This is a genomic window from Aquimarina megaterium XH134, assembly GCF_000520975.1.
GTDB lineage: Bacteria > Bacteroidota > Bacteroidia > Flavobacteriales > Flavobacteriaceae > Aquimarina > Aquimarina megaterium.
This window is the reverse complement of sequence record NZ_JACB01000033.1, coordinates 57,672-115,342: the sequence shown is the minus strand read 5'-3', so window position 1 is coordinate 115,342 and position 57,671 is coordinate 57,672. Positions and strand designations below refer to the sequence as shown.

General features: G+C 31.8%; 54 protein-coding genes and 2 tRNA genes (2 of these 56 cut by a window edge). 33 read left to right on the top strand and 23 right to left on the bottom strand.

What is annotated here, in order from left to right; translation table 11 throughout:
- The 11 genes from Z053_RS0117875 to Z053_RS0117825 form a co-directional block, all read right to left on the bottom strand.
- A protein-coding gene (locus Z053_RS0117875) for a helix-turn-helix domain-containing protein (protein ID WP_025666356.1) crosses the window boundary here: on the bottom strand, positions 1 to 113 show its 5' end (the start). It extends 727 nt beyond the left edge of the window; only the first 113 of its 840 coding nucleotides appear in the window; the start codon lies at positions 111 to 113; its stop codon lies beyond the left edge, outside the window.
- A gap of 160 nt (positions 114 to 273) precedes the next feature.
- Positions 274 to 678: a hypothetical protein gene (locus Z053_RS0117870; protein ID WP_025666355.1), complete on the bottom strand. Its 405-nt coding sequence runs from the start codon at positions 676 to 678 to the stop codon at positions 274 to 276.
- Between the two features lie 102 nt (positions 679 to 780).
- Entirely contained in the window at positions 781 to 1,755 is a 975-nt protein-coding gene (locus tag Z053_RS0117865) for a leucine-rich repeat domain-containing protein (RefSeq protein ID WP_035096373.1), read from the bottom strand.
- Positions 1,756 to 2,149: 394 nt separating this feature from the next.
- Positions 2,150 to 3,580 carry an ankyrin repeat domain-containing protein gene (locus Z053_RS0117860; RefSeq protein WP_025666353.1) on the bottom strand — a complete coding sequence of 477 codons (1,431 nt, stop codon included), beginning with the start codon at positions 3,578 to 3,580 and terminating at the stop codon, positions 2,150 to 2,152.
- 320 nt (positions 3,581 to 3,900) lie between these two features.
- On the bottom strand, positions 3,901 to 4,149 hold the full coding sequence (locus tag Z053_RS0117855) for a GlsB/YeaQ/YmgE family stress response membrane protein (RefSeq protein ID WP_025666352.1): 249 nt from the start codon (positions 4,147 to 4,149) through the stop codon (positions 3,901 to 3,903).
- Positions 4,150 to 4,356: 207 nt separating this feature from the next.
- Positions 4,357 to 5,091 carry a GNAT family N-acetyltransferase gene (locus tag Z053_RS30310; RefSeq protein WP_025666351.1) on the bottom strand — a complete coding sequence of 245 codons (735 nt, stop codon included), beginning with the start codon at positions 5,089 to 5,091 and terminating at the stop codon, positions 4,357 to 4,359.
- A 5-nt stretch (positions 5,092 to 5,096) separates the two neighbouring features.
- Positions 5,097 to 5,510, bottom strand: a complete 414-nt coding sequence (locus Z053_RS0117845; protein WP_025666350.1) for a nuclear transport factor 2 family protein — start codon at positions 5,508 to 5,510, stop codon at positions 5,097 to 5,099.
- 27 nt (positions 5,511 to 5,537) lie between these two features.
- Entirely contained in the window at positions 5,538 to 6,068 is a 531-nt protein-coding gene (locus Z053_RS0117840; protein WP_025666349.1) for an NADPH-dependent FMN reductase, read from the bottom strand.
- 79 nt (positions 6,069 to 6,147) lie between these two features.
- Complete coding sequence (locus Z053_RS0117835; protein ID WP_025666348.1) at positions 6,148 to 6,729, bottom strand: Crp/Fnr family transcriptional regulator; 582 nt, start codon at positions 6,727 to 6,729, stop codon at positions 6,148 to 6,150.
- Between the two features lie 15 nt (positions 6,730 to 6,744).
- Positions 6,745 to 7,308 (bottom strand): GNAT family N-acetyltransferase, encoded by a 564-nt coding sequence (locus tag Z053_RS0117830; RefSeq protein WP_051476091.1) that lies wholly within the window; start codon positions 7,306 to 7,308, stop codon positions 6,745 to 6,747.
- Between the two features lie 191 nt (positions 7,309 to 7,499).
- Entirely contained in the window at positions 7,500 to 10,796 is a 3,297-nt protein-coding gene (locus tag Z053_RS0117825; RefSeq protein WP_025666346.1) for a VCBS repeat-containing protein, read from the bottom strand.
- Positions 10,797 to 11,031: 235 nt separating this feature from the next.
- On the opposite strand from Z053_RS0117825, the gene Z053_RS0117820 reads away from it, so the two are divergent.
- On the top strand, positions 11,032 to 13,125 hold the full coding sequence (locus Z053_RS0117820) for a thioredoxin domain-containing protein (protein WP_025666345.1): 2,094 nt from the start codon (positions 11,032 to 11,034) through the stop codon (positions 13,123 to 13,125).
- 37 nt (positions 13,126 to 13,162) lie between these two features.
- On the opposite strand, the gene Z053_RS0117815 is transcribed toward Z053_RS0117820, so the two are convergent.
- From Z053_RS0117815 to Z053_RS0117795, 5 genes are all read right to left on the bottom strand, one after another.
- Positions 13,163 to 13,237 (bottom strand) — tRNA-Pro (locus Z053_RS0117815).
- 195 nt (positions 13,238 to 13,432) lie between these two features.
- On the bottom strand, positions 13,433 to 13,606 hold the full coding sequence (locus Z053_RS31600) for a hypothetical protein (RefSeq protein ID WP_160170119.1): 174 nt from the start codon (positions 13,604 to 13,606) through the stop codon (positions 13,433 to 13,435).
- A 63-nt stretch (positions 13,607 to 13,669) separates the two neighbouring features.
- Positions 13,670 to 13,816, bottom strand: a complete 147-nt coding sequence (locus Z053_RS31595) for a hypothetical protein (RefSeq protein ID WP_159025531.1) — start codon at positions 13,814 to 13,816, stop codon at positions 13,670 to 13,672.
- 256 nt (positions 13,817 to 14,072) lie between these two features.
- Positions 14,073 to 15,095, bottom strand: coding sequence for a cytochrome d ubiquinol oxidase subunit II (locus Z053_RS0117800; protein ID WP_025666343.1), 1,023 nt, complete (start codon positions 15,093 to 15,095; stop codon positions 14,073 to 14,075).
- 2 nt (positions 15,096 to 15,097) lie between these two features.
- Complete coding sequence (locus tag Z053_RS0117795; protein ID WP_025666342.1) at positions 15,098 to 16,399, bottom strand: cytochrome ubiquinol oxidase subunit I; 1,302 nt, start codon at positions 16,397 to 16,399, stop codon at positions 15,098 to 15,100.
- A gap of 415 nt (positions 16,400 to 16,814) precedes the next feature.
- Here Z053_RS0117795 and Z053_RS0117790 point away from each other — a divergent pair, with 415 nt between their 5' ends.
- From Z053_RS0117790 to Z053_RS0117755, 8 genes are all read left to right on the top strand, one after another.
- Positions 16,815 to 17,171 carry a hypothetical protein gene (locus Z053_RS0117790; protein WP_025666341.1) on the top strand — a complete coding sequence of 119 codons (357 nt, stop codon included), beginning with the start codon at positions 16,815 to 16,817 and terminating at the stop codon, positions 17,169 to 17,171.
- A gap of 161 nt (positions 17,172 to 17,332) precedes the next feature.
- A tRNA-Pro gene (locus tag Z053_RS0117785) sits at positions 17,333 to 17,410 on the top strand.
- A 243-nt stretch (positions 17,411 to 17,653) separates the two neighbouring features.
- Complete coding sequence (locus Z053_RS0117780; RefSeq protein WP_025666340.1) at positions 17,654 to 18,559, top strand: sterol desaturase family protein; 906 nt, start codon at positions 17,654 to 17,656, stop codon at positions 18,557 to 18,559.
- A 393-nt stretch (positions 18,560 to 18,952) separates the two neighbouring features.
- Positions 18,953 to 19,753, top strand: a complete 801-nt coding sequence (locus Z053_RS0117775; RefSeq protein WP_025666339.1) for a DUF2306 domain-containing protein — start codon at positions 18,953 to 18,955, stop codon at positions 19,751 to 19,753.
- Between the two features lie 73 nt (positions 19,754 to 19,826).
- A complete protein-coding gene (locus tag Z053_RS0117770; RefSeq protein ID WP_025666338.1) occupies positions 19,827 to 21,500 on the top strand; it encodes an AraC family transcriptional regulator in 1,674 nt (557 codons plus the stop codon).
- A gap of 242 nt (positions 21,501 to 21,742) precedes the next feature.
- A complete protein-coding gene (locus Z053_RS0117765; protein WP_025666337.1) occupies positions 21,743 to 22,507 on the top strand; it encodes a DUF2306 domain-containing protein in 765 nt (254 codons plus the stop codon).
- A 101-nt stretch (positions 22,508 to 22,608) separates the two neighbouring features.
- Positions 22,609 to 23,253 carry a hypothetical protein gene (locus tag Z053_RS0117760; protein ID WP_025666336.1) on the top strand — a complete coding sequence of 215 codons (645 nt, stop codon included), beginning with the start codon at positions 22,609 to 22,611 and terminating at the stop codon, positions 23,251 to 23,253.
- Between the two features lie 36 nt (positions 23,254 to 23,289).
- Positions 23,290 to 23,946 carry an HAD family hydrolase gene (locus Z053_RS0117755; RefSeq protein WP_025666335.1) on the top strand — a complete coding sequence of 219 codons (657 nt, stop codon included), beginning with the start codon at positions 23,290 to 23,292 and terminating at the stop codon, positions 23,944 to 23,946.
- A gap of 233 nt (positions 23,947 to 24,179) precedes the next feature.
- Here the strand turns inward: Z053_RS0117755 and Z053_RS0117750 are convergent, their stop codons facing one another.
- Positions 24,180 to 25,214 carry an NmrA family NAD(P)-binding protein gene (locus Z053_RS0117750; protein WP_051476089.1) on the bottom strand — a complete coding sequence of 345 codons (1,035 nt, stop codon included), beginning with the start codon at positions 25,212 to 25,214 and terminating at the stop codon, positions 24,180 to 24,182.
- Positions 25,215 to 25,256: 42 nt separating this feature from the next.
- On the bottom strand, positions 25,257 to 25,661 hold the full coding sequence (locus tag Z053_RS0117745; RefSeq protein WP_025666333.1) for a MarR family winged helix-turn-helix transcriptional regulator: 405 nt from the start codon (positions 25,659 to 25,661) through the stop codon (positions 25,257 to 25,259).
- Between the two features lie 306 nt (positions 25,662 to 25,967).
- Here Z053_RS0117745 and Z053_RS0117740 point away from each other — a divergent pair, with 306 nt between their 5' ends.
- The 9 genes from Z053_RS0117740 to Z053_RS0117700 all read left to right on the top strand — a co-directional run bounded on the left by Z053_RS0117740 (position 25,968) and on the right by Z053_RS0117700 (position 35,878).
- The gene (locus Z053_RS0117740; protein WP_025666332.1) at positions 25,968 to 26,273 is read left to right on the top strand and encodes a hypothetical protein; all 306 of its coding nucleotides are present in this window, start codon (positions 25,968 to 25,970) and stop codon (positions 26,271 to 26,273) included.
- A gap of 393 nt (positions 26,274 to 26,666) precedes the next feature.
- Complete coding sequence (locus tag Z053_RS0117735; RefSeq protein ID WP_025666331.1) at positions 26,667 to 27,362, top strand: ABC transporter ATP-binding protein; 696 nt, start codon at positions 26,667 to 26,669, stop codon at positions 27,360 to 27,362.
- Positions 27,363 to 27,372: 10 nt separating this feature from the next.
- Positions 27,373 to 29,874: a TonB-dependent receptor gene (locus tag Z053_RS0117730; RefSeq protein ID WP_025666330.1), complete on the top strand. Its 2,502-nt coding sequence runs from the start codon at positions 27,373 to 27,375 to the stop codon at positions 29,872 to 29,874.
- A gap of 4 nt (positions 29,875 to 29,878) precedes the next feature.
- Positions 29,879 to 31,318 carry an ABC transporter permease gene (locus tag Z053_RS0117725; RefSeq protein WP_025666329.1) on the top strand — a complete coding sequence of 480 codons (1,440 nt, stop codon included), beginning with the start codon at positions 29,879 to 29,881 and terminating at the stop codon, positions 31,316 to 31,318.
- A gap of 2 nt (positions 31,319 to 31,320) precedes the next feature.
- Positions 31,321 to 32,661 (top strand): DUF3526 domain-containing protein, encoded by a 1,341-nt coding sequence (locus tag Z053_RS0117720; protein WP_025666328.1) that lies wholly within the window; start codon positions 31,321 to 31,323, stop codon positions 32,659 to 32,661.
- Between the two features lie 251 nt (positions 32,662 to 32,912).
- A complete protein-coding gene (locus Z053_RS0117715; RefSeq protein WP_025666327.1) occupies positions 32,913 to 33,407 on the top strand; it encodes an RNA polymerase sigma factor in 495 nt (164 codons plus the stop codon).
- Between the two features lies 1 nt (position 33,408).
- Positions 33,409 to 34,098, top strand: coding sequence for a hypothetical protein (locus Z053_RS0117710; protein WP_025666326.1), 690 nt, complete (start codon positions 33,409 to 33,411; stop codon positions 34,096 to 34,098).
- Between the two features lie 462 nt (positions 34,099 to 34,560).
- On the top strand, positions 34,561 to 35,265 hold the full coding sequence (locus Z053_RS0117705) for a DUF4386 domain-containing protein (RefSeq protein WP_025666325.1): 705 nt from the start codon (positions 34,561 to 34,563) through the stop codon (positions 35,263 to 35,265).
- Positions 35,266 to 35,302: 37 nt separating this feature from the next.
- Positions 35,303 to 35,878, top strand: coding sequence for a Crp/Fnr family transcriptional regulator (locus Z053_RS0117700; protein ID WP_025666324.1), 576 nt, complete (start codon positions 35,303 to 35,305; stop codon positions 35,876 to 35,878).
- Between the two features lie 47 nt (positions 35,879 to 35,925).
- Here the strand turns inward: Z053_RS0117700 and Z053_RS0117695 are convergent, their stop codons facing one another.
- Genes Z053_RS0117695 through Z053_RS0117680 form a run of 4 tightly spaced genes read right to left on the bottom strand, consistent with a single transcriptional unit; the run spans position 35,926 to position 40,733 of the window.
- Complete coding sequence (locus tag Z053_RS0117695; protein ID WP_051476088.1) at positions 35,926 to 36,609, bottom strand: LytR/AlgR family response regulator transcription factor; 684 nt, start codon at positions 36,607 to 36,609, stop codon at positions 35,926 to 35,928.
- A complete protein-coding gene (locus Z053_RS30305; protein WP_025666322.1) occupies positions 36,606 to 37,628 on the bottom strand; it encodes a sensor histidine kinase in 1,023 nt (340 codons plus the stop codon). Before Z053_RS30305 ends, Z053_RS0117695 begins: the two co-directional genes overlap by 4 nt.
- A gap of 44 nt (positions 37,629 to 37,672) precedes the next feature.
- Positions 37,673 to 38,377, bottom strand: coding sequence for a hypothetical protein (locus tag Z053_RS0117685; RefSeq protein WP_035096372.1), 705 nt, complete (start codon positions 38,375 to 38,377; stop codon positions 37,673 to 37,675).
- A 28-nt stretch (positions 38,378 to 38,405) separates the two neighbouring features.
- Complete coding sequence (locus Z053_RS0117680; protein ID WP_035096371.1) at positions 38,406 to 40,733, bottom strand: outer membrane beta-barrel family protein; 2,328 nt, start codon at positions 40,731 to 40,733, stop codon at positions 38,406 to 38,408.
- Positions 40,734 to 41,111: 378 nt separating this feature from the next.
- Here Z053_RS0117680 and Z053_RS0117675 point away from each other — a divergent pair, with 378 nt between their 5' ends.
- The 4 genes from Z053_RS0117675 to Z053_RS0117655 all read left to right on the top strand — a co-directional run bounded on the left by Z053_RS0117675 (position 41,112) and on the right by Z053_RS0117655 (position 45,662).
- Positions 41,112 to 41,681, top strand: a complete 570-nt coding sequence (locus tag Z053_RS0117675) for an RNA polymerase sigma factor (protein ID WP_025666319.1) — start codon at positions 41,112 to 41,114, stop codon at positions 41,679 to 41,681.
- Between the two features lie 29 nt (positions 41,682 to 41,710).
- Positions 41,711 to 41,893 carry a hypothetical protein gene (locus Z053_RS0117670; protein WP_024768642.1) on the top strand — a complete coding sequence of 61 codons (183 nt, stop codon included), beginning with the start codon at positions 41,711 to 41,713 and terminating at the stop codon, positions 41,891 to 41,893.
- 21 nt (positions 41,894 to 41,914) lie between these two features.
- Complete coding sequence (locus Z053_RS0117665; protein WP_025666318.1) at positions 41,915 to 42,730, top strand: mechanosensitive ion channel family protein; 816 nt, start codon at positions 41,915 to 41,917, stop codon at positions 42,728 to 42,730.
- A 625-nt stretch (positions 42,731 to 43,355) separates the two neighbouring features.
- Complete coding sequence (locus Z053_RS0117655; protein ID WP_025666317.1) at positions 43,356 to 45,662, top strand: TonB-dependent receptor domain-containing protein; 2,307 nt, start codon at positions 43,356 to 43,358, stop codon at positions 45,660 to 45,662.
- A gap of 94 nt (positions 45,663 to 45,756) precedes the next feature.
- On the opposite strand, the gene Z053_RS0117650 is transcribed toward Z053_RS0117655, so the two are convergent.
- Positions 45,757 to 47,220, bottom strand: a complete 1,464-nt coding sequence (locus Z053_RS0117650) for a CARDB domain-containing protein (RefSeq protein ID WP_025666316.1) — start codon at positions 47,218 to 47,220, stop codon at positions 45,757 to 45,759.
- Between the two features lie 418 nt (positions 47,221 to 47,638).
- Here Z053_RS0117650 and Z053_RS0117645 point away from each other — a divergent pair, with 418 nt between their 5' ends.
- From Z053_RS0117645 to Z053_RS0117595, 11 genes are all read left to right on the top strand, one after another.
- Entirely contained in the window at positions 47,639 to 48,754 is a 1,116-nt protein-coding gene (locus Z053_RS0117645; RefSeq protein WP_025666315.1) for a PQQ-dependent sugar dehydrogenase, read from the top strand.
- Positions 48,755 to 48,773: 19 nt separating this feature from the next.
- A complete protein-coding gene (locus Z053_RS0117640; protein WP_025666314.1) occupies positions 48,774 to 49,238 on the top strand; it encodes a c-type cytochrome in 465 nt (154 codons plus the stop codon).
- 106 nt (positions 49,239 to 49,344) lie between these two features.
- Positions 49,345 to 50,094, top strand: coding sequence for a hypothetical protein (locus Z053_RS0117635; RefSeq protein WP_035096369.1), 750 nt, complete (start codon positions 49,345 to 49,347; stop codon positions 50,092 to 50,094).
- 52 nt (positions 50,095 to 50,146) lie between these two features.
- Positions 50,147 to 51,418 (top strand): MFS transporter, encoded by a 1,272-nt coding sequence (locus Z053_RS0117630; protein WP_035096368.1) that lies wholly within the window; start codon positions 50,147 to 50,149, stop codon positions 51,416 to 51,418.
- Between the two features lie 13 nt (positions 51,419 to 51,431).
- Complete coding sequence (locus tag Z053_RS0117625; protein WP_025666311.1) at positions 51,432 to 52,997, top strand: glycoside hydrolase family 3 protein; 1,566 nt, start codon at positions 51,432 to 51,434, stop codon at positions 52,995 to 52,997.
- A gap of 6 nt (positions 52,998 to 53,003) precedes the next feature.
- Positions 53,004 to 54,089, top strand: a complete 1,086-nt coding sequence (locus Z053_RS0117620; protein WP_035096367.1) for an anhydro-N-acetylmuramic acid kinase — start codon at positions 53,004 to 53,006, stop codon at positions 54,087 to 54,089.
- 118 nt (positions 54,090 to 54,207) lie between these two features.
- Entirely contained in the window at positions 54,208 to 54,816 is a 609-nt protein-coding gene (gene udk / locus Z053_RS0117615) for a uridine kinase (RefSeq protein WP_025666309.1), read from the top strand.
- Positions 54,817 to 54,854: 38 nt separating this feature from the next.
- A complete protein-coding gene (locus Z053_RS0117610) occupies positions 54,855 to 55,214 on the top strand; it encodes an FtsB family cell division protein (protein WP_024768655.1) in 360 nt (119 codons plus the stop codon).
- The gene (locus tag Z053_RS0117605; RefSeq protein WP_025666308.1) at positions 55,207 to 56,574 is read left to right on the top strand and encodes a methylmalonyl-CoA mutase subunit beta; all 1,368 of its coding nucleotides are present in this window, start codon (positions 55,207 to 55,209) and stop codon (positions 56,572 to 56,574) included. The genes Z053_RS0117610 and Z053_RS0117605 overlap by 8 nt, the downstream gene beginning before the upstream one ends.
- Positions 56,575 to 56,660: 86 nt before the next feature.
- Entirely contained in the window at positions 56,661 to 57,278 is a 618-nt protein-coding gene (locus Z053_RS0117600; RefSeq protein ID WP_152538334.1) for a hypothetical protein, read from the top strand.
- Between the two features lie 213 nt (positions 57,279 to 57,491).
- Positions 57,492 to 57,671, top strand: partial view of a hypothetical protein gene (locus Z053_RS0117595; RefSeq protein WP_035096365.1) — the beginning only. It continues 447 nt past the right edge of the window; only the first 180 of its 627 coding nucleotides appear in the window; it begins with the start codon at positions 57,492 to 57,494; the stop codon falls past the right edge of the window.

Below are 57,671 nucleotides of genomic sequence, written 5' to 3'. Positions count from 1 at the left end.
TTTGTGAGTTTGATTTGTTGTTTATCTTGTTCTCTAGTGGATTGATAATAGTATAGGTTAGTAAACGTATGTTCATCAGGAGTTAATTCAATAGGGAGTGTTATTGTTTTCATAGGAGTCCTTAATTTAAGAAATTCCATTGTTCTGGGCAGTGCTTTTTCTAACTTTTGTAAGAAGCGTTCTAATGCGACAGATCATTATTATACCAGAATGTGTGTGCGATTTCTCCTATTTATAAGATTATCATTTAACTATTACGCCCTATACTAATTTTTAATTCCAGATAGAATTTCCTGTTCGTAGTTTCCATATCGTATTATTGTCTACGAATTTTAGAGAAGAATCGTTTATGATTTCAAAAATAATATCATTTTGAAATTCTAATATATTTGATGATGAATATATTACTATTTTATTATTTCCGACTTTATAATTTGCAGAATATTTTATGTCAGTAAACAGTATTTCGACATTCTCATTATCGACAAAACTTAATTCCTGATGGCAGTTTATAAAAAAATTGGGGTCAGTTTGCGCATCTATGCATTCTTGTTCGGTTTCAAAAAAAAGATAGTCAAAAGTTTTTCCGACAAATTCTGTGTTTTGAGAATTATCATCGTCATTTGAACAGCTTAAAAGTACTATTCCTAAAATTGACAGTAAAAAATATTTTCCCATTTTCGTTTTTTATATAGATCCCTTTTTAAGAAAAGGTTGCGTTTATATCTAAGGTATACTAATGATCTTCTATATTGCAGGTTAATATCGTATTATAATCATTTATTCATACAAATGGATAACATCAATTTTGACAGATTCTTTTTTCATTGTATTCAAAATTTCCTCGTTGTACTGTGTTCCATCAATATGTACCCAGTCAATTGAATTTGTTTTTTTGAGTATTTCTATCAAGCTGTTAAAATCATTAAACTGCGTATTGAATTGTAGGTTTATCGACAATAACGAAGGCATTTCGGAAACACATAACGGTATTGTCTCAAATTTTGTTGAGTGTAAATCTAATATTCTTAATGACTTTAAGTTACATATATCGTCTGGAAAAAAATGTAAAGTACCTCCACTAATACTTAATTCTTCTAAATTCGTAAGGTTTTTAAAGCCACTGGGTAAAGATTGAAAATAAGGGGACCCAAAACTCAATTTTTTAAGGGAGTGTATCTCAAATATTTCTTTTGGAAATCTGGATGCTTCCCCCCAATTAAACTCTTCAAGTTTACACAAACCGTCTAATGTATCTGGGAAAACTAAATTGTATCTACTAGAAATACTCAAATACTTTAAGCTATTTAATTTATTTAGGTCGTTTGGTAAAGCTTCTAATTTTGAACTATGAATACTTAAACGTTCCAGTTGATGTAGTTGTCCAATTCCAGGAGGTATTGATGTTAATTTATCAGAGGTAATATCGAGTAGTTTTAATTGTTGTATTCTAAATATCCTAACTGGAAAATTAGATCTATCTCCCAAATGCAGATATACATATTGCAGACTTGGGAGTTTAAGGATTACTTCGGGTATTTCTCTGTTAGTTTCAAAGCGAATACTTAGTTCTTTTAGGTTCTTTAGTTTCAAAATTCTATTATCAATACAATCAGAACCATCATCTTTGAAAACCAAACTTAAACTTTCGACTTTCTCGGCATTTTCTATAGCCTTTTCATAGTCTTTATACGTTTGCCCAACAGTTTTACTACTTACCGATAAGAAAAGTAATATAAATAATATTTTGTTCATGTTAAGAAATAAGGTAAAATACAATTGTACATTTATATCAAAAGATTGTTTGTTTAAAATAGAGTTGCCATAATTATTTTTGGATAATGTTTTTAAGTACTTCCATCTACAAATTTCATTCACTTATAAAGATGTAATACAACAATCCAAATAAGCGAGCTTTTTAATCGCATTTATTTGCAGCATTCGAGGGATTAACCTAATTTATCTATAAGCATTTCATCAATACTATAAAATAATCCATCTCGAAAATGACCAAACCATATACGTCCATTCAAACCATTATTTACTGTATTCCGCAAATATCTCTTGTATAGTGTGTTTATGTCGCATATGTAATATAAAAATTGTTGTGTAATCATTTTTATCACAACTATAAGATTATCATAGCAAATTAACCTTTATGATAATCATTCAAAAAATCAACTAATTCATTATGTTCCTTACCTATTGCGATCTCAAGTGGAGTTTCTCCACTGTTATCCGTGATGTCAATATTCGCATTTTTATCGATTAAAATTTTAGCGATCTCTACCCTACCATGCCATGCAGCATAATGTAATGGTGACCAGCCATCTTTACTTTTTTCATTGACAACATCAGGCTTTTTTAGAATTAAATCTTTCACTAACCAGACCAAACCATTCATACAGGCTCCATGAAAAACAGACATGTTCTTATTATTTTTTATCCAGGGATCAGCATCAAACTCGTATAGTAGTTTTGCCATTTCAGAATTTTCTGTAGCATGGAGTAAAGGATGCCAACCTTCATCGTCACATTCATTTATGTCAAGGCCTATTTCGATCATTTTTTTTACAAGATCACAATTCCCTCCTTGTATTGCATTGATTAAGGGAGTATAACCTTGCGAATCCAATATTGTCGTATCGACACCAGCGTCTAAAAATGCTTTGACTATTTCTATATTGGCTTTTCTAATTGCCTGCGGAAATTCCTTTTGAAGGATTTGAGAATCTAAGTTACTTTTCAGTATCAGCTTTACGACGTTTTCCATATCATTAAATATGGCCCAATAAAGTGTAGAATATTTATTCGAAATAAGATTTACATCAGCTCCTTGATGTATTAAATATTCTACCAGACGATCATAATTGCCTATTAATGCTTCTATTAAAGGAGTGTAACCTCGCGAATCTTTAGCGTTAATTTCAAAATTTAATGTAATTAAATTTTTAACAATTTCAAGGTGCCCATGGGATGCAGCTATGTGTAGCAACGTTTGGTTATAGCAGGGGCAAATCATTGAATTGATAACTTGTTCACTGAATGTACTTAATTTTCTGACGTCACCAGATCTAACAGCCTCATAAAGAATAAACTCATCATCAGTTAGTCCTCGGGCTTTATAAATTAATTCTCTTAATTCGGTATTGTTAATACTTGCTGCTATATCGCGAAACCTGGTAATTAAATCTTGATGTGGATCAGAACCACTATTCAGTAATAGTTCTATAATTTCAAAATTATTAGAGTTAACCGCAACGCACAAGGGTGTTTCGTCTTCGTACCCATCTCTAACATCTATTTTAACACCATTATCTAATAATAACCTCACCATAGCTGCGTCCCTTCCATAAACAGCAAAATATAATGCCGTCATACCAGCATAATCCTGATAATTAGGATCAACTCCTTCTGCTAGGAGGGTTTTTGCTATGTCAATATTCCCAGTTCTAGCAGCTTCAAAAAGTGGTGATTGCCAATACTCATCTTTTGGTTTCAATTCAACACCGTTTTCTATTATTTTTATTACTTCTTCAATGTTGTCTTGTGAAATCGCCTGATTTAATTTTTTTAGCATTTCTTAACCCATAATAATTAATGAAATTCATTCAACTGTAATGCTACACAACAATCATATAAAAGCCATGTGTCCTTTATACTTTTGTTTATATGTATATTAAATACTTAATATACTATTTTTAATCTAAAATACTACACCGACCTTAATTTATCCAAAAGCATTGAGTACATTTTACCTATAGTATACCCAATAGTTTATCTTTATTGATCTAAAAGCAAAAAGCTACCTATATTGGTAGCTTTTTGTATGATTATAAGTATCAAAACTTATCTTTTTTCATATTGATGATACACCTATATGATCAAAGTATATATTGATTACCGTTTTTTAAATATTAGATTGAGCAAGAACAGAATGATTATCGCTCCGATAGCCCCGGTAAGTATAGCACCAATCCAGCCGGTGCCCAGGTGAATTCCTAATTTTCCCAAAAGCCAGTATCCTACATAACTCCCGACGATTCCAACTATAATATTTCCGATAAGACCTAAACCACCACCTTTGTAAATGGTACCTCCAAGCCAACCTGCTACTGCTCCAATAATAATGGTTACAATTATTTCCATATTGTTAGTTTTAAATTATTAATAAAGTGTTAATATATTAAAAAAATACGAACTTATTAAGATGTGGTTAACATTTCAACACTATCATATGGTCGACTTTTTCGTATTGATACACTTTGTTCTATGTGCCATTTCATTACCTTTCACACCAAAGATTATCAATAACTTAGGGATGTAAAAACTATTAGCAACACTACAAAACTATAGTTATGCAGATGTATTAACCGTGTAGCTTTTTAGTGTTCCGTCGGTTATAAATCCTATTTTAGAATAAATTCGCTCACCAGGTGTAGATGCTACCAAAAAAACGATATCACTTTGATTTTGGTAAGCCTCAAACAATAGCTTGTTGGTCATAATTTTACCTAATCCCATTCCTCTATATTCTGGTAATGTTCCTATCATATGTATCCCAGAATATCCATTTTTATCATGATATATAATTCCACAACTTACATATTCATCGTTATGTTTACCTAAAAAAAGATGCATGTTTTTTTGGTGTTTAATTAATGAAATTATAGTCTCGGAGAGTATTTGATATCCAAATGAGTTTGATGAAACTCTTGCAAATATTATCGCCTTTTTATCATTATCAACTGGTGTTATCGTTGCAAAATCATCTGCGGGCATCGTAGTTTTAGAGGTCTCTAAAAACATTGCTTTCACCATTGATTGCTGCTCAAAATTGTGCTGTAATAGTCGTTTTTCTATATTTTCGTTTTCAGCTACTCCTAATGATTTTGGTAAAGCCCCATTCTTCATTTGTGCATAAAGTTGCTTCAGGTTTACTATCTCTGGATCTATCCCAAAAACTTTATTGGGCCAGGAGTTTTTTTCGGGTTTGGTATAGACATATCCCTCTTCTCTATTAAAAAAGCCTCCTTGTGTTCCTATATATTCCCAGAACTCGAAAAGATGGTTTATTATGATCTTGTTCATAAAATTTAGTTTTGTGAAGTTTTTACAAAAGCTGCTGAATCTTCATAAAATCTATATTCTTTAATTTTCCCTCCTTCAATTATGCTTACTTGAGCCCAGTCGCTCATGAATAATTTACCCGTTGCTTTTACTTCGTGTGAAAATTTTCCATTTGCAAAAACGACATTTCCTTCGGCGATTATCCTTTCTACATTAAACTCTTTGGTTGTAAAAGAATTAACTATGTTGGCAATAAACTGCTTTGCTTCTTCTTTGGTTCTGTATGTACCATGAAGCTGGTCTTTTTTACGTTCTTCGTCACGTACACTTACGATCAGGCAATTTTCGTGAAACAAATCTAATACTTTATCCATATTACCATTTTGAAAGGCATTAAAATAATCACGTACTATTGCACTACTGTTTTCTGAATTTTTCATGTTTTTTTGTTTTTAAAGAGTGAATATTTATTGCATTAATGTCGTAATCACTTTATCCAGTTTTGCGTTCTCTGAAGGATCCAGGATAGACGAATTACTTACATCAAACTTGTTATTAAAATCTCCCAGAGAATACATACCACATATGTTCCCGCCCCATCTTGGGAAGAGTTTTTCTAAAATCTGAAGATGAGACGCTCCCCCTGTTACTCCAGGAGAAGTGCTCATTAAGACTACAGGTTTGTCTCCAAAAAATCGTTGATCGATTCTCGAAAGCCAATCTATTATGTTTTTAAAAAAGGACGAAGGAAGTCCGTTGTGCTCTGGCGAAGCAATCACAAATCCATCTGCTTCTGTAAAAAGTTGAAAAAGTTCTTTTATAGGTTTCGGAATGCCCTTCTCCTCAATAACCGGGCTATAAATAGGAGTTATATATTCTGATAATTGTATGAGATGTACATCATTACGTTCATCGATTTTATGAATTGCAGCAAGCAATAATTGTTGATTGATCGACCCAGGGTTGTTACTTCCTGAAAAGGCAAGGATTTTTTTCATTTGTACCACTTTTAAAATTATTATGATACAAACTAACTGCTATTTGATATTAAAAATCTTAAGGTATCTTAAGAAACGCTTATGTTGTAGTTTTTTTTCTTAGCGCACTTAAAAACTCGGGAGTCATTCCTAAATATGAGGCAATCATATATTGTGGTACGCGCTGTTCGATATCTCTATATTTTGAACGAAACTCAAAATATCGTTCTTCTGCCGTTTTACTTAAAGTGTTGAGTGTACGATCTTGTACAGCAACGTATGCTTTTTCAAACTTAAACCTAAAAAAACGTTCTATTGCCGGCACCTGATCATATAATTGATTTAATGTATCCCGATGAATTTGAAGCACTACACTGTGTTCTAATGCCTGGATAAATTGTTTGGCCGGAGTTCTGGTAAGGTAACTATACAGATCATTAACCCACCAGCCATCTATTCCGAATTGAATGATATGTTCTCTCGCTTCCTCATCCATATAGTAACTTCTTAGGCATCCCTCTGCAATATATCTCATATGCGAAGAAACCTCCCCTGTATGCAACAGAACTTCTTTCTTTTTTAAAGTTACTACATGAAAACATTCACCAACGCAACGTGCATCGTGATCTGTGAGAACAATACGCTCTCTAAAATGTTGTATTAATGTATCAATTGGATCCATGTTTGTACTATAGATTTACAACACCGATTTTTTCATATCAAAAGCGAGCCCAATATAAGTATTGTTATTAAACTCGAATTCGTCTATTATTTTCCAACCTAATTTCTTAGTATGTGCTTTTTCAGAAATAACATTTACTTTATTTATAAATGTTATACTAATCGGGTATTTTTTCACAAATTCGACTCTCATTTCTTCAAAAATCAAATTTAGCAGTCCTTTGCCTCTATACTCCTTATCAATACAAACCGGCCCATATTGAAAACTGTTTTCTGTTGAAATCTGATACCCATCAAATGATAATTTCGGAAAACGAGAGATCATCACATTAAAAATCTCCCACTGCTCAAAATATTCCCAATTTCCTGCAAAAGCATATGCTACAATCACATTATCATCATTTTCTGCAATGAAAATTCCGTTTTGTTTTATGATTTCTTCAATTTGATTAGTGGTAAATGGGGTAGTTACAAAACCTGTTTCTCGTTCTTTTTCGTTTAAATTGCTAAACAAGTTCTTTTCCTGAAGGGAAAGAATTCCTTTGATATCGGTTACTGTCCCCATACGTGTTCTCATCATTTCTATGCTATTTTATAAAAAATACTACATCATTATTTAGGTATGCTTACTTTGGTAAGTATATTTCTTATCCAGATAACTAAGGTAGGTAATCGTTTTATGTTTGTGAAGTAAAATGAATCCAGATTTGCATGCCAAATCGCTCCATCAAATTTTGTGGATATGTTAAGTGTTTTATATGATATCAGAGTTTAAAAATCTATCGGTACTAATTTTAACCCTGTATTTTTACATTGCATAAGGATGTATTTTTTGTCACCGATCGTGATATGTTCTGCAGCTTTTATTTCTAGCCCGTGTAGTGCCGGTAATGTTGCAGAAAAACTTAGAGTTTTTTCCTGGTTTCTATGCAAGAAATATCCTTTATTAGCATCATAACGTATCGTTTCTACTTCTGCTTCGTATAAAGAACCTACTCCAAAAATGTCATTTACTCCGTCCTTATTAAAATCTTCGACAATAAAATCTGTAGTTGGGCCAAATTGAGCTTGTACTGGTAATGATGTTATGTTAAAATCACCTTGTCCATCATTAATCAAGATAACAGTATTAAACTCCTTAGCCATGTAATGAGTTGCTTCTTTCAAGTCCTTATCTCCATAAATATCAGACAATGATGCGTTTGCAAACTCCCCATAGGTTTTAAACTTATTCTTTAGCATGGGTAATTGCTCAGAGGAGCATTGTTTCCCTCTCACGGGCAATAGCAATCCTGTTTTGGATTCTTTACTCAATATAATATCCAGACTTTGGTTTTGATCAAAATCTTTGGTGTAAATGTGCAGTGGTTTGTCTTTTGTAGGATGAAACTTAGTATTCTGACCCATATTTCCTATCAAATAATCTACATCCCCATCACTATCGATATCTGTAGGATGTATCGTAAAATACCATCCAGAAGTATGCTGTAATGCGTCTATATCTTTTTTAATCAATATTCCTTTATCATTATCAAAAATGGTAATTGGCATCCACTCTCCTATTACCAAAAGGTCTTCGTCTCCATCCTTATCATAATCAGAAAAAACAGCGTCATTTACCATGTTTAGCCGTTCCTGTCCTTTGATCATTTGGTGGGTCACCTTCACAAAATTCCTGCGATCATTTCTTAATATATATGAAGGTGATGACATTGGGTATTTACCCGGGATTACTCCTCCACCAATAAAAAGGTCGAGATCGCCATCCTGATCAATATCGGATACCGCTATGGCAGAAGATATTGACTTGATCTTAGGAAAGGTAGTATCTCTGGTAAAATTACCGTTTCCATCATTTGTATATACTCTATCGATAAGCCAATCGCTATTTTCCTGATCTTCATAACTTCCGCTTGCTACATATAAATCCTGATCTCCATCATTATCTATATCAAAAAATAATGCCTTATTGTCTTCAAATTCTTTATCATTCTGAAAAACAGAAATACTAGAAGCTCTAAAAGTTCCATCTTCTTTCTGAATATACATAGCAGCAGGGGCTCCCTTGGCATTTCCTACAAAGAAATCCTCTTTTCCATCGTTATTTACATCACCAACAGTAAGGGCTCTTCCTTTTTCGCTTTGTTTTTGCGGTAATAATAGCTGAAGTTTGTAATCATCAAAATTGCGCTCGGTATTTTTATACTGAATCCCAAATTGAGAAGCATCAATGACAGCCAAGGCATGTGTCGGTTGCTTTTTAGATTTCTCTACAGTTAACGCTGTATCTTTTTGATTGATCTCGAGCAATTGATTGCCATTTATATTTTGAAGTGTAGTAGACATTCCTTGTGGCCATTGTACCTTTATGCTATCTACTATGGTTATATCTCCTAATCCAAAATGTATTCGCTGGCTTACAGAGGATTGAAATCCCCTCACAGGATAGTGTATTTTTGATTGTTGCTGATCTTTGGCATAGATATTAACTTTTGCACCAATGCCATTGGGGTTTTTATCACTGCCAGAAAGTGCAACCGATATATAATTATTATCCTGATTGTTTTTATAGATACTAGCAGTTTCCATCTGATTGTTAAGGATGAGATCGAGATCTCCATCATTATCAAGATCAGCATAGGCAACTCCGTTAGAATTCACTTTTTCCTGTAACCCCCATTCTTTGGTAACGGGTAAAAACGTTAAATCTTTATTATTAAGAAACATTTTGTTACTTAATTTGGTAGAAGGCATCATACCAATTGCTTCATCTAATGTTACTTTTTTTCGATTACGAATATTAGTCTTCATTCGATGTCTAAAATCCTGGTTAGACAAATCATGAAGGATCCCATTAGTTACAAAAAGGTCATTAAATCCATCATTGTCAAAATCTGCCAATACTGGAGCCCAGCTCCAATCTGTATTCGAAATCCCAGACAACTGCCCTATTTCACTAAATATGCCATTTCCCAGGTTGATTTGCAATGCATTAGACATATATTGATGATGATACCCTGCATTAACCAACTCATTGAAATTTTCGGTGCTCATCGATGCCATATTTTCTTTCCCCCTTTTATGGTCATCAGACAACATATCTAAAACCACCAGATCTGGTTTTAGATCATTATTAATATCAGCAAAATCAGACCCCATGCTATTTGCAGTGATATGATCAAACGTACTAAGGATGGTATTGGTAAATGTGCCATCGTGGTTATTGATGTAAAGAAAATCAGATTCTAAAAAATCATTGGCTACATAAACATCTGGCCAGTCGTCTTCATTAAAATCACCAATAGATGCGCTAAGCCCCCAGGCTTTATTTAACAATCCTGATTTTTGAGTAATATCTGTAAATTTTCCGTTGTTATTTTCAAATAACTGATCGCTACTTTCGGGATGATAGTTAAATTGAATTCTAGGGTCTATCGTTACATTATTATTAAAATCTGGCCTATGATTTAACAAGTATATATCTAAGTCTCCATCTTTATCAAAATCCAAATAATAAGCCTGAGTCGAAAAAGCACTGGAAGCCAAACCATATTGATCGGCCTGCTCTATAAAAGTTCCATTTTTCTGGTTGATATAAAGTTTGTTCTTTCTCTTTTCTTTATGCTGCAATGCGCCCGATTTACATACATAAATATCTAACCAGCCATCAGCATTAATATCTATCATAGAAACGCCGGTAGACCAACCTTCTTGATCGGTAACTCCTGCATTCTTTGTGATATCATCAAAGACAAAATCACCTGTATTAAGGTAAAGTTTATTAGTTCCCTGATTAGAACTAAAATATATATCTTCTAATCCATCATTATTGATATCACCAACAGCTACTCCACCACCATTATAGATATATGAATAATTAAGAAAATTAAAATATAATGTTTCTTCGATCTTATTCTTAAAATCTATAGTACTATGAGTTTCTGAAACTTTTTCAAATAGTGTTGTCCTTTGTTTCTTTTCTACAGTAGTGTTATTTTTTTTCTGATCTTTTGAACAACCAGAAAAAATCAAAATGAGTAGTAAGAGGTAAACCGTATTCTGCATCATATTCTAAAAATTAGACCTTCCTTTTTTGAGGAAATTTGAAAATAAGGAACATTTCTTTTTATTGTAAACTTATCCTCTAAACAGCATGTTTTTATAGACAAACAACTTCTAATAATTTATTAAAGGGTAGCCTTACACTATGCATTTCTTAATATAAACAAACCTCTGAGCATCGTATTTAGGGATATTATACAAATTATTGTACTTTGGTCTAAATATACCTTTTTGTAACGAAATGCTAAATACTTCTCGAATTCTAAAATTTACTTTTTTCACTTTATTACTATTTGTTTTTGGTTGTAAGGATACTCCATCAAAAAGTAACCATGCGTATACTAATAGTTTAATTAATGAAACAAGTCCTTATTTATTGCAACATGCACATAATCCTGTAGATTGGCAACCCTGGAGTGATAGTGCTCTTGAAGAAGCTGTAAAAACCAATAAATTATTGATTGTAAGTATTGGGTATTCTTCTTGCCATTGGTGTCATGTCATGGAAAAAGAAACATTTGCAGATGAAAATATCGCTCGGATAATGAATGAGCGTTTTATAAATATTAAAGTAGATAGAGAAGAACGTCCGGATCTGGATCATGTTTATATGACTGCTGTACAATTAATGCAAGGTAATGGTGGATGGCCTCTTAATGTTATTCTTCTTCCGAATGGGAAACCAGTATATGGTGGTACTTACCATACTAATGAACAATGGAAAGAAGTGCTGGATAAAATCACTGATTTATATCAAACTGATCCTCAAAAACTAACAGATTATGCCGATAAAATTTCGTCGGGCATACATGCTACCAATGTAATAGAACCCAAAAATGATAATACCCATTTAACCAAAGATGCTCTTGATCTAAGCGTGAACAATTGGCAAAAAAATTGGGACTCTAAATGGGGAGGAGATCTCGGAAATCAAAAATTTATCAAACCACATAGTTTGGAGTTTCTTATGGATTATGCCAAACTAACACATAATGACACGGTTAAAAGACATGTTGAAAATACTTTAGACAACATCGCTTCTGGTGGCATTTATGATCATGTTGGCGGAGGTTTTTTTAGATATAGTACCGATCCCTATTGGAAAGTTCCTCATTTTGAAAAAATGCTCTACACCAATGCACAACTAATTAGCCTCTATTCTAAAGCATATAAGGTTTATAAAAAAGTACAGTATAAAACCATTGTAGAAGAGACTATTGCCTTTTTAGAACGTGAAATGAAAAGTCAAAATGGAGGATATCACTCGGCGATAGATGCTGATAGCGAAGGAAAAGAAGGGGGTTATTATCAATGGAAAGAAGAAGAGTTACAACATATTTTAAAAGAAGAGTATTCTCTTTTTTCTACATATTATGATTTAGGAACTTCTGAAGGTTCGGAAAAAGAAGCTTCTTTTAGTATACAACAATCTTCTAATGATAGTATATTCGGTGCTCAAAATAATATCTTACCAGAGAAGTTAGTACTCCTAAAAGCTAAATGGCAAGAATTGCTCTTTAATGAAAGACAAAAAAGAGTATCCCCTGCTATTGATGATAAAGTGATTACTTCATGGAATGCCCTACTGATTAATGGATTTATTGATGCATACAAAGCTTTTGGGAATAAAGAATACCTTACCAAAGCTATCGCACTTTACAATGTTATTGATACCAATAATACCAACAACAATTTTCTGGTTCATACTTATAAAAAAGGTGATAAGCAGCAAGAAGGTTTTATAGAAGATTATGCTTTACTTATTGATGCTACCATCAATTTATATAGTGTGACCCTGGAAACAAAATACCTGGATCGTGCAAATGCTCTGCATACTATCGCTACAACACATTATACAGATTCGGCGACTAAGATGTATAAGTATACCAAAGAAAGTAAATTGATCTCTACATTAATTAAAGTTGATGATGGAGTAATACCATCACCAAATGCTGTTATGGGGCATAATCTAAAAAAACTTGGTATTCTCAACTATGATAACCAACTTACAGAAAAATCGAAGCAAATGTTATCTTCTATGGCAGATTATTTAACCGATAACGCAAAAGATTTTTCTAAATGGAGCGCTTTACAGCTTCACACTGTTTATCCTTTTTATGAGATCGTAATCGTAGGAGAAAAAGCAGATTCTATAGCAGATACTTTTAATTCATATTACATCCCAAATGCTATTGTTGTGGGAAGTACCCAAGAAAGTACATTGCCTGTATTTAAAAACAAATACATAGAAGATGCAACTTTTATATATGTCTGCCAACAAGGAGCATGTAAACTTCCTGTTCAGAGTATAGAGCAGGCTCTCAAACAATTATAAAATAAAAAGAGATCCTTTATCAGAACCTCTTTTGGTGTCGGGATGACAGGATTTGAACCTGCGACCACACGGCCCCCAGCCGTGTACGCTAACCGGACTGCGCCACATCCCGAAAAATTAAGAGTGCAAATATAACTTTTTATTCTAATTTTTGGGAATCGATTATAAACTAAAATGCAAAACTTTTTAAGATGATTTCACTTTATTCCCAAACATATTTAATCTCATACTTAAACTCTTTTTAAAGGGAAATTTGTGACAAAAAAATAAAAAAGGCTATCAAGTTATTTTGATAGCCTTTGTGAAATTATTTTATTTCAATGAGATCCAGACAGACAAGTTTTGCCGTACACGCTTTCATATCAATATGCCAGTTACATCCTGGTGGCGGTGGTGCTAATGGAAATATACAGTCATCAATATCACCAATTGGAATTCTTGCTGCTCCTCCTTTTATTTCCTTTTGTTGAGTCTTACTCAAAGGCTTTCCTAATTTTTGTAAATCTTTCATCGTCTAAAATTTTAGATCCAAGTATACACAATACTAGTTGTGTATATCATCGGTAGTTCCTGTTAACGTTCCTAATTTCTTAATCGCTTCCATTTGTCTTGCTATCTCAGCCAAAGCTGCAGCTAAACCGTCTATTCCTCCATTAGTTTCTCTTAATTCCTTACCTGTTAAATTTCTCATTTTTTGATCGAATTTTAATTAAACATTATTTTTTTGAGTTGCTTCCTATTTGAAAACTTTGGTAAAACTAATGTGTGATGATCTCAAATTATGAGACGCCAAAAAATAATTCCTAAAAAGTTAAAATTCATGAACCTATTTTAAGTTTATTATATCAGGAAACACCTATGTTTTAGGATAAAAATTTGGTATAGAAATACAAAAAGTAATTTAGATAGAATACTTTTTTTAAAAATTGTCGGGTGAGATATACGTATTAATCTCTTTCTAGAATTTTGATCATTTTAAATGATTTTAACAAATGAAATAATCCTGGTAAAATGACTGCCCCACCAATGATAAGAGATATCCCTAAGACATTAATAACACTATCAGGAGCTATGTTTTCTATTAAACTAACGCTTCCTGTTTGGGTAATTATTATATCTGGATAATGAGAAATTAAAACTGCCGATAAAATTAAAAACACCTGCAATCCTGCAAAAAACCTACTCCATACTGTATTCCCTTTTTTGATAGTTTTCCATAACGGAAATAACAGAAATGCAGAAAATACAACAGAAATTATTGTAATAGGGTTTTTCATAAATTCCTGTACAAATACATTCTCGACAATGTATCCATACCCAAAGGTTAACAGCCCTACAACAAAAACAACAATTGTAGCAATAGCCGATTTTCTAATATAGATATTTTCATTTCCTTCTTTTGACTCCCCTATTAGCAGTACTGAAGATAAAAATGCACAAAGTGCTGCAAAAAATAATCCGACCAATATGCTAAATACATTAAACCAAGGCTTTACAAATGCTTCATAAAATGTTAAAGAACTAATATCATCTACTATACGTATTTCGCCACTAATCAATGCCCCGAATACCATTCCTAAAAATATGGGGGTTATCAGACTAGAGATTTTAAACATATTATCATATAACTTCTGAGAATTATCAATAATAGCATCATAATGCCTAAATACAAAAGCTACCCCTCTAAGGGTAACTCCTAATAATATTATGGTAAGTGGGATATGCAAACTCACTACCATGATATTATAATACACAGGAAATGCTATCCATAGAATCACAATCAAAATAATAATCCAAATATGGTTAGCCTCCCAAACGGGTCCCATGACACGATAAATAGTTTTTTTGGTAATCTTCTGATTTTCTTCTGATGAAAAAAGCTCTACTATCCCAGCTCCATAATCTGCGCCACCCAAAACTACATAGAGATACAGGGAAAAAATCAAAAAGAATAATACAACATACAGCATATTTAGTGATTTGAATTATTTAAAACTTTTATTTGTCTTAGCATCAACCAGGTTACAGCAATCGATAAGGTTAGATATACAACAATATAGGTATAGAAGCTAAACACAATACCTGGCATAGGAGTTACTGCATCTTTAGTTTTCATAATATTATGAATTATCCAGGGTTGTCTTCCTACTTCTGTAACGATCCATCCTGCTTCTAATGCAATAAATCCCATTGGGGCCAATAACACAAATAGTAACCAATACTTATGATTAGCAAACCATTTTTTCTTTTTTAATGATATAAAATATAGAATTCCTGCAAAAAGTAAAAGGGTGCCAATTCCTACCATGATCTGAAATGCATAATGCACCATAGGTACATTAGGCCATTCATCCTTGGGAAAATCATTTAACCCTTTAACTTCGGCATCAAAATCTGAAAAAGCGAGAAATGATAACATTCCCGGAATTGCTATTTTATAGTTCACTTCTTGTTTTTCTGCATCTACTATTCCACCGATATATAAAGGAGCGCCTTTTTCGGTATTATAGTGTGCTTCCATCGCTGCAAGCTTTACAGGTTGCCGTTCTGCAATATCTTTAGCCGAAATGTCACCACTAATCGGCTGTAATATTGCTGCTATTGCTCCAAATGTTATTGCTATCTTAAATGCTTTTTTATGTAATTCTACTTTTCTTTTTCGATATACCTGATATGCATGAACCCCTGCAACGGCAAAACCAGTAGCTGTAAAAGCAGCCAATGTCATATGCAAAGCTTGTGTAAACCAGGCAGGGTTTAACATCGCCTGAACCGGGTCTATATTTAGGAATTTTCCATCTATATATTCAAATCCTGTTGGAGCATTCATCCATCCATTAGCAGCAACTACCAAAATTCCTGATGCTACTCCAGATAAACCAATAATAACTCCGGTTATCCAATGAAATCTCTCTGGTAGTTTACCCCATCCATACAAATAAAAACCTAAGGCTATGGCTTCTACAAAAAAGGCTGCTCCTTCTAATGAAAAAGGCATCCCGATAATGGGGCCGGCATGTTTCATAAACTCGGGCCAAAGTAATCCCAGTTCAAAAGATAATGCTGTGCCCGAAACAGCACCCGTAACAAAAAATATTGCTACTCCTTTTTGCCACGATTTGGTTAAGGTCAAATATACCTGATCCCTTGTTTTAAGCCACTTATAGTGAGACACCACCATAAAAAAAGGCATAACCATACCAATACAAGCAAAAACAATATGAAATATTAGAGTAAATGCCATTTGGAGTCTTGCCGCATCAAGATTTTCCATAAGATCTGTTTTTTTTAAATCTTCAGTTTTACAAAGATACTTTTCAGCATAATAATAGTCAGTAACACGAGTTACAAACATGAAAAAAAAGACTGTTTTCCCAGAAGCTTCTTTTGGTCTATAAAGATACGACCTAGCTCTGGTTTAATCATTAAACAAAACCCTTATTTTTTTTATAAAACTAAAAAAATCATGCTTATAAAAAGCATCCTAACACCAACACATGTATACTCTGTTTTTTCTAAGTAATTTGATACATAATCACCATTTCTAATTCGATTACATCATAAATGTGCTTCCCGGGAAAAATTGACAAGAGTTAAGGGAAAAACTACATTTTTAGAAAGCAAGTATCATCGCATCTTTACATCATCAAATACAAAACAATAGTTAACTCTAAAAAAATAAAACAAACATGGAAAATACAATTGAAAAAAACCTTAAACACGTTCACGAATTATTGTCGAAAGGAGCTTTTATTGAAGCTATGGACACTTACTTACATGATGATGTAGAACTAAAAGAAGCCAATGATGCTCCCAAAAAAGGAAAAGCGTTTAATCTTAAGTTTGAGCAGGATTTTATAGATAATCAGCTTTCAGAATTTATTAGGTATGATGTTAACAATTATGCCATTAATGGAAATCACTCTTTTTATGACGCTGTAATGGAATTAAAACTAAAAGATGGAAGCACTATGCTTTCTGAACAGACTGTTGTTACTGAGTGGAAAGATGGAAAAATTTACAGAGAACGATATTATCACGCATAATACCCCATACCTATGTAAAACCCTTTTTGTGCCAAGGCATAAGAAGGGTTTTTTCTCATTTTTAAAACAAGGAATAAAAAATTCTTTACTTTATACTATAATTTGGTTTTATTTTAAATGATTTGTCTATATTTGCACCCTCAAAAGGGAAATATACACCTCGGGGTGTAGCGTAGCCCGGTTATCGCGCCGCGTTTGGGACGCGGAGGTCGCAGGTTCGAATCCTGCCACCCCGACCAAAAAAATCCAATCACAATAGTGATTGGATTTTTTATTTGTTAGAACTTAGAAGTGTAGTTTTTTAACAGACCCAAAATCAGGATTAATAAGATTAATCTCGCCATAGCAATGCTATTGAAAACACATTAAAAGAATACTGTTTTCCCCCTAAAACAAAAGGTAAAATTTAACCGCGATACTATCCAAAATTAGTAATTTTATCTACGAGATTATCACACCATTTTTAATACAAAAAAATCATTATGGACTTAACATCATTGGTAGGTAAACTTGAGATGTCCTATATGCCTGTTCTTTTTATCATAATTATTATAGACTTCCTTTTTTTACTTTTTAAAGGTCTAGCTAAAAGAAAAAAAGAAAGTGCGATGAATGTAGCAAACTACTTATTGGGAGTGATTCCTTATTTTGCCATTTTTTTTGTGCTTCAGTTCAAAGTCATCTTCTGGGTTTATGAAAATCTTCGGATTTGGGAATTACCTAATACCTGGTATGTATTCATCTTAGCATTTGTCGTTTACGATTTATCTTGGTGGTTTATACATTATCTAGGACATAATGTAAGGTTTTTTTGGTGCATTCATGGAGTTCATCATACTCCCGAAGATATGAATATGAGTGTATCAATTAGAGGATCTTTTTTTGATTTTATTTCTTCTCCGCACATTATTATCTGGTTACCAATTTTTGGTTTTCATCCTTTATTAATTTATATCGTTGACATGATTGCAAGGATATACGGAGTATTTACACATGCTAATGATAAATACTTCAAGCATACTCCACTGATGGATAAAATATTTATTACTCCACATTTACATAGAGTGCATCATTCTAGAAATCACTTATACCTGGATACTAATTATTCTAACATGTTTTCTTTTTGGGATAGATTATTTAGGACCTATCAAGAAGAAATCCCACAAGAAAAACCTGTATATGGTGTTATGGACAGAGATATTGACAGTCAAAATCTAGTATCAACGCAGTTAAAAATGTGGGTTGATTTATATAATGATATGAGATCTGCTCCTAACTGGCTAGATAAGATCAAATATCTATACAAACCACCAGGGTGGAACCATCTTGACACCGGAGAAATGGCAGTAGATTTGAGAAAAGAAGCTATAAAAAAACACAAAATTTAACATTCTCGTAGTTATTGAAATTTACTTTCCATAATTGATGTAATTATTATTGTAGCTGATGAAAACGCAGATTACTATGATTGAGAGATGTATAGTGGAAATAAAATAAACATTGATTCGTAGTTATAGATATACAAAAGACATTAAGGGTATCACAGGGTAAAGTGAACCTTATGGACATTAAAACTTCTTTGGTAAAGACTCCTATTAATTTACCACTATCAAATAATTCGTTGAATACAATTTGCCAGACTCGGATCCCTGTAAACGCTATCACCAAGAGAGTTATATAGTAATTTCTTTCAATTTATAAATCAGGAGATTTAATAGATCTATTCTGTAGTAGCATTTAAAATCATTCATTATTTATGCAACATTCCTAAATGTTATATAATGATTTTTTTCTCTAATTTAAAGTACAGCACAACCATTTGGTTTATAGTAATGCTCGTTGGGCAATGGATTTTTGCGGCTTATGTGGCTATTTATCATGGGTATAAAATTTTGGCAAGTGGTATGGGATCTATGGGAGGTAAACATATGCCTAATGGGTATATAGATGGTGATTTTACAGGTAATGTAATATTAGCATCACATCTTATTATCCCGATTTTCGTTATTGTTGCTGGTCCATTACAATTGATTCCTAAAATCCAGAGGGATTATAGAAGATTTCACAAATGGATCGGTCGTATTTATTTACCGCTAATCTTTATTTTAAGTTTAGGAGGAGTATATTTAACCTGGTCTCGCCCACGCCCCTCTTTCGGAAGTATTTATCAAGATATTGCTATTACCATTGAAGGAATTCTTATTGTCTTTTTTGCTATACAAACCTTACGTTTTGCTTTACAAAGAAAAATAAAACCGCATCGCCAATGGGCATTACGCTTATTTATTGTGGCAAGTGGTGTTTGGTTTCTACGCATTGGGTATAGAACCTGGTTTTTTATAGAAGACTTATTTGGTTTTCAAGTTGATAATTTTTTCGATTATTGGTCTTTTGCTTCTTACCTAATTCCATTAGCTATTTTAGAGTTCTATTTACAAGTGAAGAAAGGTAAAAATCATAAGTCAGAAAAAAGGTTATCTATACTTTTGTTTGCTGTTACCCTATATATGATGATTGGTATTTTTTTAGCTGCTAAAGGAATGTGGCTACCTAGAGTATTGAGTGTAGTAAATACTGAATAGAGAAAAAGGAATAAGAATTTAAGTACTGCTTTTAATTCCAATTTTGTACATTAAGAAAGTCATCCAATTTTTTATGAAAAAACATGTTCTAATCACTTATATAATTGTATGTTGTATTAGCTTTAGCAGTATCGCTCAACAAGAAAAGAAGATCGATTCTTTGTTAAATCTTTTTGAGAAAAACTGGACAAAAGACGCAGATTCAGCCTATTTTTTTGCTAATAAAGCCTATCATATTTCCAATTCAATAAACAATAATAGATTAGTAGTTAAGGCTCGTGTCGCTATGGCATCTGCAAAATTAGTGCAAGGTGAATATACGGCTTCCGAAAGATTACTAAACCTCAACCTTCTAGATAGTATTTCTTTAGGCGATAAAACGTTAGGTAATACACTTAAATATTTGGGTTACACACTATTTAATAAGAAAAACTACATTAAGTCAAGTCAAGCTTTTCTGAAATCAATCTCATATTTCAAAAAAATTGAGGATAGTGTTAGTTTAGGAAGAGTATACAACGGGTTAGGAATGATTCAATTTACATTAAAAAGAGAATCACAGGCGATGGAAAATTACCAAAAAGCATTGCAATACAACTATAGTGATAAGGTCTATAAGGATGTCTGTACATATATTAGTACCCAAATGAATATGGCTGAATTGAGTTCTAAACGTGATCAGGCATATGATATCTTTATGAATGCCATAGATTTGGCTTCAAAAAATGAAGCTGATTTTTTTATTCCAACTATTTATCAACAGTTGAGTTATTTATACACGCGAAAAAATGATTATAAAAACGCAATAAAATATGCAGAAAAAGCTCTTTTTGAAGCTCGAAAAATGAATCTTGGTGGCAAGGAGCAATTAATCTACAGAGACATAGGAACAGCATATTTTCAAAATAATCAATATTATGATGCAATAGAAAGCTATCTTAAAGCATTACCCAACTCAAGGATGGAAGTCCTGGATACCATTTATAAAAGGTTATCTATGTCGTATTACAGACTGAATGATAATAAAAATGGTGAATTTTATTTTGACAAGTTTTTAAGGCACTCAGATTCTACTCATCAATTACAGGACAAGAAAACAGTAGCTGAAATTGTTGAAAAATACGAATCTAATAAAAAGGATCTGGAGATTAAACTACTACAGCAGGAAAATGAAAGTGTGACACTAATGAATAAACGGCAAAAAAATCAATTGTTATTGGCAATTTTTCTGGTTGCATTACTGTTGCTTATTTCATTTGCTATTTGGCAATTTTATAAACGAGAAAAAGAACAAAATGAAATACTATTCATCAAAAATCAGGAACTCATCCGTTCTAAGGTAAAATCTAAAGAATCAACAAACAAAAATAATATCCCAGAACAAGAAGTGAATATAGAACTGGTTCAACTACTTGAAGGTACAATGAATTCTGAGTTATTTTTAGACAAGGGACTTACCCTCTCTAAACTGGCTGATATATTAAATACCAATACTACTTACCTTTCTAATACAATCAATAGTCATTACCAAAAGAAGTTTACCGATTTTATCAATGAACAAAGGGTAAACTATGTATTAGCAAGGATTGAAAAAGATAAAGAATTTTGTAATTATACTATAGCACACATTGCCGATATATCTGGGTTTAATTCTTCTTCGGCCTTTTATAATGCATTTAAGAAATATACCGGATTAACACCTTCGTACTATATTAAGGAGAAGCTAAATGAAAATAAGGCTGCTTGATTAATGAATTAGTGTAAACTGATGTTTATAAAAATTACTACTATAAGTTATTGGTCTTCCTTCCTATTTATCTCATTAATTTCTTTTTTCTCTAAATACATCATTTTTTATTTCTTGATTTATAAATCAGTATACCTTCTATAATAGAATTGAGATTTTTTAAATAGGTAGATATTAGCTTTGTAGTCATACTGCCTATTTGATTAGAAATACTGGTCTTCAAGGTGTTTTAAAGAAAAAGTGTGATTAAAAAAGCGATTTCAGTTTGGTTTTTAACGACATTATTAGGGCAATGGGTATTTATAATTTACCTTTTGTTTTATTATATTTTTCCAGCTATTCAAAAAGGTTTAGTAGCATGGAGTGGAAACCAACTCGTTACAGGCTACGTGGTTAATGACTCTGTAGGGAATTATGCTGTAGCCACTCATATTTTTATTTCTGTACTTATTTTAGGGTTCGGACCACTTCAATTAGTTCCAAAAATACGTAATCAATTTCCTGTTTTTCATCGTTGGGCAGGAAGGATTTATTTATTTGCTGTTGTTATTACAAGTTTTGCTGGATTGTATATGGTTTGGGCACGTGGTAACCCACAAGCTGGTTTAATCGAACATATTGGCACTACATTAGGAGGTGTTTTGATAATTATTTTTTCAATCTTAACATATCATTATATTCGTGTAAATCAAATCATTACCCATTCTCGCTGGGCATTACGTTTATTTATGGTGGCTAGTGGCGTTTGGTATATTAGATTGGGTTATGGTTGGTTTTATTTTTTTGATTTCCCAAATAACTTGGTTAAGACGTTTTCAATATTTATTTCTTATGCAAATTATTTGGTTCCCCTTGTCTTTTTGGAATACTATTTTTTTACTTGCCGTAAAACACAAAAACTGCTCAAATATTCTATTTCGCTATTGATTTTTCTTTTCGCAATCTTCACTATGCTTGGGACCATATTCGCAACCAAATATATATGGTTACCAAAGTTTAATTTTTAAATGAGATATCGTGAAAAACTTTGATAATCTAAAAAAAGTAAATATTGCCCTCACAAATTCGAGAGGTATATCGAATAACAACTAACAAATTTAATTTATAAATGGAAAAAGGATATAAAAATTTAGGAATGCTATTACTTGTATTAGTTCCAATTACAATTATTGGTTTTTTAAAAACATATTTAAGTCAATTTCCAAATTTTGAAAAAGATCCAGGTATAACAATTCATTTTCATTTCGTAGTGTCTGCTCTATGGATTATTTTATTTATCGCTCAACCCATGCTAATTAAAGCCAAAAAATACTATTACCATCGTTTATTAGGTAAGTTTTCTTATGTTCTTTTTATATTAATACTTATTTCATTTATACCTATATTTCTTAAACAAATTCAATATAACTACTTACCCTTAACCATACTTACCACATCAGATATTATTTCTGTAATTCTATTTTATGCATTAGCTATTTATTATAAACAAAAAGTGCAACTTCATATGCGCTATATGATAGTACTTACATTAGTATTTATTTTTCCTGCAATAGGAAGGATATTTATACATTGGTTAGATTTCTCGTTTATGCAAAATATGAGTGCTGGTTTTGTGTTAAAAAGTATTTTATTATTAGGTTTGATTACAAAAGATAAAAGAAATAGTAAGAACTATATACCATACGTGATAGGAATCCTATTTTTTACGATCAGGCAGGCAGCAATACTCCTGGCATTCTATAAAATAATTTAATAATCAATCTGCAACTAATAAAAGTTTGTTTTTAGTATGAAGAATAGTATCCTATATCATTACGAAAACATCATTTGGGATTGGAACGGAACTCTTCTAAATGATAGTTGGTTATGCGTTGAAATTGTCAACAAATTACTTTTAAATCATAATAGCAGAAAGTTAGATATCGATTCTTATAGAGAAGTATTTGGTTTTCCAATTTCAGATTATTATAAAAAAATTGGGATTGATTTTGAAAAGGAATCTTTTGATGTGCTTACCTCTAAATTTATGTCTGATTACCTAACCAACGTTCATAAATGTAAACTTCAAAATGGAGCAATGGATATTTTGAACGAACTTAAAAACAAAAATAGTAAACAATTTATATTAACTGCAGCTCACAAAGAAAGCGTTATCAGCTTGCTTAAGCATTACGTAATCGAACAGATATTCGAACAAATTGAAGGTCTAGACAATCACAAAGCCGAAAGTAAGATCGATAAAGGCCTTAGTTTATTAGAAAACAATTTAATTGATATAAACAAAACAGTTTTAATAGGGGATACAATCCACGATTTCGACGTTGCAAATCAATTAGGTGTAAATTGTATTCTGATCGCGAATGGACACCAATCAAAATATAGATTAAAAGAAAAAACCAATAACAGTATTCAAATATTTGGTAATTTATCTGAGCTTATAAAATGAAAAATGAAACTAGGAATTAGATCAAAACTAAATACATTTTCTTTACAAACGGAAGGCTTTCTATAATTTTTTCGCTTCTTCTAATGATTCACATTCCATAATAAAAACTACACCAAAACGGTCTTTTCTAGAATAAAAAACTCTTATTTTATCTTCTAAATAAAAACTTTATCGTGTGCTTTAATTCCTTTAATAAATTCACCTTTGTTTAAATATTTGATTAACTCGTTATTTTACTCATGTGTTAGTTTCCACTCTTCAGAATCCATACAGAATGAAGTATCTTTAAAATTAGGAAAACCTTGCTCTTTCTCATATTTTTTCATATCCCAGGTTTTTGTAAATACTACTTTGATCATAAATCGTATCGCTTTTAACTTATTCTTAAAAGTTTGCTTGGCTTCTGGCATCGTCGACAGATATTTTTGTGCTATCGTTAGAAAATCGTCTGCTTCTTTACCGGTAATATTCTTGACAACGCTATTGGGAGCATTAAAACCAAAAGTTCCTTTATGTGCCTCTTCGACGTAATGTGCAACCACTTGCGAGGCATCTCGCTGCGGATAACCGTAAGCTCGTAGTACTTTATACATCATAGCATTAGACATTTTTATAGCTTTTACTTTTCTACCTACTACCATACCAATAATATTTGCCATTTGTTGGGTACTCAATACTTCTTTTCCTGTAACTCTGTAGGTTTTATTTATATGTGCCGAGGGCTCTTTGAGAATGTGTGCTGCGACCAGACCTATATCTTCATTAGAGGGCGGTGCATTTTCTCCAAAGTCTGGTAACATTCCAAATTGAGTAAGCGGAGCTGGTGTCATAAAATACACAAAAGCAAACAAACCAGGGTTTAGTACTGTTAATTTTGTATGTTTTAATCTGCCAAATATTTGATCTACTAACCAATGTTCTTTTGTATAGATTGAAGGATGTCTATTTGATGAAGTCCATTGTGTTAAAAGAACTACATGTTCGATTTCTAATTCTTCTAAAACCGTTGCAAATGTGGCTCCCTGAAATAATACATTAGGATAAGTAGGCACAAAATATGCCCGTCGAATTCCGCTCAAAGCTTTTCTAACGTCTCTTATATCTTCTATGTCTCCAACAAAGATTTCTGCTCCCGTTTTTTTAAGTTCTTGAGCTTTCTCACTATTTGGATTTCTTACAAATGCTCTAACTTCGGCACCTAAGTTTAATAATTCTATTGCTGTTGTAAATCCCGTATGGCCATTTGCAGCTGTTATTAATATTTTCATTTTTTTAAATTGTATATACAAGTTAATAATTATAAAAAAAGACTACTTAAATCCTTTTTCAAAAGTCGAGAATGCTTTTACAGATTTTTCTCCTAACATTTCATGTACTTCATCCATGGCATTCTCCCAATTAGGTAATACTTCTTTCACTTTTTTTATTCCTAATTTTGTTAAAGCGATTGATGGGCGGTTTACTGCTCCTGTTTTTATAACATATTTTTGATTCATTAGCCTGACTAAAATTCGAGTTAATGATGAAGTTTCAAAATTTAATATGCCAGCAATTACATGTTGCTCTGATTCTCCCATCTTATACAATGCCAACATTATGCTTAACTGACTTTGTGTAACTCCTTTATTCTTTAAATGCTTACGGTAAATGTTATCTATCCTTCGAGAAAGACCATTTATTCTTGCTCCCAGGCATTGTTCTATTTCGTACTTCATATCTACAAATATATAAATTCACATTGTATATACAAGTTAAATATATTTGATTATGATTTTATTTAACTTCATAGGTCAAATGAATAAATCCTTTATAATAGAGGGGCTTCTCTTAAACAACTTAAATGATTAGTACTAAATTAAAGTTATAAATAGTCCTGCCTAGAAACCATCTAAAACTTTATATAGTATACCTTATCAATTTTTAAAGCCACGTTATACCTGTATTGTATTCTTTCTAACCATCCAAACAATTTAGGTTTTTTTAACATTTTATCTGTATATTATTTGGTAGGTTTGTCTGTTATGAAAATTGGGGATTTAAAAAATTACATTACCTATATTTTTATTGTCATTTTCCTTTCTCTGAAAGTGGCAGGCTTGCATGTACTTACTCATAATGATGATGGTATAGAACATTGCGAAGTTTGTGATCTCGTTTCTATAACCAATTTTACTCCGGCTGCTGTTAATGACACTAGCCAAAACTATGTAAGTAGCACTTTTGAGCTCTATACTCAAAAAAATGTAATAAGTCACTACAGCTTCATTTATAGTAGTGATGTACATATTACAAATCTATTTTCGAGACCTCCTCCTTTTTTAGCATAGTTATTTTACTCTATTTTCATTTTTAACGATTAAATTCTTTCTTTTAAGCGATTACTCATCAGGTTTTATACTTGCGAATTTTCTTAAATCAACGAAATGACGCTACCTATAAATGCCAATTCTTATAGCCTTAAAAGATAATTCGGTTTATGTTTTCATAAGCTCTGGCTTTCTTCTGTTGCTCATGTTTTTAGGGTCTAAAACTTAACGATTTTCAATTTTAAGTATTCTAATTAGACTGTAATTGCATATAACCGCAAGGTTATAAACATTTTGATGTAAGGAATAATTATTCTCTTATTCAAAATCTCAGTTTAGTTACTACCACTTAAGATTATACCTCTATTTATTAATACGATCTCTTTTTAGAGATACAATAATACTTTAAACACAATGCTTAGAGCAAAAAACTTGTCAAAAACCTATAACGGAAAAAAAGCAGTAAACAATGTTTCTTTTCAAGTAGAACAAGGTTCTATATTCTGTCTTCTTGGTCAAAATGGGGCAGGAAAAACTACAACTATTAATCTATTTCTTGGCTTTATAAGACCCGATAGTGGGCAAATCTTAATTGATAATGAAGAAATTCAATCCCATACTACTTCTATAAAGAAAAAAACAGCCTATATCCCAGAGACAGTTCAGCTTTATGGGAATTTATCCGGAATAGAGAATTTAGATTTTTTCAGTCGTTTGGCTGGGTATAAATACCCTCAAGAAAAACTACAGAAATTTTTGACAAAAGCTGGGTTACAGGAAGAAGCACACCTACAACATCTGTCTACTTACTCTAAAGGAATGCGTCAAAAAGTGGGTATTGCGGTTGCAGTTGCCAAAAATGCTGATGTGATTTTTATGGATGAACCAACATCTGGTCTCGATCCTAAAGCATCGGCCGAATTTACTACAACTTGTAAAGAACTCGCTAAAGAAGGTAAAACCATATTCATGGCCACACATGATATATTCAACGCAGTACATGTAGGTACTACCATCGGAATAATGAAAGAAGGTTCCCTTGTTCAACAGATTAAAACAAGTGGTATTGATGCCAACCAGCTAAAAGAACTGTATTTAGAAACCATTTAAAAATTACCCCATGAAAAAAGAGATTTTAATTATTTTATTTGCCATTATTTGTCAGCAAAGTTTTTCTCAAATCAATATTAAAGGCAAAATTATTGACGAAAAACAAAACATTATTCCCGGTGCTACTATTTCTTTTGATATCGAAGAAAAAAAAGAAGGAACTATTTCTAATGAAAACGGAGAATTCAACTTTGTTTTGCAAAAAACAGGAACTTATGAAGTTAAGATAAGTTATGTTGGTTTTTATGTGATCAACAAGACTTATGATTTTCTAGAAAATAAAGAGTATGATCTTGGCACAATAACGCTAAAAGAAGATGTACTACAACTTCAAACCGTAGAAGTAGTAGGGCGTACAAAACGAGATTACAATAGTGACTATTCTTTTTCTGCGACCAAAATGGCTATTGCAAACAAAGAGCTACCACAGGCCATAGCTTCGGTAACCAAAGAGCTAATTGCCGACAGGCAGGCCTTTCACTTAGCAGATGCAGTGAAAGTCGTTAGTGGTGTTAGTCCATCTAGTTTTTATAATCAGTACAACATAAGAGGTATTAGCCAAAATGAAGAGGGGCAGATCATTAACGGAATGCGTACTCGGCAGTTTTATTTCTTACAACCGCTTACTTCTAACATAGAAAGAGTAGAAGTTATAAAAGGGCCTGCCAGCGCAACTTTTGCCAGCGTTGATCCCGGTGGAAGTATTAATATGGTTACCAAAAAACCTTTATCTGTAGATAGAAAAGAAGTGAGTTTAAGTGTAGGTAGTTTTAGTACTATGAGAGGGTCCTTAGATTTCACAGGGCCACTTAACGAGTCAAAAACATTACTATATCGTATCAATGGGGCCTACCAAACGGCACAATCTTACCGTGATTTAATAAGTAATAAATCAATATTATTATCACCATCGTTCAGTTATATTCCCAATGAAAAGACCGCCATCAATGCAGAATTCATTTTCAATAACATGAACGGTAACCTAGATCGTGGTCAACCTATTTTTGGTGCTGTAGCCGGACAAACCAATCTTAACAGCACACCGATAAGTCTTAATTTAGGAGCTTCCAGCGATTTCTTCAAATCTAAGGAAGTAATCATTATGGGGAACCTTTCTCATAAATTTAGTCCTAATATTACTTTTAACACTTCTTATATGAAGCAAACCTGGACCGAAGATTTACAGGAGCATCGTACTACAAATACATTTGCTGTAGATATTGCAAACGAGCCTATTCCCAGTTTGGTCGCTATGCGATTTGTACAACGAAAGCAGTTTTGGAGCATTGATAATGTGAACAGTTATTTCAATTTTGATTTCAAAACAGGATCAATAGATCACAAACTATTGGTTGGGTATGATTTGCACTACTGGAAAAAACTTAAAGGAGGTGGTCAAAACTCAGCACGAGGTTATTTATTAAATGATGGTAGTGTCACCAGGTCTTTTGAGCTAGAAAATGCATCAGATTATCAAACCATTACTATTGGGGGGCGTACATTGCCCAAACCCAATGTCAACCATTTCGATTTGGCAAATCCCTCATACACCATACAAAATATTCAAGATTATACCATTAACTCACGTATCGCCGTTCCTTCTGCATTAACCATGAGTAATGCCGTCTATATTCAGGAGCAATTAAAATGGAACAAGTTCTCTCTATTATTGAGTTTAAGAAATGAGTGGTTTGAGGACATAACTCATTATAAAGCAACCAATGAATCTTCCTTCACAAACCAAAGGCTTCTTCCTAGAATAGGTATAACCTATTCTGTAAATGATAATATTAACGTATATGGGACGTATCTAGAGGGTTTCCAACCTCAATCTAACACTGTTACCTTACTGCCAAGTACAGGTCAGTTTTTTTGGGCCGATGAATCGGCTTCGCAATTCAAGCCTTTGATTTCTGATTTAAAAGAAATAGGAATGAAAGCTGATTTGTTTAATAAAAAGATAACGATGAACATGGCTTTCTACGAAATTAACCAGGAAAACATTCTAATGAGTGCCAATGACCCTTCGCAACCTGATTTGTTGGTACAACGTGGAGCCGACCGAAGTAGAGGATTTGAATGGGATATGGCAGGTTACTTACTTCCCAATTGGCAAATAAACGCTTCTTACAGTTATATCGATGCAATTATCGTAACCGATGCCGATGCTACTTTGGAGGGTGCCAGAAAAGAGAACGTACCAAAGCATAGTGCAAACCTGTGGACTCGTTATAACTTCGACAATGGGTCTATATTAAGAGATTTGGGCATTGGGTTTGGCGTACAACATCAAGGAAGTAAAGTACCCTGGTTTACACGTGATTTTGAAGTACCTGCCTTTACCATTTTTGATGCAGCACTGTATTATACTCCTACAAAAAGTAATCTACAGGTAGCTGTAAATGTGGGTAATTTATTCGATGAAACATATTGGTTGGGCGCACAAACATATACGCGTTTGTTTCCTGGAGCTCCTAGAAATATAACGCTTACAACAACTTATAAATTTTAAATCTATGAGAAGGTCAGTAATCATATTATTCGCCAAACAATTATGGCAAACCACCTTTAGATCCAAAGTATTGCATATTACTATGATTTTGGTGATTGTTTTAATTGCATTTGCTGCTTATAGTGGGTGGGATAATTACAATACTCAAAACCGTATTCGTAATTTTTATCAGGAAGAAGCCAGACATAGCTGGGAGAGTAATCCAGATAAGCACCCACATCGTATGGCGCACTATGGATCCTTTGCTTTTCGTCTAAAACACAAACTAAGTTTGTTTGATTTTGGAATGGAAAATTATACAGGTAATGCTGTTTTTTTGGAAGCTCATAAACAAAATACAATAAATTTCTCAGAAGCAAGCCTTTCTACAGGCTTGCTTCGTTTTGGAGAAGTAAGTTTGGCTATGTTGTTAAAAATCATTTTTCCATTACTTATTTTTTATTTAGGATTTGGAGCTTTAGCTAGTGAAAGGGAAAATAATACCCTAAAAATAATGATTAATCAAGGAGCAACCTGGTCAGAAATATTTTTCGGTAAATCTCTTGGGTTAATGAGTCTTGCCATGTTTTTCTTTATTCCTGTACTTATAATTACCCTTTTGTTTATGTTTTTGGCCGAAGGTAATCCGATAACATCTTCTGAATTACTACGGTATTTTATATTGATATTGAGTTATGTACTGTTTTTTGGTATTATTAGTAGTATTACGATTCTAATTTCTGCGATGAGTAAAACTGCTAAAGATTCTTTGATAAAACTCTTAGGAATCTGGCTCTTCTTTATCATCATACTTCCTAAAACACTTCAAGCTTTTGGGCATTACCTTTACCCTACTCCCTCAAAAATAGAGTTCGAATCTATTGTAGAAAATGATTTGATAAAAGAAGGAGATAGTCACAATCCAGATGATATTCATTACAAAGCTATTAAAGATTCTGTACTCCTGGCAAATAATGTTGAATCTGTAGACCAATTACCTTTTAACTATGGAGGTTTTATTATGAGTCAAAGTGAAAAAATCAGTGCTTCAATTTACAATCAGCATTTAAATGGTTTATTGACTACATATAAAAGACAAAACGCCATCGAAAGGTTCTCTGCTTTACTCAACCCATATACAGCAATAAAACATATTTCTATGGCTTTTTCGGGAACTGATTTTGCTTCCTATATTAATTTTCAGCATCAGGCAGAACGCTATCGTTATCAACTTGCACAAGAAATGAATTCGTTACAAATGAAATTCATTCCAAACAAAAAAACAGATACCCCTAGTATTATAGACAAGAGTCATTGGGAAGCGTTTCCTGATTTCAAATATGATCATTTACCTGTATTATCTATTCTAAAAAACGAGGCGCTATCTATTTTCTCTTTACTACTTTGGAGTATTCTTTCTGTTATAATCATAAAAAAAATATCTAAAAAAACAAAAGTCTTATAACTATGTATTCCATATTATTTAAATCTTTTATTAGAACCAAAATAGCAGCTATTTCTCTTGTACTTCTTCTGGGAGTAGGTATAATAAGTGTTTTTATTGGAAAACAGTTTAATATAAAGCAAGAAAAAGCAATTATTGAAGCCGAGTCGTTTCAAGAAGAGAGTATCAAACGAAATGTAAAATATCATAATGATGACTTGGGTCTGTTACTTTATTATTTACGTTTTTCTCTAGTTAAGAAATCAAATAGTTTAACAGGGCTTTCTATTGGTCAACGAGATGTAAATCCTTCGATATTAGCAGTAACTATACGTGGTCTTGAAGGGCAAAAATATGATACCGATTTTGAGAATCCATCTCTGCTACTATCAGGTAATTTAGATCTTGGATTTGTAATCATCTACTTGTTTCCGTTGGTGCTTATCACGCTAACATTCAATTTGTATTCTGAAGAAAAAGAAGGAAAAACCTGGCGATTAATAGCCACTCAAACCTCCTCTCCTCTCAGCTTTTTATTTAAAAAGTTATCTATAAGAGTATTTTTTCTATATATGGTATTAGCTATACTTTTTTTATTGGCTATTCTTATTTTACAACTGCCAATTAATGAAGCTCTTCTGGCTTTTATAACTGTGAGTGTTTTGTATTTGGCTTTTTGGACTTCTTTATGTTTTATCATTATTTCTTTTCGAAAAAATTCGAATTTTAATGCATTAACATTACTTTCTTTATGGATCGTACTAACCATATTACTTCCTGCTTCGGTAAACAATTTTGTCGTTAATACATATCCTGTACCAGAAACATTAAAAACTATGGTAGAACAGCGAGATGGATATCATAAAAAATGGGATATGGCAAAAGAGGTTACTATGGACAAATTTTTTGCTCATTATCCACAATATAAAAGATATCCTGTTCCTAAAGATAAATTTAGCTGGCTCTGGTATTATGGAATGCAACAAATGGGTGATGATGAATCTCTAGAATCCAGTAAAACAATGAAGAAAAAAATAAAACTACGAGAAAAAGTAAGTGAGGCAATATCTTTGGTAATACCTACTATGCATGCTCAATTAACCTTTAATCAAATTGCGCAATCTGACCTAAATAATCATCTACTCTTTTTAGATCATCTAGATAAGTATCATGAAGAATTAAGGCTGTATTTCTATCCCAAAATATTCGAAAATTATCCAGTTAGAAATGAAAATTGGAAGGAGTTTAAACCAAAATATGCATCTATTGCACATACTATTAATTGGACCAATTCTATACTTCCGTTAGTATTAATCACAATAATTATTTCATTAATCAGCTTTTTTAATTTGAGAAAGATCTAATATACATAGAGGAATTGTACATATAAAGACTCTATAATATTAATCAATTTCCCTTCGGGCAAAGAGGTTTGATCACAAATGTGATCAAACCTCTTTATTTATTGTATTTTCTAAAAACTTAGATAAATAGCCAATACCTTACTTATCTTAGTGTATATAAATACCTAATAACCATATTAATTAGCATAAAAAATAGATCACCTGTGATTTTTCATGATTCTAAACGAATAATAGAGTAAACAACAATTAATATGCTTTTGAATGAAGAAACATTTACTAAAATCTTAAGAAGCAATAAAGGCATTCTTTATAAAGTTGCAAATTCATATTGTAAAAATACCAATGACAGAGAAGATCTTATTCAGGAAATAATCATACAATTATGGAAAGCATGGCCAAAATATGATGATACCTATAAAGTATCAACCTGGATGTATCGAATAGCCTTAAATGTAGCAATTTCATTTTATCGTAAATCCAATTACCAAAGAAATAAATATGACACGTTTAATGAAAATTTGGTTTCTACAGTGCATAAAGAAAGTTCTGATAGCACAGAAAACATAGAACAACTCTACCATTTTATTGCTCAGTTAAGCGAGTTAAACAAAGCACTAATTCTTCTTTATTTAGAAAAATATAGCTATGAAGAAATAGGTACAACCTTGGGTATATCTACTACTAATGTTGCTACCAAAATATCAAGGATAAAAAAACAATTAAAAGAAAAATTTAATAACAACTAAAATGAATTTAGATAACATACAAGAAGAATGGGGTAATCATTATAACACGTCAATTGAAGGCGAAAATTTAGTGATTCAATTATTTAAAGAATCTAAGTATAAAAAAATTGATTCTAATGTAAAACGAATGAAAACACAAAGTGTTTTGTATATGATTTTCAATTTATTAGTCATCATTTACACCTGGATGGTTTTGGTAATGAACTTTAAAACTATTGGTATTTCTATTCCGGCTGTACTATTAATACTACTATCCAAGGTGGTATTTTATAAAAATGTAGCACAACTGAATTTGATGTCTAAAATTAAGTATGCAAAACCTATTGTAAAGCTTCAAAAAATTATCGAACACCTTAAGTTAAAAAGACTAAAACACAATCAGTTTATTTTTATTCTCTCTAATCTATATTTCTGGTTATTAATGATTGTCTTTTTTTCTATGAATCCATTAGTTTTAATCCCAGAAATCTGGAAAAAAGCGGCTATTGTCATCATTATACATGTTGGGTTTTCTATACTATGGTTTCCATTATCTTTTTGGATTTTAAGTAAATATGGTGCTCTAGCGCAAAGCTCTACTTTTTGGACTCGATTAGGTAAAAACTCTTTACTTACGGACGAATCTGCAAATTCTTCTTTAAATAGAATATCCTCTTTTTTAGTTGAAATAAAGAATTTTGAAAAGCAATAACCGCCGAATTTATAAAGCATCATAGTTTTGTTAGTTAGTCCAAGGTAAAACAACCATAAAATGAATCTATTTATAAAATAGTTACCTTTTCTATAGGTAAAACATCATAAGATAGATTTATAAGAAATACATATATAAATGATTTCTTGCCTTTTGTCAAGAAGAATGAACTCTAAACAAAATAAGTTTGAAATTGGTCACTAATCCAAAATCAATAGTTGAAAAATATATGTCGATAAATCTATTATTAGATCAGAAATCTTGAAGAAAATCACCAAACTATCGATTCTAATATTTGCAATAATGGTTCTCTGCCCTTTCCTCATGCAGATTGCAATAGAGAAAGGCAACTATTCATTAATATCATACGTCTATACTAGTAGTACCTTTCTTAGCATAGGAATTTCATTGAATTCGAAGCCAAACAAAAAAAACTATAGTGATAAACTTAAAAGATAGAAAATGAGTATCGAGAAAAAAAATGCAAGAATTGCTGGATTATTATATATAATTTCAACATTTCCTATGGCGTTTACAGAGTTGTATGTTCGTTCTAAACTTATTGTATGGGAAGACGCAGCTGCCACAGCCAATAACATCATTAATTCTAAATCGTTATACAGTATAGGTTTTGTATGTGATGTAGTGGGTTCTACTCTGTTTTTACTGGTGCCTTTGGCCCTGTACAAATTATTAAAACATGTTAATAAAGAGTATGCAACACTTATGGTAATACTGGCATTAATTAGTGTACCAATGATGGCCATAAACATGATTAATCATGCAACTGTCTTAGAATTATTAAGGGATGTCGATTATCTTAATGCTTTTAAACCCGATCAATTACATGCACTTATGATGATTTCTCTAGATGCTCATGGTACTGGTTATCTTATTGCTCAGATATTTTTTGGGTTATGGTTACTCCCTCTTGGGCTATTAGTATATAAATCAAAAGTTATTCCCAGAATTCTGGGTATCTTGTTAGTAGCTGCGTCGGTATGCTACCTCATACAATTTGTTACGATATTTATTTTCCCAAACTATGGTTCTATTATTAACCCAATCGTAAATACAGTTGTAGGTATAGCAGAATTGGGACTTATGTTTTGGCTAGTTATAATAGGAGTTAAGAATAGAAAAGTTAATCTACACGATTTAAACTAAAGTAAGTACTAATTTTAATCATAAATGATTTTATAACATGAACAGTTTAGTAGCATTTATACAGCACATCATTCCCGCTACCGAAGCAGAGGCTATAGATATAGCCCGATCTTTTGAATATAAAGAATTAAAAAAAGGAGATTTTATTGTGCAAGAAGGTAAAATTAGTAATGATTACTACTTTTTTGAAAAAGGGCTATTACGGACATATCTATATGATATCGAAGGTAACGAGGTTACTACCGATTTTTACACCTCTAATTCTATTGTTTTTGAGGTTACCTCCTTTTTTCAAAGAGTGCCTTCGCAAGTAAATATACAAGCAGTTACCGATTGTCGAGGATATCGATTTTCATACCAACAATTAAACTCTCTTTTTCATAACAAACCTGCATTTAGAGATTTTGGAAGAGCTATCCTGGTTAAAGAATTTATTGCTTCAAAAAAAAGAACCATCTCGATGATAAATCAAACAGCAGAACAACGATATAAGGCTCTTTTACAATCAAATTCAGAAATTATTATGAATGCTCCCTTAAAACATATTGCATCCTATTTAGGAATAACAGATAGTACTTTAAGTCGTATTAGAAAAGATGTTGTTAAAAAATGAATATTAAATCCTGAAGCTTCTAACTTTTAAAAATGGTAATATTAGTATTACTTTATGTATTTCATCTTTTTTAAGAATTCTTCTTTATATGTTTTTCCGATCGGGATTTTTTCATCTGCGATATACACCAAATTCCCCGACACTTTTTCTATTTTCTCAAAATTTACAATATAAGAACGATGAGTTCTTACAAAATTATGGTCGTACAGTTTTTTTTCCCAATTATGTAAACTGTCTAACAGTAAAATAGATTTTTCTTGAGTAACCACTTTTACATAATCTACTTCGGCTTTTAAATATAAAATGTCACTAATAATAATTTTATAAATGGTTTTATCTGCATATAAAAAAAGCTGTTTTTCGGTTTCGTTATTTGTAATCTGTATTTGATTTCTAGCCCTGGTAATTGCTTTAAAAAAACGTTCATAAGAAAATGGTTTTACCAGATAATCTAATACATTTTCTTCAAAAGCATCTACCGCGTAATCAGGATAAGCAGTAGTTACAATTACTTTGGGAGGGTTGATAAGTGTTTTTAAGAATGACAATCCATTTAACTCGGGCAGCTGAATATCTAAAAACATAAAATCTACCTTTTTTAATTCTTCAAACTTAATATCCAATCCACTTTCATATATTCCTAAACAGTTCACAAATGGAGTTCTATCAATGTAGTTTTGCAACACTTCTTGCGCACCGTGTTCGTCTTCTATAATCAAACAATTTATCATAATGAGATGGTGAGTATTACTTTAAATACATTATTTTCTTTTTTAATCTGTAATTGATATCGGTCTGGATATAATAATTGTAATCTTCTTTTAGTGTTTTTTATTCCAATACCGCTTTCTTGCCAATTTGCATCAATCTCTGGCTTTTTATTATCATTATATGGATTTTCGCAATAAAAAGAGAATTGATCTCTTTTTAATATTGCCCTAATTCGTATCTGATGATTTTTACCTTTTAAGATACTGGTATATTTAAATGCATTTTCTACAAAAGGAATTAATAGTAAAGGAGCTATTTCCTTTTTCGGGTTATCAATATCTTCAAAAAAATCAGCTTGTATTTTGGTAGATAATCGTTCCTCTTGTAAACTAATATAATCTTTCACATGAGTAATCTCATGAGATAAGGTTACTTTTTCTTTTTGGCCTTCATGTAATACATATCTAAAACTGCTGGATAGCTTTAAAATCAAATCCGGAGTTTTTTCATCTTTTTTTAAAGCATTTGCATAAATATTATTTAGTGTATTAAATAAGAAGTGTGGATTTATTTGCGCTTTTAATGCGCTGAGTTCTGCTTGTTGTTTTTCTTGTTTTGTAGTATCTAATTCAAGCTGTTTAGCATATAATTTTTTAATAGAATGCAAAGCAAAAAAAGCCAAACTAAAAGAGAAATATGTCACGAAGCTAGAAACTACATATTTCCAACGATGATCTTGATGATCTTTATGGTCTGCTCCCATATGAAAAAAATTATCTGCATAATAGTGGATTAAAGCGTTGCTACTAAAAACAAACAATACCCAAAAAACATACTTCTTCTTATTTTTTAAAGGAAAGAACCACAGATACATGATATATGTTGGTATCATATTAAATACCAATGCAACCAACTCATGCATAAAACTCATAGGGTATCCTCCTTCTCTTCCCAGATACTTTATATATGGAAAAAAAAGTACCATTCCCCAAAAAAGCAGATGCAAGACAGGTTCTGCTTTTTTTAGTTTTGAATACATAGCGTTATTATTCACATGTTCTTTTGTTAAACCTTACTAAGGTATTACTTTTCTTTATGATAAATCGTCAAATCTTTTATAGATGCCTTTGCAAGAATGGTTTCTTCTTGAGTAGAAGCACCACTTATTCTGAAAAGGATATGCCCTCCCAGAAGTGGGTTATAATCTGTACGTTCGAAAATAATACTATCATTAAGAGAAAACCACACTTTATTTTCCTTTTTACCAATTTCTACACTAACCCATTGGTTGTGATTCATTACATTTTCCTGTTTCCGAAGATGAAAATCTCGCTCTAAGGAAGAAACATTTTTGTAAAAAAATGGAGTATAACCGTGAGACTTATTATTAAACGTTACATTATAATGATTCATTTTTCTTCGCCATTCCCAAATATCTTCGGCGGCAGCATTCTTTTCGGGTAAGGTTAACTGTATAGTTTCTTTGGTATCAGAAGCAGAAAATAATACAATTAATACCGATGCTTTTGACAACGCCTTTATTTTATATTGTATTACCATATCTCCCTGATAACTTTTAGGACTTACCAAAAAGAAACCATCAGAGCTATCAATTTCTTCGAAAACAAATTCATGATCCTTAATCGAGGTTTTACCTTTCCCTATTGTTTTCCATTCTGAAAGTTCTTGAGAAGAGATTTTCTCTTCAACAAAATCATTTGGTTCGCAACCAGTTATCATTAAAATAAAAATCAATATCACTGTTGACAAAAAAGAATTTATCTGCATTACGTATAGTTTTATTTGTTTTACTTTTTTAATTGCTAGAATGATTATGTCTATATTCTCGCTCTTTTCTATTTCTTACTCTATCCTCGCTTTTAAAGAGTGTATATTTTAGACTAAATAGAAATCCTAATGTTTGTGATTGAAACTTCCAAACGGTACGTTGGCTAAACTCGGGGGTACGTGTATTTCGTTTCATCAAATTATTATCTAATACATCTATCACTCTTAAGTTGGCTGTTAATTTATTATTTAAAAATTTTGCTCTTACTGCCCAATCAACTCTATGCCTTGGTTCTATATAATTAAAAGCATTTTGCCTCTTGGGTGTATGCCGATATGTTATATCTGTACTCACTTTTTTCGTGATTTTAAACGTATTCTTTAATTGTAGATTAGACGAGTATAATTCATCCCAGGTAACCAGATTGTTCTGATCTGTCATTGTGTAATAATAATTTCCTGTAAGCACCGTATTCCAATACTTTGCAAACCTGTATTTTAAAGTTGTTTCGATACCTAAGGAATGATTTATCCCAATATTTTGAAATGAGATCACTTGTACATTATTATCTTCTATAGTATTCACCCAAAGAATAACATCTTTTCTGTAACGATAAAATGTAGCTACAGACCAATTCAATTTTCTCTTATTATTTTGGTAGTTAAGTTCAATATTATCGCTCGATTCTGGTTTTAACCCTGGGTTACCATCAAATCTAAAAAAAGGATTTCCTAGCTGAAATGGGTTAATATGATGTAAGTTAGGTCTAGAAATTCGTTTACTATACCCCAACCCCATTGTATTATCTTCACTAAAGGTATAGGTTACATGTATTGATGGAAAAAGATTAGAAAAATGTAGATTTGTTGTCGACAAATTTAATGTATTTTGAGATTTCGACGAGAAATATTCATACCGCAACCCAACTTGCCAATCCAACTTTTGAATCCTAAATTTTGTAAGTCCATAAATACCTAACAGTTCTTCTTCATAATCAAATGTATCTAATGTAGATACTGTGTTATTTGATCTAAAAAGCTGTTGGTTTTTTGTATCACTCTTATTCCAGGATGCTCCTGTTTCTATTGTAATCTTTTCTGAAACAGGTAATGCATAGTCTAATGATATCGCATGGATCGTATTATCTTCTTCTATTATTTGATCAAACAAAAAAATATTGTCTTCAAAATCAGTTGATGGATAATCATTTTTATTATCATTAAGATTATAGTCAATCTCTAAAAAATGTCCTTCTTTATTAAATCCTCTACGGTAATTAGCATTAAAAACAGAAGTAAAATGCGAATGTGCTGAGTTACGAGTATATATAAAATCATCACGATTAGTCACATCAAAATATTGAGAATTATTATAAAAACTGTGATAATCATCGGTATAATCAAATCCCAGAGAGAATTCATTATGTTCATCTACAAAAAAATCTAACCCGATTATTCCTCTTTTTATTTTTCCATTAAAATCGTGAGGAGTAAAAATACCTTGAGTATCACCATTTATAAAAGATCGATTAATGGTTTGTTTGCTATCCATTTCTCTTCCAGATTGCGAGGCGTTAAATCTTAAGTTCATAAATGAGAGATTATAGTTTCCATCAATACCATAACTATATCGTTTTGTTCCTAGGGCACTATTAAGATTAAGGTTAAATCCTCTATTTATATTTCTTTTCAAGATTACATTAATAACCCCTGATAATCCATCTGCCTGATATTTTGCCGATGGAGAAGTAATAATTTCTACAGTTTTTATAGAAGATGATGGGATTTGCTCTAATAACTCTACTGCGTCTAAGGAAGAAGGCTTCCCATTGATTAACAATTTCACGTTATCACTACCTCTTAATGAAATATTACCAGTTCCTAAATCAGTTTGTATATCTGTTATTTGATCAAAAGCTTCGAGAGCTGTGGTGCCAGATTGTTGAATATCTGCTCCTATATCGATAATTTTTCTATCAATTTTAAGCTGTGTGGTAGTTCGATCAGCCTCGATAACAATTTCGTCTAGAGTGCTTGCCATCGATTGTAATCTAATTGAAATGTTGGTTGGATCACCAACTTCAGAAAATTGCACCAAGGCAGTCTGGTAACCAATAAAACTAACTTCAAAATATGTAAATATTTTGTCTGTCTCTAGTAGAAATTGCCCCTCATCATTAGTCGAAATACCATCAACTAATTCTCCTTTATTGTTATAAACCGCTACTGTAGCATAAGGAATAATCTCTTGAGTTGATTGATCTTTTACCGTTCCTTTCAACATTTTTATTTCCTGACCACTCATGATTGAGAATCCTATAAAAAAAAATAGTATAAAATTTACTGTTCGTATCATTCTTTCGATTTTGATAGTTCAAAAGTGATACGCCTATCTTTTTTAGAAAATTTTAATCTGTGAAAGTTCTCAGTTCATCTGTTAACTGCTTAAAAACTAGTTTTAAAAAACAAGAAATCTTTATCAATCATACTATTACTTTTATTTTTTTGCTTAAATTAAGGTTTCAAAAATATTTTTTTGAACTCTTTTAAACCTTCACTCATACCCTAAAGATTTGTGTTTTGGATATTTTAATACCATAATACATCACTTTAAAGCAAATCATAACAGGAGTACAGCAATTACTTTGAAATAAAGAAATAAAATTAAAAGTGACTTTTTTAGATATACTGTGTCTAAACTATTTAGAGGGATTATATGTAATAAAAATACAGGTTGAAGAAGACAGAACTGGATGAAAATTTGGAGGATAAAGAGCTTGTTTACAAAATAGCCAAAAGTAAGGATACTAAGCTATATGCAATTCTTTATGACAGATATGCAAAAACTATATATAACAAATGCTTGAGTTTTGTAAAATCTAATGAAGAGGCGCAAGATTTAACACACGATATTTTTGTGCTTTTATTCGCCAAGCTAAAAACATTTAAAGGAAATTCTAAATTTTCTACCTGGTTGTACTCATTCACCTATAATTTCTGTGTGAATTATGTACAAAGGGTTCAAAAAAAGAAAAAAGAGAAAATCATATCAATTGATAATATTATCGTTGAGTACCCGTCTGAAGAAATAGATGATGAAGATATGATGAAACTAAAATCCAAAAAGCTAGCAATGGCATTAAAAAAAATTGAACCCGATGATAAAATCATTTTAATGATGAAATATCAAGATGATCTATCTATAAAAGAAATCGAAAAAGCCCTAAATATTGGCAGTAGTGCTGTAAAAATGAGACTAAGCCGAGCTAAATCTAGATTAGTGAGCTCGTATAAAACTTTATAACATCTTTTAAACCTAATACCCCAGGAAAAATGAAAAATCCATTTAAAAAAATTATTCAAAATGAAGAATTACCTGCTTCTATTAAGGAAAAGGTACTCGATGATGTTGAAATAGTAAAATTATCACTAGATCTGGCCGATTTATTTGCTATAAAATATCCAAATTCTCTTGAAGAACTTTTTAAAATAGTAAGTCGTTCTAACAAAAATTAAGGTTTAACCTCTAAAAATCGTATGGAAAAATTTCTAAATTTTAAATTGATTGAAAATATATTTAATGAACTGTATGAAATTATACCTAATATAATTGGTGCAATTTTGTTCATTTTAGTCGGGTGGCTAATTGTAAAACTCATTCTTTTTATCATAAAAAAATCCTTGAAACTAACCAAAATTGATACTTTGGCATCAAAGGTTAGTGATAATGGGACTCTTTTTAATTCTACAACCAAAATCGAACCTACCAAAATAATTCTAGCTTTTGTTAAGTGGTTTCTAATTCTTGTATTGGTGATCGTTGGTGCCGATATGTTTGGTTTAAATATGGTTTCAAATGGTGCAGGAAGATTAATCGATTATTTACCCAAAATATTCAGTTCGATTGTAATTTTAGGATTAGGATTATACCTGGCATCTTTAGTAAGAAAATCTGTTTATGCCTTGCTAAGATCTTTGGATCTTAACGGATCTAAACTAATAAGTTCTATACTCTTTTTTAGTATCGTAGCCATTGTGGCTATTACTGCTTTAAATCAAGCAGGTATCGATACTAGTATTATAACAAATAACCTTTCTCTTATTCTTGGGGCCTTTTTAGCCACTTTTGTACTTGCTTTAGGTCTGGGTTCTAGAGATATTGTATATAGATTATTACTAGGTTTTTACTCTAAAAAGAATTTTGAAGTAGGGCAAAAAATTAGAATCGAAGATGATGAAGGAGTTATTATTTCTATCGACAATATTTGCATAACAGTAGAAAGGAATGACAATAACAGAGTAGTCTACCCTATTAAACTTATAGCAAATAAAAAAGTTGAAATTATTAGTTAAACACTTCATCAAACATATCAGTTATCAGGAACAGATACATTGTTATGTAGTATAAACAATAAACGTTTACATGAGTAGTACACAAAAAATTTCAACATCAAAATATTTATCATATCCTTTTTATAAAAAATATTCATAAAAAAAGAGACTTAAAAGTGACTTTTTATATTCTTATGTGTCAAAACTATATAACGGGTAAAATAGAAGTTTTATACTTCTTATAAAAAGAGAGAGAGATGATTGTATTGATTACTATTCAGATCTTAATACTAATAGTTCTAATTATACTAATAGTTCGTAATTGGTTTGAATACATGAAGGATAAGAGACAACTACATAAGATTAATGAAGAAAAAGGAAAAATTTAGGGGGTCCAAAAGTTACATAATGTATGTTTTTTTTGGATGATTACGTTTTTTATAGCAGGTCAGTTGATAAGGGGACCATATAAATCAACTGGCCTCTATAAAGAATGAATATTTTCACCCCACAGTACAGCTGTATATTTTCTTCGATGTAAGGATTACTACATTTTGATCGTTAAAATATACTAATATTCATTAACACAATCGTGTTTTTTAAAACCAATTGCCTCTAGTTTCCGATATTTGGAAAAAAACAAATCTTGAAAAGAATATTTTTATTTTTAGTACTCGCTTGTCATTTTTCTGTATACTCACAATTTGACATTAAAGGAATTGTCATAAATAATTCGAATAAACTTCCGATAGCCAATGTAAGCGTTCTTGATATAGGCAGCAACATTAAAGTTTTTACTGATGCTGATGGTAAGTTCTCTATAAAATCTTTAGAAAAAATAGCCATTTCTAAAGATGGTTATACAGAAGTTACTATAGACATTAACAAATATAATCGTACTAAGGACGGATACATTGTAATAGCGTTAACTCCTATTACAAATTTGGTAGAGGTGGTGATAGAAGATTATTCTCATCCACAAAAACATAGGTATGCAACAGAAGCTATCTCTTCTATCACGACTAGTGATATTAATCGTGGAAACCCAATAGAACTACATCCTATTCTCAATAGAGTTGCTGGTGTTTTTATGCAAAATGGTACTTTAAACACCAATAGAATTACAATTAGAGGAATCGGAGCCAGAAACTTATTTGGTACAGCTAATATAAGAGCTTATTTTGGAGATATTCCATTAACCGATGGAAATGGAGAATCTTCTATAGAGGATTTAGAACTTGGTACTTTATCTAGCATAGAAATACATAAAGGCCCTTCTTCAAGCAGTTATGGTGTAGGATTAGGAGGAACTATCTTATTTCAACCTCAATTTGCAAATACAAATACTTCTGAGAGTGAATTCACTACATCATTCGGGAGTTATGGATTAAGAAGAATTTTGGCAAAAGCTGCTATATCCAAAGAAAAATCTAATATTGCAGTACTCTATAGTAATAATCATACCGACGGCTATCGTGATAACAATGAATACGATCGAAATACAATAACACTGGCATCTGGTTTTGATATTGGAAAGAAAAACAATTTTTCGGTAATAGGTAGTTATGTTAATCTTAATGCGGGTATCCCCAGCTCATTAGATCAGGAAAATTTTGAAAACAATCCTAGACAAGCTGCATTTACCTGGGGACGTGCGCAGGGCAATGAAGATGTAGATTATGGAATATTAGGAGTAACGTGGAAACATAATTACAATCCAAAAATATCACATAACACCAGTATTTTTAGTTCTTTTAGAAATAATGACGAATCTAGACCTTTTAATATATTGAAAGAAAATGCTACCAGTTTTGGTTTGAGAAATCGAGTTTTAGGTACTCACCTAATTGCTAATCAAGAATTAAACTGGACCTTGGGAGGAGAATTATTCCTGGATTATTATACTGGTAAGACCTTTGAAAATTTATACCAGGATTTTCCTTCTGGCACAGGTAGTGTGCAAGGTAATCAACTTTCTGATCTCGATGAAAAACGATACTATTACAACATTTTTGCCGAAGCAAATTATAAGATTAGTAAGAAGTTTAAAGTAAACTTAGGTGTAAATCTCAATCAGACTTTTTTTGATATCGATGATCAATTCTTATCTGATGGAGAAGATAGCTCAGGTAAATTTGATTATGATCCCATACTCTCCCCCAAAATAGGAATAAACTATACTCTAAACCCTCTATTTACCTTTTATGGAAACATTGCTCATGGTTTCTCTACTCCTACTACTTCAGAAACGCTATTACCCGACGGCCTTTTTAATCCCAATATAAAACCTGAAATAGGGTGGAATTATGAAATCGGTACTCGATATAGTTTATTACATGATAAACTCTATGGTTCTGTATCACTATATCGGTTTAGAGTTAAAGATCTCTTGGTTTCAAGAAGAACCATCGACGATAACTTCTTTGCCATTAATGCTGGAAAAACTACACATAATGGCGCCGAATTAGAATTGAATTTCGATATTATAAAGGTAAACTCCGGAGTATTAAAATTCTTTTTCAATGCATCAATATATGATCATAAATTTGATGATTTTACAGATTTAGATAATGATTTTTCGAATAACGATCTTACTGGTGTTCCTTCTGAAGTTACCAATTCTGGGATCGAATTTATAGCTCAAAAAGGGTTTTATGGTAACCTAAACTTTCAGACTGTGGGTAAAATACCGGCAAATGATGCGAATACAACATTTAGCAAAAACTATGAATTGCTACATGGCAAAGTAGGTTTTAAAAATAACATTGGATCTCATTTCGGGTATGACTTATTTTTTGGCGCAAATAATATTTTAGATACTAAGTATGCATCTCAATTACAAATCAATGCTCGAGGATTTGGAGGCAATGCACCAAGGTATTTCTATCCTGGTTTGCCATTTAATGTATATGGAGGGATTAACATAAGCTATAGTTTAGTATCATCTCGTTAAATAAATGAGATGGTTATATAATTAATTAAAAAGCTACGCCTTTATATTAAAGCGTAGCTTTCTGTTTATTATTCAATTAAAATAAAAAGGTTGTTTACCTTTTAATCATATTTATTTTTTTTCCTTTATGATCATCCAAAATATAATTACCTCTTTTTAAAGATGCTACATTCACTTCATATTTTCCTGATTGAGTAAAAGTTTTGTTTAATACTATAGAACCTGTAGCTACGCTATATATCGTTATTTCTGTATGATCTGTTACAACTATATTCAAAACATCTTTTACAGGAACAGGATATACTACAGTTGTCGCCTTTTTTTCAAAACCTTTGATTCTTTCTGTAGACAACTCCATATCTTTAACTGTTATATTATTATCTTCATCAGATTCAGAAATTATGTCTTCAGGATCTACTACAACAATAACATGGTAATTTAATAACTCTCTAAGGGTTTCTTCCAAAGATGGCCCATCGGGTCCATCTGGAGCTTGCCCCACCCAACGATTAGAAAAATTAACTTCGAAAGCATCTCCATTATCTAACACAGGTACATTAGTATTTAAATAGATTAACCGATCATCTCTATCCAAGTTAGTGTCTTTAGAAAGATAACAGCTAACCATAGCCGGTTTTTCAGTAGTATTTCTCCCTTGGTTTTTAACTTTAAAATGTACATCATATAGTACTCCTTTTGCATGTGGAGCATAATAATCAATACGTGCTAAAGCTTCCACATCTGTACTAACTAAATCGCAAGCGCTTCCGATTTTTATTCTTTTGAAATCCACATTATTGTACTCATTAGATTCTTTTTCCATAAAATTACTATCCGTTTCAAATACAAGATAACGTTCTCCTATTACCCCTCCATCAACTTCATTATCATTAGGAATTGTTAGTATTGCTTCGTCTATAATACGTTCTCCGATACGAACGGATCGAGAATCGAAATCTAATATTTTTATAGATTCATTTGTGATTTTAGGCACTTTAGATAGATAAATCGTAAGTTTTGTAGGAGGAGATACTGCTTTTCCTTGATTTTTTGTAGCCCATCCAACTTTTAGTTGATTACCTTCTGTGGCAAATAATGGTAAATCTGTAGATTCTACTATCAAATCAGATTTCAGATTAGCTACTACCTTTACAACTTCTGCCGTTACATTATCTGTTTCACTCACCTCTTCAATTTCATTATCTGCATCAACATGAAAAAAAACAGTATGATTTCCTAAATTGGTATCAGAAGGAATTCGTACCCAGGTATAATTTATTTTTCCTTCTATCCCTTCTGTTAATTCGGGTACCAAAGAGCTTCCTAAAAATATATCATCTTTGGTAAATTGCTTATCCTTAGAAAGAAAGAATTTAATCTTATTTTCTGGTACAGCCATATTATTCCTGCTTTTTACAGACCATTTTAATAGTGTGTATTCTCCAGGTTTAATGATAGGGTCTACATTAGAGGTCGAAATGGTAACATCGACCTGCTGAGCGAAAAAAAACGTTGTAGAAAAAAGAAATCCTACGACTAAAGCAAATTGTTTTTTCATGATTTTGGTGATTTTTTTAGTGTAAAATAAATTGGTTATTGTCTTCTCGACATAGCAAATAACCTCACTTTAAACTCCAAAATCATTACTAGAACATTAATTAAATTTTATATAAACAATCAAAATCTAACGCCCAGCAAAACACACAAAACACTACTTATCAAATACTTACAAAATCAAGAGTATAATTCATAAAAAATCACCTAATATATTCTGTTGATTTATTTATATAACAATCATCAAAACATCATTTTATAATAAAGTAATGTTTTAAAAAATAACAGATATACCATTATAGAGCTTAAATCTTTTGATTTGTCATTTTTTTAACAAAACTTAGACAGTTACCATTCTATTTTCGCAATTAATTTTGTTTATATTCATTCTTTCTTACTTTTTAAAAGTAATCTCTATGCTTATGAAAAATTTTATTTTCCTTTTGATTTTTCCTTTTATCGCAATTTTGTCCTGCGCTCAAGAAAAGAAAAATGATATTACTCTAGAAAATGATCCTAAAAACTACACAACAAAAATTGTTGTTCCTGATTTACAAATCCCTTGGGGGATGGCCTGGTTACCTGATGGTAGTATGCTTATTACAGAAAAAAGTGGAGAATTAATCCATTTTAAGAATGGTAAGAAGATCTCTATTGGCAATGTACCAGAAGTATATAACCGCAACCAAGGTGGATTGTTGGATATAGAGCTACATCCTAAATATAAAGAAAACGGATGGTTATACATTACTTATTCTTCTAAAGAAGGTACAGAAAGAGGTGGTAATACGGCTTTGATTAGAGCCAAACTAAATAACAATCAACTAACCAATATAGAAAAACTATATAAAGGAACGCCCAATACTACAAAAGGACACCATTTTGGATCGCGAATAGAATTTGACAATGAAGGATACCTTTACTTTTCTATTGGAGATCGTGGCAATAGAGATGTAAATCCTCAGGATATTACTCGGGACGGAGGAAAAATATACCGCCTTAATGATGATGGCTCTATTCCTAAAGACAATCCATTTATTACCAAAAATGGAGCAAAAAAAGCTGTCTTTTCTTATGGTCATCGTAATCCGCAAGGAATGGCAATACATCCTAATGGTACAATCTGGGTTCATGAGCACGGCCCTAGAGGTGGTGATGAAATTAATCCAATCATTAAAGGCGCAAACTACGGATGGCCAGTAATTACTTACGGTATTAATTATAGCGGTACATCTATTACAGATATTACTAAAAAAGAAGGAATGGAACAACCTTTATACTATTGGGTGCCTTCTATCGCTCCTAGCGGAATGGATTTTATTACAAGTGATATCTATCCCCAATGGAAAAACAACCTATTAGTAGGTTCTCTAGTATTTCAATATCTTGAGTTAATAGAATTAACCAATGATAAGGTTACAGGGCGAAAAAAATTACTGGATGGTATAGGACGTGTGCGTAATGTAAGGCAAGGACCTGATGGTTTTATCTATGTAGCTGTAGAAAATAAAGGTATTGTAAAAATAATCCCTAATTAAAGTAAAAACATGTAAACGCATGAAAAAATATTTAAAACGTTTCTTCATTATAGAAATCACCATATTAATCCTAAGCATTTCACTTGTTGCGCAACAAGAAAAATCAGACACCGAATATGTTCTCTATACGGTATCAAAAACTCAGGATGCAAAATTATTAGAAAGTATAGCTCGTGGAAACGAGATTTATACTGATTTTTGTATGCAATGTCATCTTCCAGACGGAAAAGGATCTCCTAATGTATTTCCGCCTTTGGCAGGATCAGATTGGTTGACTAATAAACGACAAGAGAGTATCTATTCTATCAAATATGGATTAAGAGGTCCTATCAAAGTTAATGGAAAGACTTATAATAGTGCAATGACCTCATTGGGTCTTGAAGACGAAGAAATTGCTGATGTAATGAATTACATCATGAATAGTTGGGGAAACACCCAGAAAAAAATGGTGACCGTAGAAGAAGTTGCCGGGGTTAAAAAATAATATTTCTTAAAAGTTTATTCTAACAATGAAGAATTCATTTAACATGATATAACAATCACGTTGTGTATCACGTTAATAAAAATAACTAACTAACCAAACATGACATATGAAATTCTTGACATTTATTTCTGTATTTCTAATCATGTATCATGGTAGTTCTCAAAAAAAAAGAGACGCTAATCCCAATACCTATAGGTTTAGTTATAAATCAGAACTATATAAAGGCACCAGGTATGAGATAACTACAAAATTAAGAGCCTTAAAGAATAATTCATGGTTTATAAATATCCCCGAAGAAAAACAAGTAGAACTTACAAGTTTGTTCAAAAAAGTAAAAAATCAACCCATACCTAGATTATATAGAAAGGATGCAATTGTATTTCTTGATGCATTGTATGCTTATGAAGAATTCTTAACTATATATGATAATGCACTTTATGAGGTGATCCAACACCTGAAACATGATATGCGTCGTCTTGATTTTAAATTTGAAAGGCAATTTACGCAAGCCAAAATACAACTAAATCGTACACAGAAAGAAGCAAAAAATAATATAGAACGAATAGATCTCTTAAAGAAAGATGTTCGTGATAGTCAAATAAAACTAGTAAGCCATAGGTGGATGAAGAAAAAAATGGAAAAGTATATCGGTATGGATGCCGTTAAAAAACCAGATGAATTGATCAAAGAGTTTAAAAAGGCCGAAGCTATGAATGTTTTTACGATGATTGAAGAAAATAAGATTGAAAAAATCAATTCGTATCTTGTGGATCAAATCATTGATTTTTTTTATAAAAAATCACTACCAGAGATAAATCTGGATGCCCTAAAGTTAGATTATATCGATAAAATATAAACTGGGTATTACTAATAATTTATAAGTATCTTACTTTCCTTAATAACAATTCATGATAGAATCTAACAAAGACAAAAATGCCTGGGCCTGGGTGCCTTCACTATATTTTACAGAAGGATTACCATATGTGATTATCATCACGTTTTCTGTAATCATGTATAAGAAACTAGGAATTAGCAATGCCGATATTGGCTTGTATACCAGTTGGCTTTACCTCCCTTGGGTTATAAAACCGCTATGGAGTCCATTTGTAGACATTAAAAGTACTAAACGCAATTGGTTTTTAGGTATGCAACTCCTTATTGCCATAGCATTTTTGGGAGTAGGTTTAACGATTCCTACCAATAACTTCTTTATCCTTAGTCTTTCTTGTTTCTGGATCGCTGCATTTGCATCAGCCACAAACGATATTGCATCTGATGGTTTTTACCTTATTAGCCTTTCACAAAAAAAACAATCTTTTTTTTTAGGAGTACGTAGTACATTTTATCGTTTGGCTATGGTAACCGGTCAAGGGTTAATTGTAGTACTTGCTGGTTTTTTAGAAGAGCATTATGGTAATAATCAAAAAGCATGGTCCTATACCATGATTATCACTGCTATTTTCATGATCATATTAACAGTAATTAATCTTTTTGCAACTCCAAAAGTAGAAAATGAAACTGGAGCTTCTAAAGAAAAACCAATACGTTTCTTTGATGTTTTTAAAACCTTCTTTCAAAAAAAACAAATTGGTATTGTTCTTGCCTTTATCCTTCTTTACAGATTAGGAGAATCCCAATTGGTAAAAATGGCTTCTCCCTTTTTATTAGATCAGAATGATGCTGGTGGATTAGCACTATCTACTACCGAGGTAGGTACTATTTATGGTACGTTCGGAATCATCGCCTTAACTATAGGAGGAATTTTGGGAGGCATTGCTATTTCTGTATATGGATTAAAAAAATGGATGCTTCCTATGATTTTGGCTTTAAACCTACCCAATATACTGTATGTTCTATTAGCTTTCTGGCAACCATCTTCTGTGGTATATGCTACATTGGTTGTTATTATAGAGCAATTCGGATACGGATTTGGGTTTGCTGCTTATCTCATGTTTTTGATTTATGTAGCAGAAGGTGTTTCTAAAACTTCTCATTATGCAATCGCAACAGGATTTATGGCACTGGGTATGATGCTACCCGGTATGATTAGTGGTTTCATCCAGGAGATTCTTGGATATACCGGATTCTTTATTTGGGTTGCCATTGCTGCAATTCCTGGTATTATCCTTACTCGATACATTCAATATCCTGCTACCTACGGAAAGAAAGACAAAAATTAAATTAATACGAATAATGAATCTATCCAACCTTTCTAAAACCGAAAAAATTGGTCAGTTTTTCTTTCCTGCTGCATTTATTAACGATACAGATCAGGAAATAAAAGAAGTTGAAAAATTAATACTAGATTACAAAGTAGGAGGACTTACCTTTTTTCATAGTAGAGCTAGTGCTGCTACTAATTTTGAAGGTAAGAAAAAAGTTATTCGAAATGAAAATAGTGCTAAGCGACTTGCAGAACTTATAACACATTATCAAAACATCGCTCCTACTCCACTACTCATTAGTATTGATGCAGAATGGGGTTTGGCTATGCGAGTCGAGAATACTCCTCAATATCCTTATGCTATAACATTAGGAGCGATCCCCGAGGATCAGTCAAATTTGATTACTGAAGTAGGAAAATACATAGGAAATGATCTTAAAAGTATAGGAATTCATCTTAATTTAGCTCCAGTGGCCGATATTAATGTCAATCCCAATAACCCTGTAATTGGTTATCGCTCTTTTGGTGAAAACAAAGAACAGGTTACTCTTAAATCTTTAGCATTATACAAAGGGCTTAAAGCTTCAGGAGTACTAGGTTGTTTTAAGCATTTCCCAGGACATGGGGATACTGCTGTAGATTCGCATCTTGGACTTCCGGTAATCTCCAAATCTCGACAAGAATTATTTGATGAAGAACTGTATCCATTTATAAAAGCAATAGCATCAGGAATTGATAGTATTTTGATCGGGCATCTGGCCGTACCTTCTTTAACGAACGGAAAAGATATATCAGCTACTTTGTCAAAAGATATTATTAAAGGAGTATTAAGAAATGAATTAGGTTTTGAAGGTGCTGTTATTTCTGACGCCCTTAATATGCATAGTGTTTCTAAGTTATATCCCGAAAAAGGAATGTTAGAGTGGAAAGCATTTGATGCTGGTAATGATATTCTATGTTTTGCAGAACATGTAGCAGAAGGTATTCATACCATAGAAAAAAATGCAACTGACCAGCAAATTGAAGAAAGTTTTACAAGAGTTCAAAAACTGAAAAAAGATACATTTAAAAAAAATATCTCGAATCCTACTTTTGATTCTAAAAAAGCTACTTCTTTAAATAATAGCATCGCCAAAGCATCTCTTACCCATTATAAATCGGATAAAGAAAGTTTTGAAAAATTTAATATCCAAGATTTTGAAGCTGTAGTAATAGGAAATAGTGAAGACTGTACTTTTTTTGAAGAAATTAGTAGATCAAAACAGTTTACCAAAATGAAGTATACTTTGCCTTTCTCTACTACCATTTCTAGCAATAACATTCTTATAGCATTATTTCCTCCCTCAATAAAACCCATGCATGAGTTTGGTATAGATCCAAAAACGCAGCAAACTATAGAAAAACTAAGTAAGACAAAAAATGTAACTTTATATTTGTTTGGTAACCCATATGTTTTGAGAGTATTACCAACTAAGGATATAAGTAACATAATACTTATATATCAAGATTTTAAAACTTTTCAAGAAATTGCAGCCAAGCACTTTCTTGGGCAACATAAAGCCATTGGTCTATCACCTGTACAACTTTCAATATAAAAAGGTATGAATTCGATTAAAAAAGAATACACCGTGATCGGTTTAATGTCTGGAACCTCTCTAGATGGATTGGATATTGCCTGTTGTACATTTAAAAAGAAAAATGATACCTGGACATTCTCTATTACGAATACTGATAGCATTGATTATGATATTACGTTTAAAGAACAATTAAAAAATACAGTACATCTCGAACCTACAGCTTTATTGGCTTTTCATAACGAATATGGAAGTTGGTTAGGCAATCAGGTTAAAAAATTTATAACTAAAAATAATATTTATATAGATTTTGTTGCCAGTCATGGTCACACTGTTTTTCATCAACCCGAGATTGGGTTGACATATCAAATAGGATCTGGACAACATCTGGCCAATGCATGTGGGCAAAAAGTAATCTGTGATTTTAGAACCAACGATGTTGCTTTGGGTGGCCAAGGAGCTCCTCTGGTTCCTATAGGCGATCAATTGTTATTTGGTCAATATGATTTTTGTCTTAATCTTGGTGGGATTAGTAATATCTCTTTTAATAATGATAAAAAAAGAATTGCTTATGATATTTCGCCTGCCAATATGTTACTTAATTTTATCTGTTCGACTATAGATAAAGTATATGATAAAGGTGGAGAAATCGCAAAAACGGGTATTTTAAATCCAACTTTACTAGATACTTTAAATAATCTGTCGTATTACACGCTTCCGTTTCCAAAATCTTTGGGATACGAATGGTTTACCGAAGAAATGATTCCTATTATAGTTCATAATCAGGATTCTGCAGAAAATCTTTTACATACAGCGGTTCATCATATTACAACTCAAATAGCAGATGCAATTAAAAAAACTAAGCATAAAAACAGTACTATACTGGCAACCGGTGGTGGTGCGAAAAATGATTTTCTTATCGAACTATTGCAACAAAAATTAGATGGTTTTGCAACTGTAGTAATTCCTTCAGAAGAGATTATTGATTTTAAAGAAGCATTGATCTTTGCATTTATGGGCGTACTTAGAGAGCGAAATGAAGTAAATTGCCTTCAATCTGTTACGGGGGCAAGGAAAAATTCTTCTGCAGGGGTTTCTTACCATCCGTGGTAAAAATCTATTGTATATTACTATGATCTAATAAAAGGTATATTATAACTTTTACGACTATAGAAGTTTTGATATACGATTACTCAAAAACAATCTTTAAATTTGTCAAAAAAAATCAGAAATGCTAATTATCGGTATCGCCGGAGGAACAGGGTGTGGTAAAACTACTGTTGTGAATCAAATTGTAAATGAATTACCAGAGAATGAAGTATGTGTCATATCACAAGACTCATATTATAAAGATACAAGTCATCTCACTTACGAAGAACGAGTTAAAATAAATTTTGATCATCCACAATCTATAGATTTTGAGTTATTAGGTCAACATTTGGCTGCACTTAGAAAAGGAGAAACAATAGCGCAACCCGTATACTCTTTTGTAGAGCATAATCGTACGAGTGAAACTGTTAGTACGGCACCAAGTAAAGTAATCATCGTTGAAGGAATTTTGATACTTACTAACCCAAAAATACGGGAGATGTTTGATATCAAAATATATGTACAAACCGATAGTGATGAACGCTTAATACGAAGATTAAAAAGAGATATTGCAGAACGCGGACGTGACATGGATGAAGTTTTGGATCGATACCAAAACACTTTAAAACCTATGCATCAACAATTCATTGATCCAACCAAAGAATTTGCCGATCTTATTATACCCAACAACAACTATAATAATGTAGCTATTGATATTGTACGTACCATTATCAAAGAACGCTTGAATTAACTTTTGTACCTTTACAACAAATATTATTCTCAATTAGATTGAAGCTAAAACAATATTTTCAAAAACTAAAAAATAAACCGGCGTTGATCCCGATATTTGCCATATTTTTAAATAAATATGTACTCATTATTCTGTTATTTATAGTTTGGATGCTGTTTTTTGACACTAATTCCTGGTTGATTCACAGAGAGTTAGACGAAGAGATCCAGGAACTTGAAGATAATAAAGAATACTATATGAAGGAGATTGTAAAAGATCAGAAAGATATTAAGGTATTAAAAGACAGTAGCGAGCTTGAAAAATTCGCGAGAGAAGAATATTTCATGAAGCGAGATAATGAAGAAATATACATTATCGAGTATGAAGATAGTGTGCCAAAAAACAAAAAAGATGACTAAATCCCTATTCGATAGTTTTGAAACAGTTTCTGCAAAACAATGGAAACAAAAAATTCAATTTGATCTCAAAGGTGCAGATTATAATGAAGCATTGATTTATAAATCTTTAGAAGGTATTGACATAAAGCCTTTTTACAACCAGGAAGATACTATAGAAAACAGTTCTATATCGCATCCTTCTACTTGGAAGAATTGTGTAAAAATAGTAGTCAATTCAACAATTATTGGTAATCAAAAAGCACTTGAGGCTATTAAAAAAGGTGCCGAAAGTATTCATTTTGTAATCTCAGAAGAAGATATTGATCCTAAAAGCCTTTTACAACATATTACTGCTACTACTTCTGTTTTTATAGAAACTAAATTTCTTTCTCCTTCTTATATTCAGCAACTAAATCATATTGCTAAAGAAGTTAGTCTAAACATCTATATTTTAACCGATATTATTAATAACCTGGCGAGTACCGGAAACTGGTATAAAACGCTACAAGAAGATCATATAGCATTAGAACAAATCATTAAAAATGATCATCTTAAAAATAATATTAGTATCGATATAGGGTTATATCAAAATGCTGGCGCTACGATGGTACAACAATTAGCGTATGGGTTAGCTCATGCTAATGAATATTTAAATCATTTTGAAAATGCATCAAGTACATGTTTAGAAAAAGCGCCTGTAGTTTTTAAAGTTGCAGTAGGTGGTAATTACTTTTTTGAAATTGCTAAACTAAGAGCACTTAGATTATTATGGAGCACGTTGGCACCAACATATAGCGCTACAACAGAGTGTCATATTTTGGCATATCCATCATACAGAAACAAGACCATCCTGGATTATAACGTAAACATGCTACGTACTACTACAGAATGTATGAGTGCAGTATTAGGCGGTGCTGATACCATTCAAAATTTACCATATGATGATATTTATCATCTTGAAAATGATTTTGGAACAAGAATTTCTTTAAATCAACTTTTGGTGCTAAAAAACGAAAGCTACTTTGATTTGGTTACTAACCCTGCTTCGGGATCTTATTATATTGAGAGTTTAACACAACAAATAGCAGATAAGGCATTATCACTATTTAAAAATATAGAAGAAAACGGCGGCTTCTTGAAGCAATTAAAATCTGGAATTATTCAGAAAAAAATAAAAGAAAGTGCCGAAAAAGAGCAAGAGCTATTCGATAATCAAAAAATTATACTAACCGGAACCAATAAATATCAAAACCCCGAAGAACATATTCCTGAATTTCAGAAATCAGTATTTCCAGAAAAAAGAGTTCGAAAAACACTTTTACCTCCAATAATAACAAAAAGATTGTCTCTAGAAATAGAAAGAAAAACCATAAAGACATAGTATAAGTCGTTAGTTTTTCGTACTTTACAAGTAAGAAACACTCATTATAACTAAATATTAATCTCATGCCCCTAAAGATTAAATATATGGTTGTATTATTTTTTTTAGTTCTATTTATATGTACTACAGGTAATACTCAAACCACTGAACAAAATTTTGACTGCCTCAATATTGACAATCAAGGACTACTAAAACAATCTTTTGATTCTTTCGAAAAAGATTTATTTCATTATTATAAATTTAACAACGACACTGTAAGAACGTATCAAACGTTTCTTAATGAAGTATATAATCTATCTATAAACCTAAGAGAACTTCCTTCTAAGAACTCTATACAATTAGCTCGTGTATATAAGAAAAAAGCTACCGATAGAAACTCTCTTTGGGTCTTACTAAGTCAATATGATGAAGAAATGGTTGCCTCAAAAAATACTTCTACCCCGAAGACAAGTCAAGAAGAAGAAGTTTTGACATTTAATTATCGTGGTGGGTTTATTCAATGCTTAAAAAACAATAGTAATAGTGAAGGGTTTAAGGATATTGTAACTACTTTAGAGCTTGATGGTAATATAAGCCCTTCTCTAATAGCACAAAGATTACACGATTTACCAAAGGAAGAATTTAACACCCGCGAAGTAAAAAGTTTCATCGCTTTTGATATCTATTATTCTATTTTATTGGTCATAGAGAAAGCATTTGGGTAATTACCTAAAAGGAAATATAATACCTCTACATATAAGTATTTTAAAGTCCTATACTCTATTTACAGCATCATTGATTTCATAAAAAACAATGACAATAATTTCGGATTTAAGAAAAAAACACAATAAAACGTTAATATTTGCCAACTTATTGTTAACTTCCCAACTGAATTATAAAATTTTAGTCTATACATTAACATTACTAAATCTAAATCAATGCCCCTTAAGATTAGATCTAGAATTATAGTCATAACTTTATTGGTATGCATAAAGGTGACTTATTCTCAGTCTGGTTATGACTGCCTTAGTGTAGATGAAACCGGTATTATAAAAAAAGCATACGACTCTTTTGAGAATGACTTATTTACACATTATAAATTTGGTACAGACTCTATA

What these genes read in the sequence shown, in the direction of transcription:
- Z053_RS0117790 (WP_025666341.1), top strand. Translation starts at nt 16,815, where the DNA reads ATGGAAAATACAATTGAAAAAAACCTTAAACACGTTCACGAATTATTG.
- Z053_RS0117855 (WP_025666352.1), bottom strand. Translation starts at nt 4,149, where the DNA reads ATGGAAATAATTGTAACCATTATTATTGGAGCAGTAGCAGGTTGGCTT.
- Z053_RS0117635 (WP_035096369.1), top strand. Translation starts at nt 49,345, where the DNA reads ATGAAATTCTTGACATTTATTTCTGTATTTCTAATCATGTATCATGGT.
- Z053_RS0117780 (WP_025666340.1), top strand. Translation starts at nt 17,654, where the DNA reads ATGGACTTAACATCATTGGTAGGTAAACTTGAGATGTCCTATATGCCT.
- Z053_RS31595 (WP_159025531.1), bottom strand. Translation starts at nt 13,816, where the DNA reads ATGAGAAATTTAACAGGTAAGGAATTAAGAGAAACTAATGGAGGAATA.
- Z053_RS0117680 (WP_035096371.1), bottom strand. Translation starts at nt 40,733, where the DNA reads ATGATACGAACAGTAAATTTTATACTATTTTTTTTTATAGGATTCTCA.
- Z053_RS0117720 (WP_025666328.1), top strand. Translation starts at nt 31,321, where the DNA reads ATGTATTCCATATTATTTAAATCTTTTATTAGAACCAAAATAGCAGCT.
- Z053_RS0117845 (WP_025666350.1), bottom strand. Translation starts at nt 5,510, where the DNA reads ATGAAAAATTCAGAAAACAGTAGTGCAATAGTACGTGATTATTTTAAT.
- Z053_RS0117860 (WP_025666353.1), bottom strand. Translation starts at nt 3,580, where the DNA reads ATGCTAAAAAAATTAAATCAGGCGATTTCACAAGACAACATTGAAGAA.
- Z053_RS0117685 (WP_035096372.1), bottom strand. Translation starts at nt 38,377, where the DNA reads ATGCAGATAAATTCTTTTTTGTCAACAGTGATATTGATTTTTATTTTA.
- Z053_RS0117750 (WP_051476089.1), bottom strand. Translation starts at nt 25,214, where the DNA reads ATGAAAATATTAATAACAGCTGCAAATGGCCATACGGGATTTACAACA.
- Z053_RS0117640 (WP_025666314.1), top strand. Translation starts at nt 48,774, where the DNA reads ATGAAAAAATATTTAAAACGTTTCTTCATTATAGAAATCACCATATTA.
- Z053_RS0117695 (WP_051476088.1), bottom strand. Translation starts at nt 36,609, where the DNA reads ATGATAAATTGTTTGATTATAGAAGACGAACACGGTGCGCAAGAAGTG.
- Z053_RS0117840 (WP_025666349.1), bottom strand. Translation starts at nt 6,068, where the DNA reads ATGAAAAAAATCCTTGCCTTTTCAGGAAGTAACAACCCTGGGTCGATC.
- Z053_RS0117605 (WP_025666308.1), top strand. Translation starts at nt 55,207, where the DNA reads ATGACTAAATCCCTATTCGATAGTTTTGAAACAGTTTCTGCAAAACAA.
- Z053_RS0117775 (WP_025666339.1), top strand. Translation starts at nt 18,953, where the DNA reads ATGATTTTTTTCTCTAATTTAAAGTACAGCACAACCATTTGGTTTATA.
- Z053_RS0117820 (WP_025666345.1), top strand. Translation starts at nt 11,032, where the DNA reads ATGCTAAATACTTCTCGAATTCTAAAATTTACTTTTTTCACTTTATTA.
- Z053_RS0117755 (WP_025666335.1), top strand. Translation starts at nt 23,290, where the DNA reads ATGAAGAATAGTATCCTATATCATTACGAAAACATCATTTGGGATTGG.
- Z053_RS30310 (WP_025666351.1), bottom strand. Translation starts at nt 5,091, where the DNA reads ATGAACAAGATCATAATAAACCATCTTTTCGAGTTCTGGGAATATATA.
- Z053_RS0117730 (WP_025666330.1), top strand. Translation starts at nt 27,373, where the DNA reads ATGAAAAAAGAGATTTTAATTATTTTATTTGCCATTATTTGTCAGCAA.
- Z053_RS0117650 (WP_025666316.1), bottom strand. Translation starts at nt 47,220, where the DNA reads ATGAAAAAACAATTTGCTTTAGTCGTAGGATTTCTTTTTTCTACAACG.
- Z053_RS0117705 (WP_025666325.1), top strand. Translation starts at nt 34,561, where the DNA reads ATGAGTATCGAGAAAAAAAATGCAAGAATTGCTGGATTATTATATATA.
- Z053_RS0117665 (WP_025666318.1), top strand. Translation starts at nt 41,915, where the DNA reads ATGGAAAAATTTCTAAATTTTAAATTGATTGAAAATATATTTAATGAA.
- udk (WP_025666309.1), top strand. Translation starts at nt 54,208, where the DNA reads ATGCTAATTATCGGTATCGCCGGAGGAACAGGGTGTGGTAAAACTACT.
- Z053_RS0117710 (WP_025666326.1), top strand. Translation starts at nt 33,409, where the DNA reads ATGAATTTAGATAACATACAAGAAGAATGGGGTAATCATTATAACACG.
- Z053_RS0117830 (WP_051476091.1), bottom strand. Translation starts at nt 7,308, where the DNA reads ATGATGAGAACACGTATGGGGACAGTAACCGATATCAAAGGAATTCTT.
- Z053_RS0117745 (WP_025666333.1), bottom strand. Translation starts at nt 25,661, where the DNA reads ATGAAGTACGAAATAGAACAATGCCTGGGAGCAAGAATAAATGGTCTT.
- Z053_RS0117825 (WP_025666346.1), bottom strand. Translation starts at nt 10,796, where the DNA reads ATGATGCAGAATACGGTTTACCTCTTACTACTCATTTTGATTTTTTCT.
- Z053_RS0117645 (WP_025666315.1), top strand. Translation starts at nt 47,639, where the DNA reads ATGAAAAATTTTATTTTCCTTTTGATTTTTCCTTTTATCGCAATTTTG.
- Z053_RS0117740 (WP_025666332.1), top strand. Translation starts at nt 25,968, where the DNA reads ATGAAAATTGGGGATTTAAAAAATTACATTACCTATATTTTTATTGTC.
- Z053_RS0117600 (WP_152538334.1), top strand. Translation starts at nt 56,661, where the DNA reads ATGGTTGTATTATTTTTTTTAGTTCTATTTATATGTACTACAGGTAAT.
- Z053_RS0117715 (WP_025666327.1), top strand. Translation starts at nt 32,913, where the DNA reads ATGCTTTTGAATGAAGAAACATTTACTAAAATCTTAAGAAGCAATAAA.
- Z053_RS0117620 (WP_035096367.1), top strand. Translation starts at nt 53,004, where the DNA reads ATGAATTCGATTAAAAAAGAATACACCGTGATCGGTTTAATGTCTGGA.
- Z053_RS0117800 (WP_025666343.1), bottom strand. Translation starts at nt 15,095, where the DNA reads ATGCTGTATGTTGTATTATTCTTTTTGATTTTTTCCCTGTATCTCTAT.
- Z053_RS0117795 (WP_025666342.1), bottom strand. Translation starts at nt 16,399, where the DNA reads ATGGAAAATCTTGATGCGGCAAGACTCCAAATGGCATTTACTCTAATA.
- Z053_RS0117870 (WP_025666355.1), bottom strand. Translation starts at nt 678, where the DNA reads ATGGGAAAATATTTTTTACTGTCAATTTTAGGAATAGTACTTTTAAGC.
- Z053_RS30305 (WP_025666322.1), bottom strand. Translation starts at nt 37,628, where the DNA reads ATGTATTCAAAACTAAAAAAAGCAGAACCTGTCTTGCATCTGCTTTTT.
- Z053_RS0117735 (WP_025666331.1), top strand. Translation starts at nt 26,667, where the DNA reads ATGCTTAGAGCAAAAAACTTGTCAAAAACCTATAACGGAAAAAAAGCA.
- Z053_RS0117770 (WP_025666338.1), top strand. Translation starts at nt 19,827, where the DNA reads ATGAAAAAACATGTTCTAATCACTTATATAATTGTATGTTGTATTAGC.
- Z053_RS0117835 (WP_025666348.1), bottom strand. Translation starts at nt 6,729, where the DNA reads ATGGATCCAATTGATACATTAATACAACATTTTAGAGAGCGTATTGTT.
- Z053_RS0117700 (WP_025666324.1), top strand. Translation starts at nt 35,303, where the DNA reads ATGAACAGTTTAGTAGCATTTATACAGCACATCATTCCCGCTACCGAA.
- Z053_RS0117725 (WP_025666329.1), top strand. Translation starts at nt 29,879, where the DNA reads ATGAGAAGGTCAGTAATCATATTATTCGCCAAACAATTATGGCAAACC.
- Z053_RS0117670 (WP_024768642.1), top strand. Translation starts at nt 41,711, where the DNA reads ATGAAAAATCCATTTAAAAAAATTATTCAAAATGAAGAATTACCTGCT.
- Z053_RS0117760 (WP_025666336.1), top strand. Translation starts at nt 22,609, where the DNA reads ATGGAAAAAGGATATAAAAATTTAGGAATGCTATTACTTGTATTAGTT.
- Z053_RS0117625 (WP_025666311.1), top strand. Translation starts at nt 51,432, where the DNA reads ATGAATCTATCCAACCTTTCTAAAACCGAAAAAATTGGTCAGTTTTTC.
- Z053_RS0117865 (WP_035096373.1), bottom strand. Translation starts at nt 1,755, where the DNA reads ATGAACAAAATATTATTTATATTACTTTTCTTATCGGTAAGTAGTAAA.
- Z053_RS0117630 (WP_035096368.1), top strand. Translation starts at nt 50,147, where the DNA reads ATGATAGAATCTAACAAAGACAAAAATGCCTGGGCCTGGGTGCCTTCA.